General features: G+C 69.3%; 43 protein-coding genes (2 of these 43 only partly in view). 26 read left to right on the top strand and 17 right to left on the bottom strand.

Going from position 1 to position 57671, the window contains the following annotated elements; all coding sequences use genetic code 11:
* Positions 1-3071 carry the 5' portion of a PE-PGRS family protein gene (locus tag P3102_RS37485; protein WP_276365397.1) on the bottom strand. The gene continues 910 nt to the left of window position 1, outside the view, so the window shows 3071 of its 3981 coding nt (coding positions 1-3071); it begins with the start codon at positions 3069-3071; its stop codon lies off the left edge, out of view.
* Positions 3072-3263: 192 nt separating this feature from the next.
* A complete protein-coding gene (locus P3102_RS37490) occupies positions 3264-4292 on the bottom strand; it encodes a hypothetical protein (protein WP_276365399.1) in 1029 nt (342 codons plus the stop codon).
* 269 nt (positions 4293-4561) lie between these two features.
* Here P3102_RS37490 and P3102_RS37495 point away from each other — a divergent pair, with 269 nt between their 5' ends.
* Genes P3102_RS37495 through P3102_RS37505 form a run of 3 tightly spaced genes read left to right on the top strand, consistent with a single transcriptional unit; the run spans position 4562 to position 7577 of the window.
* Positions 4562-5758, top strand: coding sequence for an AI-2E family transporter (locus tag P3102_RS37495; RefSeq protein ID WP_276365400.1), 1197 nt, complete (start codon positions 4562-4564; stop codon positions 5756-5758).
* Complete coding sequence (locus tag P3102_RS37500; RefSeq protein ID WP_276365402.1) at positions 5755-6921, top strand: DUF5931 domain-containing protein; 1167 nt, start codon at positions 5755-5757, stop codon at positions 6919-6921. The genes P3102_RS37495 and P3102_RS37500 overlap by 4 nt, the downstream gene beginning before the upstream one ends.
* Entirely contained in the window at positions 6918-7577 is a 660-nt protein-coding gene (locus P3102_RS37505; RefSeq protein ID WP_276365403.1) for a response regulator transcription factor, read from the top strand. The genes P3102_RS37500 and P3102_RS37505 overlap by 4 nt, the downstream gene beginning before the upstream one ends.
* A gap of 11 nt (positions 7578-7588) precedes the next feature.
* Here the strand turns inward: P3102_RS37505 and P3102_RS37510 are convergent, their stop codons facing one another.
* Positions 7589-8620: a hypothetical protein gene (locus P3102_RS37510; RefSeq protein ID WP_276365406.1), complete on the bottom strand. Its 1032-nt coding sequence runs from the start codon at positions 8618-8620 to the stop codon at positions 7589-7591.
* An 84-nt stretch (positions 8621-8704) separates the two neighbouring features.
* Here P3102_RS37510 and P3102_RS37515 point away from each other — a divergent pair, with 84 nt between their 5' ends.
* Positions 8705-9367, top strand: coding sequence for a DUF1707 domain-containing protein (locus tag P3102_RS37515; protein WP_276365409.1), 663 nt, complete (start codon positions 8705-8707; stop codon positions 9365-9367).
* 416 nt (positions 9368-9783) lie between these two features.
* Here the strand turns inward: P3102_RS37515 and ptsP are convergent, their stop codons facing one another.
* The 6 genes from ptsP to P3102_RS37545 form a co-directional block, all read right to left on the bottom strand.
* A complete protein-coding gene (gene ptsP, locus P3102_RS37520) occupies positions 9784-11430 on the bottom strand; it encodes a phosphoenolpyruvate--protein phosphotransferase (protein ID WP_276365410.1) in 1647 nt (548 codons plus the stop codon).
* Positions 11431-11498: 68 nt separating this feature from the next.
* Positions 11499-12359 carry a ribokinase gene (locus tag P3102_RS37525; protein ID WP_276365411.1) on the bottom strand — a complete coding sequence of 287 codons (861 nt, stop codon included), beginning with the start codon at positions 12357-12359 and terminating at the stop codon, positions 11499-11501.
* A 319-nt stretch (positions 12360-12678) separates the two neighbouring features.
* Positions 12679-13833, bottom strand: coding sequence for a hypothetical protein (locus tag P3102_RS37530; protein WP_276365412.1), 1155 nt, complete (start codon positions 13831-13833; stop codon positions 12679-12681).
* Between the two features lie 27 nt (positions 13834-13860).
* The gene (locus P3102_RS37535; RefSeq protein ID WP_276365413.1) at positions 13861-15132 is read right to left on the bottom strand and encodes a hypothetical protein; all 1272 of its coding nucleotides are present in this window, start codon (positions 15130-15132) and stop codon (positions 13861-13863) included.
* Between the two features lie 3 nt (positions 15133-15135).
* Positions 15136-15453, bottom strand: coding sequence for a hypothetical protein (locus tag P3102_RS37540; RefSeq protein ID WP_276365414.1), 318 nt, complete (start codon positions 15451-15453; stop codon positions 15136-15138).
* A gap of 25 nt (positions 15454-15478) precedes the next feature.
* The gene (locus P3102_RS37545; RefSeq protein ID WP_276365415.1) at positions 15479-16027 is read right to left on the bottom strand and encodes a YbaB/EbfC family nucleoid-associated protein; all 549 of its coding nucleotides are present in this window, start codon (positions 16025-16027) and stop codon (positions 15479-15481) included.
* Positions 16028-16214: 187 nt separating this feature from the next.
* Here P3102_RS37545 and P3102_RS37550 point away from each other — a divergent pair, with 187 nt between their 5' ends.
* The 5 genes from P3102_RS37550 (at position 16215) to P3102_RS37570 (ending at position 19865) form a co-directional block, all read left to right on the top strand.
* Entirely contained in the window at positions 16215-16586 is a 372-nt protein-coding gene (locus P3102_RS37550) for a hypothetical protein (protein WP_276365416.1), read from the top strand.
* Positions 16587-16664: 78 nt separating this feature from the next.
* Positions 16665-18059: a hypothetical protein gene (locus P3102_RS37555; protein ID WP_276365417.1), complete on the top strand. Its 1395-nt coding sequence runs from the start codon at positions 16665-16667 to the stop codon at positions 18057-18059.
* 2 nt (positions 18060-18061) lie between these two features.
* A complete protein-coding gene (locus tag P3102_RS37560; protein ID WP_276365418.1) occupies positions 18062-18817 on the top strand; it encodes an ESX secretion-associated protein EspG in 756 nt (251 codons plus the stop codon).
* A gap of 14 nt (positions 18818-18831) precedes the next feature.
* Positions 18832-19230 (top strand): hypothetical protein, encoded by a 399-nt coding sequence (locus tag P3102_RS37565; RefSeq protein ID WP_276365419.1) that lies wholly within the window; start codon positions 18832-18834, stop codon positions 19228-19230.
* A gap of 32 nt (positions 19231-19262) precedes the next feature.
* Positions 19263-19865, top strand: a complete 603-nt coding sequence (locus P3102_RS37570; protein WP_276365420.1) for a DUF3558 domain-containing protein — start codon at positions 19263-19265, stop codon at positions 19863-19865.
* On the opposite strand, the gene P3102_RS37575 is transcribed toward P3102_RS37570, so the two are convergent.
* On the bottom strand, positions 19849-20934 hold the full coding sequence (locus P3102_RS37575) for a hypothetical protein (RefSeq protein ID WP_276365421.1): 1086 nt from the start codon (positions 20932-20934) through the stop codon (positions 19849-19851). The two genes, P3102_RS37570 and P3102_RS37575, sit on opposite strands and share 17 nt — an antisense overlap.
* Positions 20935-21031: 97 nt before the next feature.
* Here P3102_RS37575 and P3102_RS37580 point away from each other — a divergent pair, with 97 nt between their 5' ends.
* Complete coding sequence (locus tag P3102_RS37580; protein ID WP_276365422.1) at positions 21032-21751, top strand: TetR/AcrR family transcriptional regulator; 720 nt, start codon at positions 21032-21034, stop codon at positions 21749-21751.
* A 1-nt stretch (position 21752) separates the two neighbouring features.
* Here P3102_RS37580 and P3102_RS37585 read toward each other — a convergent pair whose 3' ends face one another.
* The 3 genes from P3102_RS37585 to P3102_RS37595 all read right to left on the bottom strand — a co-directional run bounded on the left by P3102_RS37585 (position 21753) and on the right by P3102_RS37595 (position 26774).
* Positions 21753-22490: a 3-oxoacyl-ACP reductase family protein gene (locus P3102_RS37585; RefSeq protein ID WP_276365423.1), complete on the bottom strand. Its 738-nt coding sequence runs from the start codon at positions 22488-22490 to the stop codon at positions 21753-21755.
* Between the two features lie 106 nt (positions 22491-22596).
* Positions 22597-25452, bottom strand: coding sequence for a leucine--tRNA ligase (gene leuS / locus P3102_RS37590; protein ID WP_276365424.1), 2856 nt, complete (start codon positions 25450-25452; stop codon positions 22597-22599).
* Positions 25453-25622: 170 nt separating this feature from the next.
* Positions 25623-26774 carry an esterase-like activity of phytase family protein gene (locus tag P3102_RS37595; RefSeq protein WP_276365425.1) on the bottom strand — a complete coding sequence of 384 codons (1152 nt, stop codon included), beginning with the start codon at positions 26772-26774 and terminating at the stop codon, positions 25623-25625.
* Between the two features lie 65 nt (positions 26775-26839).
* On the opposite strand from P3102_RS37595, the gene P3102_RS37600 reads away from it, so the two are divergent.
* Positions 26840-27262, top strand: a complete 423-nt coding sequence (locus P3102_RS37600; protein WP_276365427.1) for an SdpI family protein — start codon at positions 26840-26842, stop codon at positions 27260-27262.
* Here P3102_RS37600 and P3102_RS37605 read toward each other — a convergent pair.
* Positions 27259-27840 carry a YqgE/AlgH family protein gene (locus tag P3102_RS37605; RefSeq protein WP_276365429.1) on the bottom strand — a complete coding sequence of 194 codons (582 nt, stop codon included), beginning with the start codon at positions 27838-27840 and terminating at the stop codon, positions 27259-27261. The genes P3102_RS37600 and P3102_RS37605 overlap by 4 nt on opposite strands.
* Before the next feature lie 310 nt (positions 27841-28150).
* Between P3102_RS37605 and P3102_RS37610 the strand changes: the two genes are divergently transcribed.
* The 9 genes from P3102_RS37610 to P3102_RS37650 are packed head-to-tail and all read left to right on the top strand — an operon-like array spanning position 28151 to position 45971.
* On the top strand, positions 28151-28762 hold the full coding sequence (locus P3102_RS37610) for a YbaB/EbfC family nucleoid-associated protein (RefSeq protein WP_276365430.1): 612 nt from the start codon (positions 28151-28153) through the stop codon (positions 28760-28762).
* Positions 28762-29079: a WXG100 family type VII secretion target gene (locus tag P3102_RS37615; protein ID WP_276365432.1), complete on the top strand. Its 318-nt coding sequence runs from the start codon at positions 28762-28764 to the stop codon at positions 29077-29079. Before P3102_RS37610 ends, P3102_RS37615 begins: the two co-directional genes overlap by 1 nt.
* A 10-nt stretch (positions 29080-29089) precedes the next feature.
* Positions 29090-36598: a toxin glutamine deamidase domain-containing protein gene (locus P3102_RS37620; protein WP_276371546.1), complete on the top strand. Its 7509-nt coding sequence runs from the start codon at positions 29090-29092 to the stop codon at positions 36596-36598.
* Positions 36595-37062: a hypothetical protein gene (locus P3102_RS37625; RefSeq protein ID WP_276365434.1), complete on the top strand. Its 468-nt coding sequence runs from the start codon at positions 36595-36597 to the stop codon at positions 37060-37062. Before P3102_RS37620 ends, P3102_RS37625 begins: the two co-directional genes overlap by 4 nt.
* Positions 37063-37099: 37 nt before the next feature.
* The gene (locus tag P3102_RS37630; protein ID WP_276365436.1) at positions 37100-38569 is read left to right on the top strand and encodes a TNT domain-containing protein; all 1470 of its coding nucleotides are present in this window, start codon (positions 37100-37102) and stop codon (positions 38567-38569) included.
* On the top strand, positions 38570-40816 hold the full coding sequence (locus P3102_RS37635; protein ID WP_276365437.1) for an ADP-ribosylglycohydrolase family protein: 2247 nt from the start codon (positions 38570-38572) through the stop codon (positions 40814-40816).
* 14 nt (positions 40817-40830) lie between these two features.
* Positions 40831-42846, top strand: coding sequence for a YrhB domain-containing protein (locus P3102_RS37640; RefSeq protein WP_276365439.1), 2016 nt, complete (start codon positions 40831-40833; stop codon positions 42844-42846).
* A gap of 4 nt (positions 42847-42850) precedes the next feature.
* Positions 42851-44002 carry an ADP-ribosylglycohydrolase family protein gene (locus P3102_RS37645; RefSeq protein ID WP_276365441.1) on the top strand — a complete coding sequence of 384 codons (1152 nt, stop codon included), beginning with the start codon at positions 42851-42853 and terminating at the stop codon, positions 44000-44002.
* 40 nt (positions 44003-44042) lie between these two features.
* Positions 44043-45971: a TNT domain-containing protein gene (locus P3102_RS37650; protein ID WP_276365442.1), complete on the top strand. Its 1929-nt coding sequence runs from the start codon at positions 44043-44045 to the stop codon at positions 45969-45971.
* A gap of 46 nt (positions 45972-46017) precedes the next feature.
* Here the strand turns inward: P3102_RS37650 and P3102_RS37655 are convergent, their stop codons facing one another.
* Entirely contained in the window at positions 46018-46869 is an 852-nt protein-coding gene (locus tag P3102_RS37655; protein ID WP_276365444.1) for a class I SAM-dependent methyltransferase, read from the bottom strand.
* A 16-nt stretch (positions 46870-46885) separates the two neighbouring features.
* On the bottom strand, positions 46886-48193 hold the full coding sequence (locus P3102_RS37660; RefSeq protein ID WP_276365445.1) for an ATP-binding protein: 1308 nt from the start codon (positions 48191-48193) through the stop codon (positions 46886-46888).
* Between the two features lie 149 nt (positions 48194-48342).
* Between P3102_RS37660 and P3102_RS37665 the strand changes: the two genes are divergently transcribed.
* Entirely contained in the window at positions 48343-49770 is a 1428-nt protein-coding gene (locus P3102_RS37665; protein WP_276365447.1) for an AAA family ATPase, read from the top strand.
* A gap of 11 nt (positions 49771-49781) precedes the next feature.
* Positions 49782-50393 carry a hypothetical protein gene (locus tag P3102_RS37670; RefSeq protein ID WP_276365448.1) on the top strand — a complete coding sequence of 204 codons (612 nt, stop codon included), beginning with the start codon at positions 49782-49784 and terminating at the stop codon, positions 50391-50393.
* Between the two features lies 1 nt (position 50394).
* Here the strand turns inward: P3102_RS37670 and P3102_RS37675 are convergent, their stop codons facing one another.
* Positions 50395-51813, bottom strand: a complete 1419-nt coding sequence (locus P3102_RS37675; protein ID WP_276371548.1) for a CCA tRNA nucleotidyltransferase — start codon at positions 51811-51813, stop codon at positions 50395-50397.
* Between the two features lie 148 nt (positions 51814-51961).
* On the opposite strand from P3102_RS37675, the gene P3102_RS37680 reads away from it, so the two are divergent.
* The 4 genes from P3102_RS37680 to P3102_RS37695 all read left to right on the top strand — a co-directional run.
* Positions 51962-52489: an NUDIX hydrolase gene (locus tag P3102_RS37680; protein ID WP_276365450.1), complete on the top strand. Its 528-nt coding sequence runs from the start codon at positions 51962-51964 to the stop codon at positions 52487-52489.
* The gene (locus P3102_RS37685) at positions 52486-54651 is read left to right on the top strand and encodes a DUF6049 family protein (protein WP_276365451.1); all 2166 of its coding nucleotides are present in this window, start codon (positions 52486-52488) and stop codon (positions 54649-54651) included. Before P3102_RS37680 ends, P3102_RS37685 begins: the two co-directional genes overlap by 4 nt.
* A gap of 647 nt (positions 54652-55298) precedes the next feature.
* On the top strand, positions 55299-57035 hold the full coding sequence (murJ, locus tag P3102_RS37690; protein ID WP_276371549.1) for a murein biosynthesis integral membrane protein MurJ: 1737 nt from the start codon (positions 55299-55301) through the stop codon (positions 57033-57035).
* Between the two features lie 120 nt (positions 57036-57155).
* Positions 57156-57671: the 5' portion of a protein kinase family protein gene (locus P3102_RS37695; protein WP_276371551.1), read on the top strand. The gene runs 1044 nt beyond the window's last position; 516 of the gene's 1560 nt are visible here — the first part of the coding sequence; the start codon lies at positions 57156-57158; its stop codon lies off the right edge, out of view.

The following is a 57671-nucleotide window of genomic DNA, read 5'->3' on the forward strand; positions in this document are numbered from 1 at the left end:
GGAAGCTTGCCGACGAGAGGCAGGTCACCAGCGGCCGGGAGCTGCACCGGAAGCTTGCCGACGAGGGGCAGGTCGCCGGCGACCGGCAGCTTGCCCGCGGTGGGCAGCCCGTTCAGCACCGGGAGGACCGGCAGCTGCGCGACCTTGGGGGCGTCCGCGCGAGTGGCACCACCGGGGAGCCCTGGGGTCTTCGGCAGGCCCGGGGTCTTCGGCAGGGCCGGGACACCGGGCAGCTTGGGCAGTTCCGGCTTGGGCAGCGCCTTCGGAGCGGCGATCAGCTGCTTCAGCGCGGTCTGCCCGGCCATCTGCACCGGCAGGTTGGCCCGCTGGGGACCGTTGGCGCCGACCACCCTGCCGATCGCCGGGGTGGTCGGCAGGGTGCCGACACCGTTCAGCGAGGGAACCGCAGGAGCACCGAAGGGCAGCGCGGGCAGCGCGTCGATCGGCAGCTCCGAACCGAGCGGGTCGGTGAAGATGCGGGTGTAGTCCTCGTCGTTGATCTCGGTGTCGTCCGTCGAGTTCTCGTCCGCGAGCGCGAGCACCGGGATTTCGAGCTCGTTCGCCGGGATCACGAAGATCAGCGGGCGGTGAGCGTTGAAGCCCGAGAGGGCATCTTCGCTGCCGTCGGTGCTGCTGCCGCCACCGGTCTGGCCGGTGATGACGCTGTCCGCGTCGGTCTTGGACACGCCGCCGACCCCCGCGATGGCGTCGCCGAACACCTCGGGGTCGACCGCGGCCGGGATGTCGAGGATGTCGCCCGAAAGCGATCCGTCGAGACCCGAGGTCTCCACGTCACCGCCCGAGATGGCGTCGACGGTGTTGGAGCCTTCGGCGTCGGCGAGGCCGGCGGCCGAGACCGCGTCGTGCGTGATCGGCACGATCGGCAGGGCCTGCGCGCCGATGACGTTGCCCGAGACGGCGCCCTCGTGACCGGTGGTGGTGGCGTCGCCGCCGGCCGCCGACAGGACGTCGCTGACGCTGTCGCCCTTGGCGATGCCCGCACCGGCCACGCCGTGCCCGGTGAAGGGAACCGCTCCGCCGATCGGCGTCTGGACGATGTTGCCCGCCAGCGCGCCTTCTTCACCGTTGGCGGTGGCGTCGCCGCCCGCGTTCGAGTCGGTGAGGTTCGTGCCCTCACCCGACGCGACCCCGCCGAGCACCGCGGCGAAGTTGTGCGCCTGGACCGGCAGGGAGACCGGGCCGTAGACCAGGTTGCCCGAGCCCGCGCCGCCGTCACCGGTCGCGTGGACGTCGTGCCCGGCGTTGGACGTGGTGTCGCCGTCGGCGGCACCGTGGCCCTGGCCGACGAGCGCGCCACCGACCCCGAACGCCTGCACCGGCAGCGAAACCGGCGTGGTGGCCAGGTTGGAGCTGAGGAAGCCGTTGTCGTCGGCGGTGTTCCCGCCGCCACCGGCGGAGACGACCTTGGTCTCGTCGGCGGTGCCGGAGCCCTGGCCGACGAGCGAGCCACCGACCCCGAAGACCTCGGCCGGAACAGCGGCCGGGAGCTGGACGATGTTGCCCGAGCCGGACGAGTCGTTGCCCGTGGTGCCGTCGTAGCCGCCGGCGGTCACGGTCTTGGTCTCGGTCGCCCGTGCGACGGCCTGTCCGATGTGCGAGCCACCGACGCCGTAGACCTCGGGGGCCAGGGCGGCCTGGGTGTTGACGATGTTGCCCGCGAGGGTGGAGTCGTCACCCGTGGTGTGGCTGCCGTTGCCGGCGTTCGCGTCGACGGTGTTCTCGCACGACGCGGCGTTGGCGTTGCCGATGTAGCTGCCCGCGATGCAGGTCGCCTCGCCAGGGGCCGCCACGGCCGGGTCGACGATGTTGCCGCTGCCCGTGGAGCCTTCACCCTCGGAGCTGACGAAGCCACCGGCGTCGACGACGCTGGAGTGGTCGGTGCCGCCCTTGGTGCCGGTGTTGGCGAGGCCGACCCAGCCGGCGGCCACGCTGCCGACGTTCGCGACGTCCGCGGTCTGCGGAACGACCGCGTTGCCCGCGAGGAACGAGTCCTCGCCCTCGGTCTGCACGTAGCTGGGGACGTTGCTCCAGCCGCGCTTGGTGTCACCGGCCTGCGCGTCCGCCGAGGAGCCGCTGTTCGAGTTCGCGAGCGAACCGTGCGCGGCACCGGCGTTGTCGTTGGCCTTCACCGGGAGGGCGATCGGCACCGCGCCCACGTTGCCGCCGAGGGAGGAGTCGTCACCGTCGGTCTCGACCCAGCCGCCGGAGGTGGCGTCGGTCTCGGCCTCGTAGCCGGAGCTGTTGGCGTTGCCGATGATCCAGGAGGCGGCGTTGCCGGAGACCTGGACCGGGGTGGCGAACTGGCCTGCCAGCACGTTGCCGGACAGGGCGGAACCCTCGCCGTCGGTGGTGATGTTGCCGGTCTCGGTGGTGCTCTGGCTGGCGGAACCGCCGACCACGCGGCCGGTGCCACCGGCGAGCCCACCGGCGTTGCCGGCGATCTGCACGGGCAGCGCCCAGTCGAGGGACACGACGTTCCCGGCGAGGCTGGAGTCCTTGCCGGTGGTCTCCACGTCCTGGTTGTGTGCCCAGGTCTGGTCGTGCGAGCCGCCCTTGACCTCGGCGTCGCCGATCACGCCGACGGCGTTGTCGACGACCTGGATCGGGACGACGACGTCACCGGCGGCCTTGTTGCCCTTGAGGATGTCGTCCGTGGTGGTGAAGCCGCCCCCGGTCAGCCCGCCGCTGATCTGCCGGGGCGACTCCTTGGCGGCCAGCGGCGCGGGAACGGCGCCGGTGGTCGGAAGCTCTCCGCCGATGCCGTCGATGCTGCTGCCCGGCGAGGAAACCGAGTGCAGCGCGTCCGAACCGGGCTTGGTGACGGCCTTGGTGCCGACCTCGCCGCGGTAGCCGGGGAGGTCGGCCTGGCCGAGGGGGGTGCCGATCGCGTTGTTGTCGATCTCGATGGGAACGGTGAGGTTCGCGTCGAGCGGGGAGGCCGGGAGGTCGGGGTTGACCTGTTCGTCAGCCGAGGCGATGCCAGTGCCCAGCATCAACAACCCACCCGTGACCAACGCGGTCTGGAGTCCGCGCTTTGCCCAGGATTGCATGGGGTTTTTCTCCTTCATTTCGGGTTCCCTTTCGGGTTCGAAGAGGTGCCGTCGACGCGGCACCAGAGGGGGTGGAGCGAATGCGGGCGCACGAAAGCGCACCGCCGTTTCGCGGGAATCAGGAGCGGACGCGAAGCCGAGCCCGGAATCGGGAGGCGTGAGGCGCGTCGGCTACCCCGCGGAGGGAGGTGTTCAGTCGGGAGTGACGCCGGGCTGCGAGCCCGGGGTGAGCGGCATGTACCGCGTGCCCGCCGGCGAATAGCCGGTCAGGGACCGTTCGACGGCGGCGGTGACCCAGGCGGGAACGCCGTGGTTCAGGCCGTCGAGGTGACCACCGGGGGCGTTGCCGCCGCCGGGGACAGTCGGGAGGGAAGGCGCGGCGGGAAGCGGCGCCGGGGTGAGCGGACGCGGGAAGTCGCCGTGGTGGCCGTCACGCGAAGGAACGTCCTCGATCTGGTCGAAGGCACCGTGCTGCGGCACGAAGGCCGGCATCGGGAGGACGGTCTCGGCGGAAGCGGGGAACTGGGTCGTCGCGAGCTGCGCGAAGTCGGTGACCTGCGCACCGGCGCCGAGGGTGTCGAGCGGGGACTGTGGGTCGAGCTGGCTGCCGCGAACCGGGAGCTCCGGAACGAGCTCGCCGTGCCCGCGCGGGTCGAGGAACTCCCAGACCTTGCGGCCGAAGTCCTGCGCCCCGGGCGAGGGGGTGAAGGTCTCGTCGAGCACCTGGCGGGTGTCCTGCGGTTCGCGCACGATGTGCTCGACGGCGCCGAGGGTGCGCTTGACCGGGGTGATCACCGAGTCGTCCGCGAAATCGGTGACCGCGTCGCTGACGCGGGCGGAAACCTCGTGCTCGTCGGCGCGGATGTCACCGCAGTGGTGCTTCACGGGAGCGGGTCCGGTCTCGGCCGGCATCGACCACGTGGTGGCTTCCTGGTGCCGGTCACCGCACATCGCACCGGCGACGCCACCCGCGAACTTCGAGGCGCCTTGGGAAACGTCGGTCAACCCTGCCGCGGTGGCGTCGGTGACCGGGGTGACGCTCGTCCCGGGAGTGGAGATCACCGGGGCGGACGGGACGACGTCGGCCGAAGCGGAGGCACCGGAAACGACCCACGCGGCGGCCGAACCGGCGACGGCACCACCGACGACGAACAACGCACGCGAAGCGAGACGGCCGAAGCGCGCCGCGCCCCGCCCCTCGTTCTTCGCCGCGTTCGCCACTCGGTCTCCTCGCCTCGGTTCGTCGTTGCGAGACCGACATAAGCAAAGTGCGGAAGCCCGGCGCGACTCCGAAGCACCTTGATGGCACGATAGTGTGAAGAACACACGGTGTAGCCCAAAATCACAACGAGTGATCGACGCTGGCGGCACCGGGTTACTTCGGAGTTGATCTTCCCGAGGTGTGTCAAGCGTCGCATCGGGCGAATTCGCCGTGTGCGCGTCCCCTCGAATGTCCAGGAAACGTCGCCTCGGACCGATACGGTGAGCCCGTGAGCGAGCCCCAGCGCAAACAGCCGGAATTCGATCCGGCGAACCCGTTCCTCTCCGAGTCCACCGAAGACGTGACCATTCTCGTGCCCCGCGGCCTGCGGATCGGCGCGGCGTTGTCGTGGCGTTTCATCGTGGTGATCGCCGCGCTCTACGTCATCGTGTTCCTGATCGGCTATCTGTCGGTCGTCGTGATCCCGCTGTCCATCGCGTTGCTGCTCGCCGCGCTGCTCGCGCCGGCGGTCTCCAAGCTGACGACGCTGAAGTTCCCTCGCGGGCTCGCGGCCGGGATAGTGCTGATCGCCGGGCTGGCGGTGCTCGGCGGGTTGCTGACGTTCGTCGTCGCGCAGTTCTCCTCCGGCCTGCCGGAGCTGCAGAAGCAGCTGACGGAGAGCCTCAACCAGATCAAGGTCTGGCTCATCGACGGGCCGCTGCACCTGCGCCAGGAACAGATCCAGGAGTTCATCAACCAGGCGATCAGCTTCCTGCAGAACAACCAGGCGTCGATCACCACCACCGCGCTCACCACCGCGGGCACGGTCGGCGAGATCGTCACCGGCTTCATCCTGACGCTGTTCATCCTCATCTTCTTCCTTTCCGGCGGCGACCAGATCTGGTCGTTCCTCGTGCGCAGCGTGCCGAGGCGCGTGCGCAACCGGGTCGACGTCGCCGGGCGGCGCGGGTTCGCGTCGCTGGTCAGCTACGTGCGCGCGACGGCGGCGGTGGCCGTGGTCGACGCGGTCGGCATCGGCGTCGGACTCGCGATCGTCGGTGTGCCGCTGGTGATCCCGCTGGCGACGCTGGTGTTCCTCGGCGCCTTCATCCCGATCATCGGCGCCGTGATCGCGGGCGCGGTCGCGGTGCTGATCGCGCTGGTGACGAAGGGCATCGTGGGCGCGTTGATCGTGCTGGCCATCGTCATCGGCGTCATGCAGCTGGAAAGCCACGTGCTGCAGCCGATCCTGCTCGGCCGCGCGGTGAAACTGCACCCGCTCGCCGTGGTGCTCGCGATCACCGCCGGTCTGGTCACCGCCGGGATCGCCGGCGCGCTGCTCTCGGTGCCGCTGCTCGCGGTGCTCAACGCGGGAATCCGGTCGCTGCTGCACGAACACGATCCCGATCCGGCCGAAATCGACGTCCTGCGGGATCAGGCGGCGCAGCCGAACGATTCCGGGGAAGAGCCCGAAGCCGAGTCATGACCGAGATCCCGCTCTGGCGCGCCGTCTCGGCGCTCGGCACGCGGGACCCGGTCACGCCGCTGTGGCGCGGGGTGATCGTGCTTCGGGTGACGACGCTGCTCTTCGCGCTCGGCTCGTTCGTCGTCCACTACGACGGTTACGCGAACAAGTGGCTCGCGTGGACCGCGTTCGGCGCGATGACAGTGTGGACCGTGCTGAGCAGCGTGTTCTACGCGCGGCCGTCGAGCCGCTGGCCGTGGCTGGTCGGCGTCGACCTCGTGGTCACCGCCGCCCTCATGGTCACGTCGGCGTGGATCCTGACCACGGCGCAGTTCGAGACCAGCACCCCCCTCATCACGACGGTGTGGGCGGCCGTCCCGCCCGCGGCCGCCGGCACGCGGTTCGGCGCGGTCGGCGGCGTGCTGGCCGGACTGGTGGTCTCGGTGGTCACCGGGCTGGTGCGCTGGCGGTTCGACGTCGACGTCGCCAGGGACGGCTTCCTGCTGACCGCGAGCGGGTTCGTGATCGGGCTCGCCGCGACCATGGCCCGCCGGTCCGCCGACGCGTTGACCAGGGCGTTGCGCATGGAGGCCGCGACGGCCGAACGGGAGCGGCTCGCCCGCTCCATCCACGACAGCGTCCTGCAGGTGCTCGCGCGGGTGCGCAAGCGCGGCGCCGAATTCGGTGGTGAGGCCGCCGAGCTGGCGAAACTGGCAGGCGAGCAGGAGATCGCGCTGCGGGCACTGGTCACCACCGAGCCGACGCATCCGAGTGAAAACGGGACCACCGACCTCCGGGCCGCGCTGCAACTGCTCGCGACGCCGTCCGTGCAGGTGTCGACCCCCGCGGGCGAGGTCCAACTGCCCGAGCACGTGACCGCGGAACTGGTGGCCGTGGCCCGCGAGGCGCTTTCGAACGTCGAGAAACACGCCGGCGAAGACGCGCACGCCTGGGTGCTGCTGGAAGACCTCGGCACCGAGGTCGTGGTCAGCGTCCGCGACGACGGCCCCGGAATCGCACCCGGCGTGCTGGAACGAGCGGCGGCCGCGGGACATCTAGGTATCGCGGAGTCCATCAAGGGACGGGTGCGGGACCTGGGCGGGAGCGCCGCCCTGGACACCGCGCCCGGCCAGGGCACGGAATGGGAAGTCAAGGTTCCAGTCGCGGCGAGGGGAAAGCGATGACCGGTGAGGCTCAGGTCTCGGTGATGGTGGTCGACGATCATCCGATGTGGCGGGACGGGGTCGCGCGTGACCTGGCCGAACACGGCTTCGACGTGCGGGCCACCGCGCCGGACGCGCCCGCCGCGGTGCGGATCGCGCGGACGGTCCGGCCGGACGTCGTCCTGATGGACCTCAACCTCGGCGAGACGTCGGGAGTCGACGCCACGCGCGAGATCACCGCGGAACTGCCGTCGACGAAGGTGCTGGTGCTGTCCGCGAGCGGCGAGCAAAGCGACGTCCTCGAGGCGGTGAAGGCCGGCGCCTCCGGGTATCTGGTCAAATCGGCTTCGGCGAGCGAACTCGTGGACGCGGTCAAGCGGACCGCGGCGGGCGACCCGGTGTTCACCGCCGGACTCGCCGGGCTCGTCCTCGGCGAGTACCGCCGCATGGCCGACGCCCCGGACGACGGGCCCGCGCCGCCGCGGCTCACCGAACGCGAGACCGACGTCCTGCGCCTGGTCGCGAAGGGGATGACGGCGCGGCAGATCGCCGAGAAGCTCGTGCTCTCGCATCGGACGGTGGAGAACCACGTCCAATCCACGCTGCGGAAACTCCAGTTGCACAACCGGGTCGAACTGGCTCGCTACGCCATCGAACACGGGTTGGACATCGAGTAGCACCGCGCGGGTCAGCCCTGCGCGATGGCCACGACCCGCTGGTTCCGCTCGACGGGCAAGGGTGTCTTGACGACCGTCCACCCCGGCCGATCGAGACGCCAGTTGGCGACGACGTCGGTGGCGATCACCAGATCGTCGCTCTCGGTCCATTCGATCGCGGCCCGCTTGAGCTCGGTCGCGATCGGCGTCGAGGGCGCGTGCGTCCAGGTCAGCGTGTCGAGGGCCAGCACCCAGACGTCCGCGGTCTGCGTCGCGGTCCCGGCCCAGGCGGGGTCACCGAACAGCACGGCGATCCTGTAGCCGTCGCGACTCGGCATCGCCGGGCCCGGTGAACCGTTGGGCACCGGCCGGCCGACCCGCGTGCGCTGGTTGTCGCGCAGGTCGAGCACGGAGAACTCGGTGAGCTCGGCCAGCAGCATCCGCTCTTCGGTGATCGCCAGCACCCGGGGGAACTGGTGCAGGGCGCGGCCGGTGGCGGGGTCGATCAGCACGTCCTCGGCGCCGGCCGTCCCGCTGTTCACCGTGATCAGCAGGCCCTTGGGCACCTCTTGGCGAACGGCTGTCGTGCAGCTCGCCGGACGGCCGCGATCGCGCTCCGCGCCGAGCAGGGAGACGTACTGGAGGCGGCAGAGGTCGTTGCCGTCGTCGCGGATCAGCCAGACGCCGCTCTCGTCGGCGGCCGGGGCGACGCTGCGGGCCTTGCCCAGTTTCCACGGCTGGTTCCGGGGATCGCCGTAGACGAGGACTTCGGACGGCTCCACGCAGGACGGCCCGCAGCGCGCGGCCGACAGCACGACCGGGAACTCGCCGACGCGGAGGACGTCGTTGACCCGGTCCCCGGCCGGGGCACCCGGAAGCGGGGTGGTGGCGCCAGTGGCGGGATCGAGCACCGAAGGCGGCGAAGTGGCCATGACGAGCCGGAAACCGCTGTAGTCCACCGGTGCGCCTTCGAGCTTCGACGGCGGTGGTGGCGACGGCAAGGGAGCAGGAGCGGGTTGCGGTGTGGCGTCGGTGCAACCGGCCGGCAGGAGGACAGCCACCATCAGGGCGGCACAGGGGAGAAATGCGGGTCTGTTCAGGGTATTTCCCCGATCTCGCGCGGGATATCCGGTTCTACCATTCAGGACATGGGTGAGGAAGAGCAGCCGGCGACCGAGACCAAGCCGTTGACCGGACGGGACATCCGGGTCTCCGACGCGGAGCGCGAACACGTCGTCGAGGTCCTGCAGAAGGCGATCGGCCTCGGCATGCTGAACCTCGACGAGTTCACCGAGCGGACCGACCGCGCCCTCGCTTCGAAGACCCGCGGGGAGCTGAACGCGGTGCTCACGGATCTGCCCGGGCTGGTGCATCCCGAGGCGGGAATGGTGCCACGGCAGCAGCAGAACCCGTGGTCACCACCGAGGCAGCACGCCTACGCGCAGTCGTCCGGGCAGGTGATGGAGCTCAACGGCAAGTACTCGGCGTTGCAGCGCGACGGGAACTGGCTGGTCCCCGAGTCGATGGTGATCCGGAACAAGTACGGCGCCACGAAGCTGGACTTCTCCCAGGCCGAGATCCGGCATCCGGTCGTGCACATCGAACTGCAGGCCAAATGGGGGCCGGTGGAGATCACCATCCCCGAGAACGGCGCCGTCGACACCAACTCGATCACCGACATCAAGTTCGGGAACCTCGACGATCGGACACGTTCGAACGGCCGCCCCGGCACGCCCCGGTTCGTCATCACGGGGCGCGTGCACGGGGGGTCGCTGATCATCAAGTACCCGCGGCGGGGCTTCTTCGGTTAGCCACCGACCGGGCGCACGTGCCGGAGGTGCCGGAGCACGAAGTACGCGACGGCGGCCGGCACCGGCGCGGCCGGCCCGGACACCGCGTGCATTCCGCTGGCGAACGCGCCGTGCGCGGGGAACCGCGTCGGCGAGCCGGGCCTGGGTGACGGCGTTGCCCAGCGTCCCCACGGTCGCGATACCCAGCGCGTAGCCGAATTCGTTGCCGGGCTGCGAAAGCGAAGCCGCCGAACCGGACCCGCGCCTGCCTCGCCCTGCGTCAGCAGCACGAACCCGCCGACGTCGCCCGCCGGTCCCGTGACGATCAGCAGGGCGGGATCTTTCCCGCTCAGGGGAGCAAGGGACCTTTGCTGTCGCCGCGGTCTCCAAGGGCGTCCTGCGCCCGACGGAGACCGCGGCCCTTTGGCGGGTTTCCGTCAGCGCGCGGCAGGGGGCACCGCGGCGGCCTGCCTCGCGGACACCGGGTCCGACGTGGCCAAGACCGCCTCGGCGAGCGCCTCGCACTCGGCCAGTGTCGTCGCCGCCAGGCTCGCGCCGACCGCGCGCACGGCGGGCGCGTTCATCGAGAGACTGGTGAGGCCGAACCCGGCCAGCACCAGTGCGAGCCGCGGGTCGGCGGCGGCCTCACCGCAGACACCGGCGGGTTTGCCGGTGTCCTTCGCGGCCTGGCCGACGACCTCGAGCAGGCGCAGCAGCCCCGGCTGCCACGGGTCGTTGAGCTTGGCGACCGCGCCGAGCTGGCGATCCGCGGCGAAGGTGTACTGCGCGAGGTCGTTGGTGCCGACGGAGACGAAGTCGACCGCGTCGAGGATCTCGCGGGCGGTCAGCGCGGCGGCGGGAATCTCGATCATCACGCCCGTGCGGGCGATTCCGGCGGCGCGGGCACGTTCGGCGAACCAGGCGGCCTCGGCGGCGGTGGCGACCATCGGCGCCATCACCGAAACCTCGGCGCCGGAGTCCTGCGCGGCACCGGCGATGGCCTCGAGCTGGCGATCGAGGATCTCGGGCCGGTCGAAGGCGACCCGAAGCCCGCGTACGCCGAGCGCCGGGTTGGGCTCGGCCTCGGGCTCCAGGAAGGCGAGGGGTTTGTCGGCGCCCGCGTCGAGTGTGCGGACGACGACCGGTTTGCCGCGGAACGGCGTGAGCACGGCGGTGTAGGCCTTGCGCTGCTCTTCGACGCTCGGCTCGGAGGACGCGTCGAGATAGCAGAATTCGGTGCGGAAGAGGCCGACACCCTCGGCGCCCGCCTCGGCGGCGGCCTGGGCGTCGGCGGCCGAACCGACGTTGCCGAGCACCTTCACGCGGTGGCCGTCGGCGGTCGCGCCCGTGCCGTTCCATTCGATCGTGCCGGTTTTGGCGGCCGTGACGACGGCGGCGTTCGGGTCCGCGACCTCGACGACGCCGGTGTCACCGTCCACCGCAAGCGCTTGCGCATCGAGCGCGAGAACTCCGCGGACCGCGACGACGGCGGGGATGCCGAGCGCGCGGGCGAGGATCGCGGTGTGGCTGGTGGGTCCGCCCTCTTCGGTGACGAGCGCCAGCACCTTCTCCGGGTCGAGGCCGGCGGTGTCGGCGGGCGCGAGGTCGCGCGCGACGAGCACACTCGGCGACTCGAGGTCGGGGACGCCAGGAGGCGCGATACCGAGAAGCTCGGCGACGAGCCTGTCGCGCACGTCGAGAACGTCGCGCGCGCGCTCGGCCATGTAACCGCCGGCGGCCGCGAGCGCGTCGGCGAACTTTCCCGCCGCCTGGTGCACCGCGCGCGGTGCGGGCAGATCCTGGTCCTTGACCAGCTGTTCGGCCGACGAGACGAGCGCCGGGTCGGCCGCCATCGCCGCCGTGGTGACGAGAATCGTCGAGGCCTCACCGGTCGCGATCTCGGCCAGCTTCTCGAGCCGTCCCGCCACGATCTGCGCGGCCGGGGCGATTCGAGCGGCCTCGGCGGCGGGATCGGCCGGTGCCGGCGTGCTCGCGGGTTCGCCGAGCGGTTCGGCGACCCGGACGACAGGACCGCTCGCGCGGCCGGGACTGACGGCGACCCCGGTCAAAGACTCAGACGGCATGGTCTAGACCATATCTCATCGGCGGCATGACCTGACTCATAGCCGACAGCACAACACAGAAGTACACATCATTCCAGTTCGGACGCTGTCGGATACGACGGCTGCGCGCCCTGGCGGGTCACCGTGATCGCCGCCACCTTCACCGCCTTACGCGCGGCCTCGGCCAGCTTCTCGCCCTTCGCGAGCGACGTCGCGAGCGCGCCCGCGAAAGCATCACCGGCGCCCGTGGTGTCCACGGCCTCGACCTTCGGCGACGGCACCTCCGTCACGCCGTCCGCGGTCACCACCGCCGCCCCCTTCGCGCCGAGCGTCACGACAGCGGCCTTCGGACCGAGATCGAGCAGCTTGGGAAAGTCTGCCGCGCCACCGAGCAGGAACGCTGCCTCGTGCTCGTTGACCAGCAGGATTTCGAGCCCCTGAAGCGTTTTCGCGGAAAGCTCGGCGGCCGGAGACAGGTTCAACAGCGTCCTCACGCCCTTTTCGGCGGCCTTCGCCACGGCGTGTTCGACGGTCTCGAGCGGAATCTCCAGCGACAACACCACGATCTCGGCGCCGTCGAGATCGACGTCCTCGGGCCGCAGGCCGGAATTGGCGCCGGGCGAGACGAGGATCGAGTTCTCGCCGTCGGGGGTGACCGTGATGTAGGCGATCCCAGTCGGACGCTCACTCGTCCGCAGCAAGTCCGTGTCCACCCCGGACTCCGCCAGCGACCGCTTGAGCAACTCGCCGTACGGATCGTCACCGACCGCCCCGAGCAGCGCGACGTCGGCGCCGAGCCGGGCCGCGGCGACCGCCGTGTTGGCGCCCTTGCCACCCGGTGACAAGATCGTGTCGCCACCGAGTACTGTTTCGCCACCCCCTGGTCGCCGGTCGACCGGAACGACGAGATCGGCATTGGCGGACCCGATGACCAGCACCTGAGAAGTCATGGAGGAAACGATGCCATGACCAGCAGTTGTCCGGGCATGACCCTTCTTCCGGCGAAGATGTGAAGAACTTTGTAACTTTCTCGGCGCGTAGTGCGACAATCAGGCGAGCAGCGGAACGCCGACACTCTTTCGGGGGATAACCTTCCCCCGGGCGTCATTTCGGCGATCACGCCCGCTCTTGAGATGCGTTGCCGCTTCACGCGGTGACGTTGCCCCGAACCCGGCTTGCCGGGGATGGGGCATCGGGTCGCCGGCGTCGATCACGTAGCCCCCCGAGTGATCGGCGCCGGCGGCGCCCCGGCTCTGCATGACGGGACGGTCAGCCGACTACGGCTGTCTCCCGGAACTCGACGTTTCGCGCCGCACTCATGGCGCTCTCGAACTCACGACGCGCGTTCGCCGTGAACGGCTCCGCCAACCGGTACCAGCCACCATCGAGAACCTCGGACTTCTCGTCGTAGCGGTCCCGGCGGGTCAGAGTCGCCAAGCGTGGATGACGGATCGAAAAGTCCTTCGAGGCGGGAAGAAACTCCAGATACCTGGTCTTGTTGTCGACGCCCCACCGCACGGCATCGATCTCGTGCCACCAAACACCCGCGACTGAACCGTAGGTGCGCAGGAAAAAGCCACGGGGCCCGAGTTCGAGGACGGCCATCCGCTCCTTCTTGTGCGTCTCGCTCTCGAATCCATCGACCACCATCGTCACCACGAAGAGGCCGAAGAGGACCACGAACGCGCCGACTCGCACGGCGGTGACATCGGTGGCGGCGGCAACGACGAGACAGCACACCTCGATCATCAACGAGCAGAGGTGGAACGCCTTGAGCTTCCGCTTGTCCCAGCCGTTGACATGAATCTTCACCGCGTCGTCCTCAATGACGAGGTCTTCTCCACGTTCACGCGCGGCATCGACGATCGGCTCATCGGGCTTCGGTGCCACGGCACAGTTGTCGTCCTCGATCTCGACCTCGACATAGCGGACGAGGACGGGCAGCAGCTGCTCGGCCTCCCGGGAGCTGAGGTCGACATCCGAAATCTGCAGGTCCCCATCCGGTTCTCGGGTGAGACCTGTCGAACGGGCATCGAAATCCGGCCCGGGCCGAAGAACCAGCATGAACCGGTCAGTTCCCGGTTTGCGATGTGTGTACTCGCGAAACTTGAGGCTCAGGACAACCTTTTCGATGTCACCCCATGGAGCGGTCCAACTGACCAGGCCGTTCTCGATTCTGGTGATACCTGCCGATTGGACGACCAGCTCGTCAGCAGGAGGCGGCGTCCGGTAGTTACGCAACTCGATAGTGCCGCAATAGACGAAAACAGCACAGAGCACACCGCAGACTATGCGTACCGCCAACTGCTGGTCACTGAACACGGCGAAAACCATGACAGCAGTCAGTGTGCTGAACAGAACGACCAACACCAGATGACCGAAGACGGCCGGCGTTCGCGAGATCACCAACCGATCATCGGTCACTTGTGGGTCCTTTCGGGATTCTGACGCTCACAACGAGCCCGAAATCCGGTTTTCACCAGGTTGGTCGAAGATCGGCGACTCCGCGTCTTCCGCAGCTGTTTTGTCACCAGCGACCACTCCAGAAGCCTGTGACCCACCGACGGGCTCTGGAGTGTTCTGCGGCGCTCCGCCCGCGCTATAGGGACCAACGTAACCTGCTGGAGGCTGGACTTTCCGACTCGGAGGCTCGTCCTCGGAGCCGTCGAGGACGCCATCGGCCATCTTCCCGTAGAACTTCCGCTTCTCCTTCGTCAAAGCTTCCTGGAAGTCCTTGCCGTGATCTTCCTTGATCCTTCGGACCACATTGTCCTGCACCTGGGAAAGATTGTCAGCGAAGGACTTGCTCTTCGCCGTGTCCTCAAGCGCGAAAATGTGCTTACGAGACTCGGGCAGATCATCTCTCGCCTTCGCGACCTTGGAAGCGAAGGTCCCGCTCTCCTCGACGGCATCGACCGCGTTCTTCCCGCTGCCTGTGAACCGCTTCAGCGCTTTCGGCGTCAAAGCGTCTTTGATCTTGTCGAAACCGTCAGTAAGACGTTTGAAGAGCCCCTTGGCCTTGTCGAACGCCTTGGTCAGCTTTTTGATCCAGCCGAGGCACCGTTGTGCGTAGCCGATGGCCTTCGGCGTTCCCTCCGCGGCGATGCCGGCGGGCATTGCCGGCCCCGGGTAGCGCATCGCGATGCTCACGAGTTTCCCGAGACACTCCGAGATCAAGTCTCGGACTATGGTCCGCACCACCGCAAGGATCATCTTGCACACGCTGACCAGAGTCCCGATGGAATTCGCGCCCGAGGCGATACCCGCGTACAAGTCGGCGCGATTCTTGGCGAAGGCCCGGTAAGCGTCCGCGGCTTGACCGGTCCAATTCGCGCTGTCGCGGTCCGTCGCCTTGCTCAGGTCTTCACTTACGGATTCGAGCTCCTTGCCGATGTTCTCCCAGGTCCCGATCATGTTGTCCAAAGCGACCTGATCGCCGACCAGCCAGTCCAGCGGCTCACGGAGAAACGGGACGTGTTCGATGATCCAGCCGAACGCCGAGGCCGCCAGAGTGCCGATCGGATCGGCGACGAGATCGGCAAGGCCGCTCGCGCCGTTGGCGAAGTTCGCCAGCCCTTCCGCCCAGTCACCACTCGATATCTTGGCGCCCGTGTCCCAGAAATCCTGGAGGATTCCCGCGCCTTCGAGCGAGCTCTCATCCTGTGCGGCGTCCGTCTTGATCAGCGGATTGGGACCTGGTGCCACGACGGGCGTTTCTGCCATCGGTCAGTCCTCCACCTTGAAGAGGCTCTTGAACTCGTCTTCCTGCATTTGTTTCCTCTGTTGCCACGTGTGCACACGATCGGCATGGTCGGCTGAGGCCACGACAGCCGACTCGATCGCGCTCCGCGCCAGACTCTGCACCGTGGCGCAAATCGCGGCGAGAGGAATTCCGACCAGGCCGAACGCTTCATCGCCCATTGCCGCGTCTGCGGCAGATCCGGTCATCGCGACTCGCTGCCCCAGGTAGTCGATCGTGTCGCGATGTGCGGCGAGCTCTGCGGGATCGACCCTGAAGTCTTCGCTGCCTTGTGGCTGTCCCATTGCTTCCTTCCCTCGAAAATCCCGCTCAGCGCAGGAAGTCGCCGCCGGTGAAGTAGTCGTCCTCGTGGTCCGTCTGCTGCCTGCGCGCGGCGCGCGGTGGCGCGGGTGTGGCCGGAGGAGCGGGCGACTTCGGGGCGGGAGGGGGCGGAGGCGTGTCGAGTTCGTCTTCGGCGACGAAACGGGCGTCCTCGTCCACCGCTTGGTGTCCGCCCTCGACGTAACCCGTCGGCTCGGGTTCCGGGTACTCGCTCTGCAGCTGGTCGACCAGCTCGTTCATCGTCTCGGTGCCCGCGATGGACGGGACACCGGTCCGCATCGCGCTCGCGAGTTTGCTCTGGGCGCTCTGGACGACGCGGAGGATCTCCTGCGCGAGCGCCGGGTCGTCCCGCACGGACGGGCCGATCTCCAGGCCCACGAGGTTGCCCGCGTGATTGACCTTGACCGAGATCTGGCCGTCTTTGCTGCGTTCGGACACCGAGACGCCTTCGATCTCGGTGCGCATCCGATTCGCCTTTCGCTGGGCATCGGCCAGCTTGGCCTCGAAATCAGCGAAGAGCTGCTCAGGGTTCGACACGCGAACCTCCCCCGTTCACGTCGTAGCCATTCGGCGACCGAGTGTTGCATACCCGTTTGACGGCGGGGAACATTTCGCACGCATCCACGCCCCGGTCGCGGGGATCACCACAGATCCCCGGTTTTCCCTACTCGGGTCGGCGGCCAGCCCCGTATCTGTGCAGTTCAGGAGTCCCTAGCGTGCCGGTATGACGATTTCGGACTGGAAACGCGCGATCTACGCGCTGCTCGTTCTTCCGGGTTACCTCGGTGGCGCGAAGGTCCAGCGTCGACTCGCGCGGCGCTGGCTCGGGCAGGGGAGCAGGACACGGCCACGGTTCGCTGCGGCTTTCGGTCTGAGCGTGGTCGCGTTTCTACTCGCTTTGCTGCTTTTCTACCTTGTCGGGCGCATCGCGACCTATGGGTTCTTCTGGACCGGGAGCGACCCCGGGGGCACGTGGGGCGGGCCGACGTTGGCAGGGGCGTGGTTCGTGCATTTCCTCGTCGCGCTCGGAATGGCCATCCCGATCTTCCTGGTGCTCCGGCCGATCACCCGGCTGCAGGCTCGCCTTCTGGGTTGAATCCACCCACCTGGTGTAATCGGCACGGTATTGTGCGTGAGCGCAACATCTCAACCGATTGGGCCGGGGAGGGCTTCGATGGGTTTGTTCGGGGACGTGTGGGAGGCGGCCGCAGGCCTGCTCGGCAAGACCGGCGCCGGTGCAGCGGCCGGTTTCGTCGTGGGCGGGCCGGTCGGTGCGATCGTCGGCGGAATCGTCGGGTCGAACGTGAGCGACGGCTCCGGAGCGGTCAATCAGGGCGGAATGACGCCCAAGCAGCTGCTCGAAGCCGTGCTGAACGGCCCTGGCACCGGCTCGCTGGAAGAGGCGCGCAGGGTCGGAGGTGAGCAAGCGCGGAACCAGACCCAGCTCCATGACGGGACCCGCGGCGTGATGACGGCGTTGGAGTCCGCCTGGACCGGGGGCGCGGCGGACGCGGCACGGGCGAGACTTCAGCCACTCGCCGACTCGTCCACGTCCGCCTCATCGAGTCTCGAGCGCAATTCGGGGCTGACCCAGACGCAGCTGGATCAGTTCGTGTCGCTGAAGAACTCGCTGGACCGCGAAGTCGCCGCCGACCCGCCGACCACGGGCACCTATGACGACGTGACGCCGTGGGACACCGACACCGAAGACAAGGTCAACCAGTACAACCAGAAAGCGCAAGCGAACCTCGACCGCTACAACGCCTACAACGACCAGTCGAGCTCGAACACCGCAGGCCGGACCATCGACTACGGGCAACTCGGCGCGTTCGACGGCGGGGATTTCAAGGTCGACGACAGCCGCCCCGGCCCCGGTGACAGGGACAAGGTGCGCGGGTTCGACGGGCGCTCGGATCCCGGCGACGGCGGATACCGGCCCCCTCCGGGCGGGGTGCAGCCACCGCCTCCGGGCGGAGTGCAGCCACCGCCACCAACGGGACCGCCACCCGGCCACGAAACCCCGAGTCCGCGGCCGTATGACCCCCCTCACTCTCCTCAGCCTTCCGATCCGGGCTTCCACCCAGGTCAGTACGATGACGGCACACGGGCGGCGGGCTACACGCCTTCGCAGCCTTCGTCGTATCCGGGTTACCAGCCGCCGCCCTTCGGCCCCGGAACCGGTGGCGGCACCAATTTCGGCCCCGGTGGTGGTGGCGGTGGTTTCGGACCGGGATTCGGTCCCGGCGGCGGTGGCGGTTTCGGGCCCGGCTCGGGGTCGACCGGTGGCCCGGGAAGTGGCGCCACGCCCGGCGCCGGCCGCGGCAGCGGGGCGATGGCTCCCGGTCAGCCTGGCCAACCGGTCCGCCCCGGAATGCCCGGTGGTGGTCCCGCCGGGGGCACGGGCAGGCCTGGCGCACCCGGAATGGGTCCGATGGGCACCGGTGCGGGCAAGGGCAAGGGCGGCGAGGACGAGGAGCACCAGCGCGCCTCGTATCTGCAGGAACCCGACCCCGAGAGCGTCTTCGGCGGCACCGACACGAAGCCGGTCCCGCCGGTGATCGGGCTTTGACCGTGTTCGAAGCACCCCTGTACCTGCCGAAGACCGTCCTGCTCACCGCGTGGGAATGGGAGCGCCACGGCCCCGCGCCCGCGGCACTCGGCCCGGACCACCTGTGGCTCGCCGAAGACACCAAGAAGAAACTCGACGACGCGGTGCTCGACACCCTCACCGAGCTGAAGCTGGCCTCCGCCGGCACTTTGACCAGAGAGTTCCGGAACCTCCTCCGGGTGCTGGCCACCGGCCCGCTGCGGTTCACCGCCTGGCTCGGCGACATCGAGTCGGACGAGACCGGCAACATCCTCGTGTCGGCGTCCGGCCCGGACGCGGTCCGGGTGATCCGCCAGGACGAAAAGATCCGCATCGACGTCGTCGACCCCGGCTACGGCGCCGAATCCTTGGTCGACATGTTGCCCCCGGTCGAACCGGCCCGGATCACCCCGTTCAGGATCCCGAAAGCGCGCTTCTCCGGCCAGCCGGTCTACGAGGATTCCTACGACCTCGATGACCCGACCGAGGAGCCCGCCTACGACCCACTGCCCTTCGCGCGGGAACTGATGGCGGCGAAACGCACCGGGGTGCACCAGCTCTACGCGGTCAACAGCGGCATCAGGAGCACTCCGATCACCGCGGTCGATACAGCTCACGCCGGACGCGTCCTCACCTACGTGCTGCCAGGCGAGGACGGCGAACCGCTGGTCGGCTTCGAACCGGGGAGCAGGGACATCCTGGTCGACGTCCTCTACGCGACCCTGCACGGACTGAAGTAAAGGGGGAGATCTCGATGACTTCGTTCTTCGGAGATGTCTGGTTCCAGAACAGTGACGACGTCGTCGGCGGTGGAGCGGCGCCGGCGAGTGGTCAAGGCTTCACCATGAGCGGCGATGAGATGCGTGCCTTGCTCAAGAAGTGCCAAGACCAACGAGACTTCATCCGCGAAATGCAAGACAATGCATGGAAACTGCATCAAGTCGTAGCACCAGGAAATGAACCTGCAAGCAAACATGCGGTCTACGGCCCGAACGGAATAAAAGAAACCGGGGTATATTATGAGGGCCACTTGCGATTCCAGGATAACTACTTCACGGAACTGATCCTCCGACTGGAAAAAGCGCTGGGATTGACCGAGGAAACCGACCGGCAAGCAGCCGAAGCAACCAAGAAACGCGGGTCACTCGAATGACTTCACTGCACCAGGTGGCCACTCTCGCACTCGTGGCCGCCGGCACCCTGCTCCTGGCAGCGTGCGACGGTAACCGTGCCACTCCTGGCACTCCGACCGCAGGCACGAACTCACCCACCGCATCGCCGAGCACGGCGGGTCTCCCGCACAGCGGAGCGCCCGCTGTACAGAACCCGCTGCCCGCCAAAGTCCTCGACGGAAGTCCCTGTGACAGTGCCCTTACCGTTCAGCAACTCGAATCTTTCCTCGGCGAACCGGATCCCGCCAAGCCCAGCACCGACGCTCTCGGCACCGCTTGCAGGTGGAATGCCGCGTCCGGTAGTGGCGCAGGATTCACCGTCAGCTACCAAACCAAGTCGGACCAAGGCATCAGCCTCGCCTACCAAAGTGTGAAATCGGAAGTCGCTCGCTGGGTGGAGCTCACTCCTATCGACGGCTATCCCGCGATCGGGTACGGCGGAAATGCTCCGGGCGACGAACGACATTGCGTCGTGGTGGTCGGCGTCTCTGATCAGCTCGCCTACTCGGTTTCCCTCTCCCGAGGAGACAAAGCGGGCCGCGAGGGCAAGGACTCCTGCATCCTCGGCCGTGACGTGGCGGCTGAAGTCCTGAAGAATCTCAAGGGGAGGGCGTAAGCCGGGCATAAACGGCCTCGGCGCCTTTGAGCAGGTTTTCGCGAGTCGTCGCCGGGTCGGTTTTGGCGGCGACGACGCTGACCTGCACCATCGAGCGCCCGCCGCGGAACAGGATCTGCCCGCCGTCGGCGCCGAAATCACCGCAACTCGCCTCGCCGATCGGCCGGGGCAACGGCTCGCCCCGGCTGAAGTCGCACTGTTCGCGGACGGCGGCGACGGCGGAGTCCGGTACGGACAGCACGGTCTGGCCGACGGTGACGCTCGGTGCGATTCCCTCCGAGAGGTCCACCTGCCCGGCGCGATCACAGCGCATTTCGACACTGTTGTACTTCGAGCCGGGGGTTTCGCTCAGACTGAACAGATCCCGTTGCAGGCCATCGGTCGGCCGTTCGGTGATAGTGGTGAAGACGTCCGCGGGGAAAGCCGCGCACGGGTCGGCGACGAGGTCGTACGGCGCGGGGTAGCTGTGTATGGGCATGGACCGCGGCCCTTGGGCGATCTTCCGGCGGATGCCGTCGAGCAGCGTCGTCAAAGCCGCTTCGGGATCGGAAAGCTTGGTGAAGCCGGTGATGCCGAGTTCCAGAATGTTGTAGTCGGTCTGGAGGCTCACCTTGATGTCTTCCGGTGACCTTTCGGACACCTGTCGAGCACCGACCTCCAGGACGGCGTCTCGCCAATCCGTCCGGCGCGAAAATCGCGAGTGCAGGACGTGCAGGCTCACGCTGGTACCGGCCACGGTGACGCTGCCGCCGCAGGTACTCACCCACAGGCCCTTTCCGGCGAGTTCGGGGCGGTCTCCGTCGGTGGTGCTCAGGCGATCGCCGCCTTGGAGGAAGCCGTCCTTCAACGCCATCCCCGCGGCAGCCAGCACATCGGAGGTGAGGATCGCGCAAGCGTTGTGGACGAAACCGCCCTGGAAGACCGCGGGCGGTTCGGTGCTGGGTGTCTCCTTCAGCAAGAAGCGCCGCGGTGGCGGCGGGGAGGCCGCGGCCTCGTCCTCAGAGCCGGATCGGGGAACACAGGCCGCGCAGAGCAGTACGGGCACGAGCAACAGCAGTAGACGTCTCATCGAACAGGAACGCTATGAGTTGCGGAGGCGGAAACCAGCCCGCGAGAGCGTGAGGCCATGCGGCTCCGATCCCGCACTGACCACCTAGAATGCGCGGATGACCAACACCGGCCGCAGGAATCGTGAGCGGGCCGCGACCGATCAGGACATCCGCCGGACGGCGCGGGCGCTCTTGGTCGAGCAGGGACCGGAGGCCGTGACCTTGCGAGCGATCGCACGCGAACTCGGCATCACGGCGCCGGCGTTGTACCGCTACTACGGCTCCCGTGACGATCTGGTCGAGCACCTGCGTGCGGACGTCGTCGCGGATCTCGCGGCCGGACTCGCCGAGGACATCGCGCAGCTGCCGGACGAGGGCGCCCGGCAACTTTTCGCCATCTGCCGGGGATTCCGGCACTGGGCGCTCACGCACACCAAGGAGTTCACGCTGGTCTTCGCGTCGCCTTCGGGCGATGACACGTTGAGCAGGCTGGACGAGCCGTTCGGGCGGATCTTCCTCGCGGCGGCGGGCCGGGTGCTGGCGATGCACGACCTGGTGACACCGTCGAACGACGTGGTGCCCGCCGAGCTGCGCGACGATCTCACGTCCTTCCAGGAGGAATTGCTCGTCGTGCTGAAGGAGTCCGGCGCGACGTTCCCGGTGGAGAAGCTCGACCTCGGCGTGACGTACCTGATGATCCAGTTCTGGACCCGGCTCTACGGGCACGTCACGCTCGAGGTCTTCGGCAACCATCCGATCCCGTTCTCGAAACCGGACGTCCTCTTCGAGGCGATGCTGGCCGATCTCGCCCGCGAGATCGGCCTCACCGCGGAGTGAGTTATGCCGCGTGCCCGCCGTCGACCGAGACGGTCGCCGCGGTCACGTACTTGCTGTCCGGCCGGGCGAGGAACGACACGGTGGCGGCGACCTCCGACGGCGAACCGTAGCGGTCGAACACCGTCAGGCTCCGCTGGTCGGCGGCGTACGGGCCGTCGGCCGGGTTCATGTCGGTGTCGGTCGGGCCGGGGTGGACGATGTTCACGGTGATTCCACGCGGCCCGAGTTCCCTGGCGAGCCCCTTGGTCAGGCCCAGCAGCGCGGTCTTGCTCACCGCGTACAGCGACATCCCGGGGCCGGGAACGCGGTCGGCGATGCAGCTGCCGATGGTGACCACGCGCCCGCCGTCGCCGAGGTGCCGGGCCGCGGCCTGCGTGGCCACGTAGACACCGCGGACGTTGACCGTGAGCACGCGGTCGATGTCCTCCAGGCTCGTCTGGTCGAGGGGGCCGACGAAACCGACGCCCGCGTTGTTGACCAGCACGTCGAGCCCGCCGAACTCGGCGACCGTCGTGTCGACCGCGGAAACCAGAGCCGCGGCGTCGGAGCTGTCGGCCTGGATCGCCAGCGCGCGACGGCCGAGCGCCTTGATCTCGTCCACGACACCGGCAGCGAGCGCCGCGTTGTGCTGATAGGTGAGTGCGACGTCGGCGCCGTCCTCGGCGAGCCGGATCGCCGTGGCGGCACCGATCCCGCGGCTGCCGCCGGTCACCAAAGCCACCTTGCCGTCGAGGGTCATGGGGTGTTCTCCGTTCGATTTCGTTGTCCTTGAACAACTCCATCGAATCGCCTCATGCCCCTCGACGCTGGCGCAAATCGGTCTTGGTGTCACAGCCGCCACGGCACTACAGCACGATGTTGACCAGCCGCCCCGGGACGACGATCACCTTGCGCGGTGTGCCGTCGCCGACCAGTGCGGCGACCTTTTCGTCGGCCAGCGCGGCCGCCTGCACGGCGTCCTTGCCCGCGTCGGCGGGCACGGTGACGCGCGAGCGCACCTTGCCGTCGACCTGGATCGGGTACTCCACGGAGTCCTCGACCAGGTACTTCTCGTCGACGACCGGGAACGGCCCGTGCACCAGGGAATCCGCGTGGCCCAGGCGCTTCCACAGCTCCTCGGCCAGGTGCGGGGCCAGCGGCGCCAGCATCAGCACCAGCGGCTCCACCAGTTCGCGCGGCGTCGCCTCGGTGCCGCCGTAGGTCTTGGTGACGTAGTTGTTCAGCTCGATCAGCTTCGCGCCGGCCGTGTTGAACCGCATCTCCGCGTAGTCCTCGCGGACCCCGGCCACCGTCTTGTGCAGTTGCTTGCGATCCTCGTCGGTAGCGTCCGCAGTGGACACCCGCAGTTCGCCGGTCCCCTCGTCGACGACCAGCCGCCACAGCCGCTGCAGGAACCGCTGCGCGCCGACGACATCCTTGGTCGCCCAAGGCCGCGAGACGTCCAGCGGGCCCATCGACATTTCGTAGAAGCGGAAGGTGTCGGCGCCGTAGTCGGTGGACATCTGGTCGGGCGTCACGACATTCTTCAGGCTCTTGCCCATCTTGCCGTATTCCTGCTTGACCTCTTCGTCACCGAAGAAGAACTTGCCGTCCCGCTCCTCGACCTGGTCGGCCTGGACGTAGACGCCGCGTGCGTCCGTGTAGGCGTAGGCCTGGACGTACCCCTGGTTGAACAGTTTCCGGTACGGCTCCTTGGACGACACGTGGCCCAGGTCGAACAGCACCTTGTGCCAGAACCGCGAGTACAGCAGGTGCAGCACCGCGTGCTCGACACCGCCGACGTACAGATCCGTGCCGCCGGGGTCGTCGACGCCGTGTTCGGCGGGACGCGGGCCGACCCAGTAAGACTCGTTCTCCGGCGCGACGAACACGTCCGGGTTGGTCGGGTCCAGGTACCGCAGCTGGTACCAGCAGGAACCAGCCCAGTTGGGCATGGTGTTGATGTCGCGGCGGTAGATCTTCTTGCCCTGCCCCAGATCCAGCTCGACCTCGACCCAGTCGGTCGCGCGCGCCAGCGGCGAGGACGGCGTGCTGTCCCTGTCCTCCGGGTCGAAGGTCACCGGCGAGTAGTCGGCGACCTCGGGCAGTTCGACCGGCAGCATGCTGTCCGGCAGCGGGTGGACCTGGCCGTCCTCGTCGTAGACGACGGGGAACGGCTCGCCCCAGTAGCGCTGGCGCGAGAACAGCCAATCACGCAGCTTGTACTGGACGGTGCCGCGGCCGTGGCCGTGCTCCTCCAGCCAGCCGATCATCGTCTTCTTGGCCTCGCCGACGCCCATGCCGTCCAGGAACCCGGAGTTGATCGCGGGCCCGTCGCCGGTGAACGCCTTGCCGTCGAAACCGTCCGTCGGCTGGACGGTACGGATGATCTCCAGGCCGAACTTCTCGGCGAACTCCCAGTCACGGGTGTCCTGGCCGGGGACGGCCATGATCGCGCCGGTGCCGTAGCCCATCAGGACGTAGTCGGCGACGAAGACCGGGATCTCCTTGCCGTCGGCCGGATTCACCGCGTAGGAGCCGGTGAAGACGCCGGTCTTCTCCTTGCTCTCCTGACGATCCAATTCGGACTTCCGCGCCGCCGCCGCACGATAGGCGGCGATCGCTTCGGCGGGCGTCGCCGCGTCGCCGGTCCAGCGGGCGTCGACGCCTTCCGGCCAGGTGGCGGCGGTCAGTTCGTCGACCAGCGGGTGCTCGGGGGCGACCACCAGATACGTGGCGCCGAACAGGGTGTCGGGACGGGTGGTGAAGACCTCGATCCGCTGCTCGCCCGCCTCGAACGACACGCGCGCACCGTGCGAGCGGCCGATCCAGTTGCGCTGCATGGACTTGACCTTCTCGGGCCAGTCCAGCAGGTCCAGGTCGTCGACCAGCCGGTCGGCGTAGGCGGTGATCCGCATCATCCACTGCCGCAGGTTGCGGCGGAAGACCGGGAAGTTGCCGCGCTCACTGCGGCCGTCGGAGGTGACCTCTTCGTTCGACAGCACCGTGCCCAGGCCGGGGCACCAGTTCACCGGCGCCTCGGACAGGTAGACCAGGCGATGCGAGTCGATGATCTTCAACTGCTCGGCGCGGGTCAGCTCGCACCAGTTGCGGCCGTCGGGGATACGACGCTTGTCCTGCGCGTACTCGGTCTCCAGCTCGACGATTGGCCGGGCCCTGCCCGCCTTCTCGTCGTACCAGGAGTTGTAGATCTGCAGGAAGATCCACTGGGTCCACTTGTAGTAGTCCGGGTCGATCGTCGAGATCCGGCGACGCTCGTCGTGACCCAGGCCCAGGCGCCGGATCTGGCGCAGGTAGGTCTCCATGTTCTCTTCGGTCGTCTTGCGCGGGTGCTGTCCCGTCTGCACCGCGTACTGCTCGGCGGGCAGGCCGAACGCGTCGAAGCCCATCGTGTGCAGCACGTTCCGGCCGATCATGCGGTGGTACCGCGCGAAGACGTCGGTCGCGATGAAGCCCAGCGGGTGGCCGACGTGCAGACCGGCGCCCGACGGGTACGGGAACATGTCCTGGACGAACAGCTTGTCCGACGGGACGGACGAACCACCGTCGCTCTCGTCCGCGAGGGGGCCGACCGGGTTCGGCGCGTGGTAGGTGCCGTGGTCGGACCAGTAGTCCTGCCAACGCTGCTCGATCTGGCCCGCCAGCTCCGCGGTGTAGCGGTGCTGAGGGGCCGAGTCGGCGCCTTCGCTCGCCTGGTTCATCGCCGAAATCCTCCGTGCTCATCCACGTCAAGCCACTCCAGAAACAACTCGACCCCTCAGCCCGGAGGGCATGAGGGGTCGCCGCGCTGGTCCCGGCCGATCCGCCGAGTTCAGCGCGGCAAGCCGAGGAGCAGCCGAGCCGTGTTCATGAGTCCAGTTTAACCCGCTGGTCAAAGCCGTTCCGCGGGGACCGCCAGAGCGATGAACTGGGTCACCTGGGTCGCCGAGAAGTTGTTGTCGCTGACGAGCACCAGACCGCGCTCGCCGTTCGGGAGCCGCGGGCCCCAGGTCATCCCCTCGACGTTGTCCACAGTGGACAACTTGAAGTCCGCCAGGTCCGCCAGCAGGCGCTTCTTGACCGGTTCGACCTTTTTCGCGTCGGCCAGCGAGGACATCCTCAGGATGTTCGTGGCGCCCTTGGTGTCGATCTCGTAGATGCGGATCTTGTTGCCGACGCCGGTGACGAACGAGCGCTCCATCACCAGGTAGCGCGTCGGATCGGCCTGGTCGACGGCCAGCAGCGACGAGATACCGGTGGTCGCGAAGGCGCCGGGCGGGTTCGGCGACGCGAAGACCTTCTCCTGCGGGTACGCGTACTGCGCCAGGACCGGCCCGAACCGCGACTGCACGGTGATCCGCGAAAGGGCGCCGGAGGTGGTGTTCGCCTCCGGCCCGTCCTGCAGCAGCGGCCCCTCGACCGAGCTGGCGACCAGCGAGCCGAAGCCCGCGAAAGTGAGGCCTTCGAGAGCGAGGTTCTGCCTCGGCCCAGCCGTCTCGGTCATCTTCTCGTTGGCGGGGATCGGCAGGTCACGGACGTAGGCGCCGTCGCGTTTCGCCTCGCGGATCGACGGGTCGATCCGTGCCGCCGCCGACCGCTCGCCCTCCTGCGACCAGACGTACCGGCCGGTCCAGGGGTCGACGCGCAGCTCTTCGGGGTCGATGGTCTGCATGTTCGGCGGCTGCGCGGGGTCGTTCTTCGCGAGCGGCGGGTACGGCGTGCCGTCGGGACGCAGGAGCGGCTTGGTGCCGGTGAAGGTGACCGGGCCGAGTCCCTTGGCGTCCAGGGAGAACTCGGCCGTGTAGAACCGGGCCGGGTTGATCCCGGACCGGTCGTCGCAGATCAGCGCGTACTCGCCGGTGCGGGGGTCGAAGTCGATGCTGGAGAGACCCCCGACGACCGTGCCCTCGTAGGGCAGGGCGTTCGGGACGATCTGTTCCCCGATCAGGCGAAGGGGACGGTGACCCGCTTCGGCGGCGGGTGCCGCCGTCAGGGTGAGGGGGACGGCCCCGATCAGGGCGAGGGCGACAGCTCGGCGTGACATGGCCTATAGCACAGTCGATCAGGGTATCCGGGAGGTTGCCGGAACGTCACGCTTATCCTCGTGGAGTGTTCGTCATAGCGCTGGTCCCGATCGTGCTGGGTGTCCTCGTCGGCTGGGGTGGGTTCCTCGGCCTGCGTGAGAAGCTGCCGCGTGACCGCGGCGCCGGTGTGCGCACCGCCGCCACGATGCGCGGTGAAGAGGCCTTCCGCCTGGGCAACAAGGTCGCCGGGCCACCGACGCTGGCGGGCGGCGTGATCGCCGTCCTGGCGGGGATCGCCGCACTGGTCATGCCGACGACGTTCGGGCTGCTGCTCGCCTCGTTCGTGGGTGTGCTCGGGATGATCGCGCTGGTCGCGGCCGGGGGAGTGCTCGGCAACCGCGCCGCCGCGACGGTCCCCGAACCCGAACCGGAGCGGCCCGCCGGATGCAGTGGCTGCGCCTGCGGGACCTGCGGCGTCTTCAAGAAGGCCGACACCGCCACCGCTTAATTGCGCTGGAGATCTCCCGGGTGGGTGGCCAGCAGCGCCAGCGGGATGCCCTGCCGCCGCAGCACCTGACCCCAGAGGTCGTGGTCCGGTGAGGCGAGGACGTCGCTGGGCAACGCCGGGGCGATCACCCAGTCGTCCCGTTCGATCTCGTTCGCCAGCTGGCCGGAGTCCCAGCCCGCGTACCCGGCGAACACCCGCACACCGCGGACCTTCGGGACCAGCATCTCGGGATCGGTGTCGAGATCGACCAGCGCGACCGGACCGCGGACGGCGATCACCCCCGGCACGCTGGACGCCGTCTCACCGGTCCGCAACGCGGCCAGGCACAACGCCGTCTTCTTCTCCACCGGACCGCCGACGAACACCGACTGCGGTTCGGCGACGTGCCCGCCCCAGTTGGGGAGCACGTCGTACACCGGGACGTCACTCGGCCGGTTGAGCACGACCCCGAGCGTTCCCTCGTCCCGGTGGTCGATGACGAACACGACGGTCCGCCGGAAATTCGGATCGAACATCGTGGGGGCGGCGACCAGGAGCGTTCCCGGTTCGACCTCGGCGTCCGCTGGCACGTCCGCCATGATCCCACTTCGAGTGGGGACAAATCGTCCGGCACTGGGAACAACAGCATCACGAGCACCGTTGGACACAACGGTCGGTGCGCTTTCCGTGTCCCCCGGGCTCACTGAAGAACCGCCTTTGTGGAATACCGTCCGGCTGGAGCCACACTGCGCATAGCCGCCGAGAGGCGACCCTGAAGCGCACCGGCCGCCTCCCTGCTCGCGGTGCGAAAAGGGAGAACCGCTGATACGGCTCCGCCCTTGGCATTAGGGTGACGCTTACCGACACCGGGTGGCGTAGGCCCGGGATCAAGTACTTCCGGGGGCTCAAGTGACGACGGCCGGCGACGACAGCGCACGCCTCGAAGCGCGCAATGCCGCCATGAAGGACCAGGTCGACACGCTGCTCGAGCAGTTCGAGCGCCAGACGGCCCAGCTCAGGGACGCGCAGGAAGCCGCTTCGCAGACTTCGGCGACGGTGGTTTCGCAGGACGGCCTCGTCCGCGCCACCATCGACGCGACCGGCACGCTCGCGAAGCTGGAGATCCAGCCGAACGCCTTCGAGCGCACCACTCCCGCCCAGCTGGCCAACACGGTGCTGAACCTGGTGCGTCAGGGATCACTGCAGGTCAAGCAGCAGGTCGCCGATCTGATGGCGCCGATCACCGAAGGGCTGCCGGATCTCTCGGACCTCATCGAAGGCGCTCCTTCGCTGCAAGGGCTGCTGCCGTCGATTCCCGACTTCCTCGCGGAAGAAGAAGAGACGGCGCCGTCGAAGTCCGACGAGGACTTCGACGCGCCGCTGATGATCAAGGACGACACACCGTCGCCTCCGCCGGCCCCGCCCGCGCCGCCGGCACCGAAACCGGTGCCGAAACGGGTGCGCCGGCAGGACGACGATGAGGAAGAACCGCCTTCGAGCTGGATGACCAGGGGGGTCTGATGCCGAACGGTGGGTTCACCGCGGATCCGGACGCGGTGAAGACGGCCGCGGCCAAGCTGGGGCTGGCCGCGGATCAGCTGGACGACGCGGGCAAGGAACTGCTGGCCGCGATGAACTCGCTCGGCCGATGCTGGGGCGACGACGACGCCGGCAAGGAGTTCGCCAAGGACTACGAGCCGGGCGCTCAGGGCTCGTCCGAAGGGTTCGCGAACGTCGTCGAGGCGCTGCGGGGCATGCAGCACAACGTCGAACGGTCGATGACCGCGTTCACGAACGCAGAGGAAGAGATCAAGACGACGCTGGACAAGAAGGTCTAGCGCCGTGGGTATGGAGATGCCCGACGCGGTCAAGTGGCTCTTGCCGATCGTCGTCGGGGAAAGCTGGCCCGAAGGCGACGAGGACAAACTCCGCGATCTGCGCGACGCCTGGCACAACGCCTCGAAGGCCATCCAGCCGATCGCCGACACCGCGACCAAGGGCGCCACCGAGGTCCTCGGCGGCTGGAGCGGCCAGGGCGCGGAGAAGTTCGCCGAGGCCTGGAAGAAGTTCGTCGAGGGCGACGAAGCGTATTTCAAGTCGCTCGCCGACTCCTCGAAGGCGCTCGGCGACTCGTGCAACGCGACCGCGCTGGACGTCGAGTACACGAAGTACATGATCATCATCTCGCTGGTGATCCTCGCCGCGCAGATCGTCGCGATGATCGCGGCCGCCGCGGTGACCTTCGGCGGTTCGACGGCCGGGATCGCGCCGGCGCAGATCGCCACCCGCATGACCGTCCAGATGATCTTCCGGCAGCTGATGCAGAAGCTCGCGCAGGAAGGCTTCAAGAAGGTCGCGAAGGAACTCCTCGAGAAACTCCTCAAGGAGGGCCTGAAGAAGATCGGCAAGGAGGTCCTGCAGAACACGGCGATGAACCTCGCCATGGACGCGGGCATCCAGGGCCTCCAGATGGCCAAGGGCGACCGCGACAGCTGGGACTCGAGCAAGACCAAGGATTCCGCGATCAGCGGCGCCGTCGACGGCGTGGTCGGCGCGGGCAGCAGCAGTATCGGCAAGGGCGCCACCAAGGGCCTCTCCGACAGCGTGGGCGGCCAGATCGTCGACAGCGCGGCGCGGGGTGCCGTGCGCGGTGCGGCCGAAGGCGTCGCCAGCACGGTCGGGCAGGCCGCCGTCACCGGTGACCTGGACAAGCTTTCGGCCAAGGACGTCCTGATGGGCGCTTCCGGCGGGGCCGTGGGCGGCGGTGTCGACGGGGCGAAGAGCCAGATCGGCGACATCCGCGCCGCGAACACGCCCACCGCCGCGGGGGACGGCCCTCCGGCGCCGGATGTCGATTCCCCGGATTCGGGGACGCCTTCGCATACTCCGGGCTCGTCGGATTCCGGTTCGTCTTCGGATTCGCGTTCCTCCTCGCGGTCGGACTCTGCGGCGGACTCGTCGCCGCGGTCCACCGCGGACAGTGACGCGGCTTCGAGCCGCGGTTCGGCTGATCCGCAGCCGCGTTCCGAGGGCGGCCCGCAGCGGGCGGCGGACAGCGACCGGGTCGACCAGTCGTCGACGCGGGCCCCGGAACGTCCGGCCGACGCCCCGGCGAACACCGGTGACGGTCAGCGGGCGGCGCAGACCCACCAGAACGCGCCGGCGGCGACCGCGGACAACGGTCCCGGTCAGCAGCAGGCCGCGCCGGGTAGTCAGCAGCAGGCACCCGCCGCCCAGACGCAGGCCCCCGCGGCGGGCGCCGCCCAGACACCGGCGGGAAGCCCGGCACCGGCGTCGAGTCCCGCGTCCGGACCGGCCTCCGGTCCGACACAGAGCCCGGCCTCCACTCCGGCGTCCACTCCGGCGTCCGGAGCGGCCTCCGGTTCAACGCAAAGCCCGACGTCCAATCCCGCGTCCGGACCGGCCTCCGGTCCGACACAGAGCCCGGCCTCCACTCCGGCGTCCACTCCGGCGTCCGGAGCGGCCTCCGGTTCAACGCAAAGCCCGACGTCCAATCCCGCGTCCGGAGCGGCCTCCGGTCCGACACAGAGCCCGGCCTCCACTCCGGCGTCCGGAGCGGCCTCCGGTCCAACGCAAAGCCCGACATCGAGCCCCGCGTCCGGAGCGGACTCCAGCTCGTCGCAGAGTCCTGCACACAGTTCTTCGCAGTCCAGCGCGATGCCACCTGCCGCTTCCTCCGGCGCCCCCACCTCGACGGGTGCGCCGTCGAGTTCGGGCGGTTCGTCCTCCGGCGGATACGGCATGGCGCCGAATCCCGGTTCGAGCTCGCCCGCTCCGTCGGGTGGATACGGCATGGCTCCCGGCGGCAACCCGCCCGGCAACGGTCCGGCACCCGGTGGTTTCCCCTCTCCCGGGCACGATCCGTCCCGGCCCGGCCGGCCGAACGACGGCGTCCAGGCCGCGGGCTTCACCGGCAACGGTGGACCGCAGCAGCCGCGTTTCGACCAGCCGCCCGCCCCGATGCCCTTCCAGGGCCAGCAGCCGATGCAGCCGCCGCCTCCGGGTGGTTTCGCACCTCCGCCGCCGCCTCCCGGTGGTGGTGGCCCCATGCCGCCGCGAGGACCGCACGGGCAGCCCGGCCCGATGGGCCCGCGTCCGACCGGACCGCAGCCACCGCCCCAGCAGCCCGGTCAGGGCGGCTATCCGCAGGACCGCGGGCCGCGGCAGCGTCCTCAGCAGCCGCCACAACCGCCACAGCCGCCGGGTCCGCAGGGTCCGCCGCGCCCGCCTCAGGGATACCAGGGCAGGCCGGGACCGGGTCCCGGCCCGAACGGCGGGATCCCGCCGCGTCCGCAGACGCCTCCGCCCGGCCCGCCGCCGGGCAGCCGCGGTCCGGCCGGTCATCCGCCGCGGCCCCAGCATCCGGGCAACGGTCCGTTCCCCGGCAACCGCGGCCCCGTGCCGCCGCCTCCGCCCGGCCATCACCCTGGTCAGCCCGGTCGTCCCGGACCGCAGTCCGGGCGGCCGATGCCGCCCGGTGCCGAGCCGCCGCGGTTCGGTGGTCCGCAACGCCCGCCGCAGGTCCCGGCACCTCGCCCCGGCCACGACGGGAACGCGGCTCCCCAGGACCGCACGCGGCAGCCGCAGCGTCCCCCGCAGCAGCAGCCCCCGATGCGACCGGCGGAGCAGGCGCCGCGGCAGGAATCCCCCGACGTGCCCAGGGACGCCGAGCTGCCCAAGGACGTCGACGCACTCAGGGACACGGACGCGCCCAAGGACACCGACGTCCCCAAGGACACGGACGCGCCCAGGAACACCGAGACGCCGAAGGACGTCGAGACCCCCAAGGACGTCGAGACGCCGAAGGACACCGAGACGCCCCAGGACGTCACGCCCGACGACAGGACCACCGACGAACCCGGTACCACCGTCGACGAGCCGTACCTGACGGATCCGGACTTCCACACGGACGACCCCGCCGCCTATCGCGCGCTCGCCGAGACGCAGATCGACAAGCGGGGTTTCGACGCCGAGACCGGAGAAGCGCGGAGCGAACAGGTCCGCCGCGAAGCCCTCGCCAAACGCGACACCCACGAAGATCCGCGCGTCAGGGAGATGTCGGATCAGGGCGCGTACGCGGTGCACAGCTACACGCGTACCGACATGGCCGAGAGGATCACGCACGCCCAGCGCCACGGCGGTGCGGAACTGGACGCGCTCCGGCCGCACATCGAGGCGATCACCTCCGGCCTCAACGAGATGCCCGCCTACGAGGGCCTCGTCTCGCGGCGGGTGAACTTCAACGGCAACGAGAGCGCGATCCGGAGTTTCCTCGAGGCGCACGCCAGGGGTCAGGTCATCGTCGACCCGCAGATGCTGAGCACGTCGCGGGTCACGCCCGACCATCCGCGCAGCACCTTCCCCGGTGAAGTCGAGATGCGCATCCAGTCGAAGACCGGACGCCACATCGAGGATCTCGCGTCCCTCAAGGACGAACGCGAAGTGCTGATGAAGTCGGCGACGCAACTGCGTGTCACCGACGTCAAGATGGGCCCGGGGCATCCCGACCATCCCGATTACCGGAAGCGGCTGGACGACGGCTCGCCCAACGACCTGCCGAAGTGGATCGTCGAATGCGAAGAGGTCGTCGCCGGTGAAGACGGCCACCTGAGCCCGGACGAGGTCCATCAGAAGGTCGCCGAGCGGCGCGAGTTCAACAACGCCGTGCAGGAGCGGCTGGCGCGGGAAGCGGCCGATCAGGAAGCCCAGTTGCGCCGCGACCACCCGGAGCTGTTCCAGAACAAGGGCCTCGCGGGACTCGAGACCAAGTTGGCCGACGGCAAGGGCGGCTGGGTCGACGCCGCCGACACCCCCGCCCAGGACATCCCCAAGCCGAGGGAGCACGTTCCCGAGGGTGGCTGGTCCGAGCTGGCGAAGCCGCTCGACGAGGGCGGGACGCCGGTCATCCACGCCGGTTCGGCCGAGACACCGCATCAGCAGGTGCGGCTGCTCATGGACGCGATCCCGGCCATCGGCGAGGCCAACAGCCGCAACTACTACGCGCCCGAATCGTGGCAGGACGGCTACCGGACGAACTCGGCCGAGTCGCTGGTCGCGTTCGAGGACCGGATGAACGGTGGCGACTCGGTCGCCGGGCCGTCGACCGGTGGTTCGCCGTTGCAGCACGTCAGCGACCGGGTCGGCGGGCAGTGGTCGGATCGGAACGGCTTCGCCGACGTCGCCCGCGAGCTGGGTGGACGTCCGGTCGGCGCGCGGACCGCGGTGGCGTTCGAGCAGCACGCCGCCGCCGAGCCGAACGCGCCGGAGGGTTCCCCGCGCTCCAAGGACCGGATCGAGACGCGGATCGTCGCCGCGGTACACACGCCGCACGGCGTGGTCTTCGCCGACCCGATGACCGGACGGCTCGCGACACTGCCCGACGACCCGACGTCGATCAAGGCGATGCCGATGGGCGGCGGCGATGCCCCGCACCCGCCGGAAGCGCCGGAACAGACGCACACCGACAAGTCCCCCGAGGCCGAAACACCGGTTCGAGAGCAGTCGCCGAAGACCGGACTCGACATCGCCGACCGGCTCAAGGGCCCGGAAGAAACACCCAAGCGGCTCGACGAAAGCTATCTCGGCGACGAGAACTTCCGTGGCATGCCGGAGGATCACAAGAGCCTCCGTGACCGCTACGACAACGCCGACCTCGCCGAGCAGGCCCGCGAGAAGGCGCTCAAGCGACTCGAGGCCAGCCCGCTGAAGGACCGCGTCTCGCCCGAAGCCGCGGAAGCGATCTACTCGTACTCGCGCGAACACGCGTACGCGATCAACGAGGCGAACCGCCGGGGTGAAGCGCACCCTGACTTCGAGAACGCCCAGCGCAGCACCCGGGCCATCGTCGGCGCGCTCAACGAGCTGCCGGACTTCCACGGTGAGGCCATCCGCGGCATCGACACCAAGGGCGACCTGCGCGCCGCCGCGATCATGGCGGCGCACTACGAGCCGGGGCAGACCGTCCCCGAGCCGACGATGACCAGCTCCACCATCAAGACGTCGCCGGACACGAAGTCGAAGTTCGGCGAAGACGTCGAGATCCACATCGTCTCGAAGACCGGCAAGGACGTTTCGTCGCTCGCCGAGAACCCGGGCGAGAACGAGGCGATCAACAAGCCGGCGACGCAGCTTTACGTGCACAGCAAGGAGTTCAAGACTCCGCCGCTGGTCGACCGGCCGAAGTGGGTCATCCACGCCGAGGAGGTCACTCCCGGCGACCCGCGCTACCTGGACCCCGAGACCGCCAAGCAGAAGATGGACGAGCGGCGCGCCCGGCACGCCGCCGAGGCACCCGAACTCGCGCGCCTGGCCCAGGCGCGGTCGATGGCGCGCCTCGGTGGCTTCGACGAGCCGCAGACCCCGCACCTCACCACGGAGAACCCGGCGCGGCACGGGGTCGCGGACGCCGACAAGGGCCCGGAGTACGGCGAGCAGACCGCTCAGGACCACTCCGTCACCGACGACACGGCGGAGTTGCCGGTCCCCGAACGGGACTACTCGTCGATGGCGGTCGCGACGAACCCGCCGAGCGAACCGGCGATCCACGCCGGCTCGGCGAGCCCCGCGCGGCAGGCCGCGTACCTCGCGGACCGGCATCCGCGGCTGGCCGAGGTCAACCCGCACTTCCACGACCCCGACGCGCTGGCCAACGGCTACCGGTCCAACTGCACCCGCACGCCGGGCGCGTACATGGACCGGCTGAACGGCATCGATTCGACCGCCGATCCGCTGCTGGTGCACGAAATGGACAGCCAGGGTTCGCTGGACCACGTCGAGGAGCGCTTCGGCGGCCAGTTCTCCGACCGCGCCGACTACGACACCGTCATCCGCGAGATGCGGGGCATGCCGACCGAGCACCACGCGGTCGTGGCGGTGAAGTACCTCGACGAGAACGGCGTCGAGCGCGGGCACATCGCCATGGTGGCCAACACCCGCGACGGCGTCGCGTTCATCGACCCGCAGTCCGGTGCGCTGATGAGCCTGCCGCATCCGCCGCTGGGCATGAAGCTGATGCACGTCGGCGTCCCGGAGGGCCCGGCCGCTCAGCACACCGACGGCCACACCACGCGGACGGACACCGCTTCGGCGCGGCCCGCCGACCCGCGGATCGCGTTCGCGCGGCCGGATCAGCCGGTGGATCCGCGCCTCGCCTACGCCAGGGAAGACACCCCCGACGTGCCGCCGTCGCGGATCGGGCCGGACGGCCGTCCGATCGTGACCCCGCCGCGCGACACGGGCTACGGAATGGCGCCCGACGAGCAGCCCGACGGAAACCGGGCCGAGGGCGAGCGGTTCCTGAACGATCCCGAGGTCGCCGCCGCGGTGGACGGGCTGGCCCCGGACAAGAAGCGGGCCGTCCACGAGGACGAGAACGGGGTCAAGCACGACGTCGGGCCGATGCGGGACTTCATCCGTGAGCAGTTGCCCGCGCATCCGGAACTCGTCCGGCTGATGGAGCACCCGGACAACGCGTACCTGCGGGCCTCACTGCTGCACAACCCGATGACCATCGGCAGCCTGCTGCTGCACCCGGAAGCCATCCCGCTCCTCGAAGACGCTCTGCGCGACGTCGAGGAACGCGGCCACCAGCTGATCGACGACGTCCGCCAGGACGGTCCTGGCGACACTCCGCTCACCCCGGAGCAGCGGGACCTCGCGAACGCGGCGGCGGACATCGCCGCCGACGTGGACCCCCGCGACCAGTACCACGCCGGATTCGATCGCGCGGACAAGGGCGATCCAGGGAAGATCCAGGAGTTCCTGGCCGCCGAGCGGGAGGCGTGGCCGCGGAACCAGGGCGACCTGAACCGGATCGCCGAACGGATCGCGGCGGACAACAACGGTGACGCGTCGGGCAGGCCCGGTCCGAAGGACGACGACCGCGCGAAGGCGAAGATCGCGGGTTACGACGGAGACGCGTCGAAACTCACCGACCTGGTGGGCGTGAAGATCCAGTTCGACACGCTGGCCGACGTCTACAACGCGTTGAACGCGGTGATGGCCGATCCGGATCTCCGGATCGTCAGTTTCGACGACCGGTTCGCGAATCCGCAGGACAGCGGCTACCGCGATCTGCAGATGAACGTCCGGCTGCCGAACGGGCACGTCGCCGAACTGCGGCTGCATCTGAAGCACATCGACACGGTCTCGGCCTACGAGCACGCCTTGTACGAGGTCCGTCGCGACTTCCCGACGTACAACCGGACACTGGACGAGAACAACAAGAAGCGGCTGACTCCGGAACAGGCGCTACTGGAAGCCGCGTTGATGGACCGGGTCCGGGAAAAGTTCATGACCGGGCTACGGAAGGGCTTGCCGCCGGAGGAGAACACGTGATCCAGACCCCGTCCTTCTACACGTACTTCGGGAAGACCTACCGCATCGAGTCGACTCCCGACGGAGGCCTGACCGGCTTTCTCCTCAATCCGCGCACCGGCGAATTCGACGAGAAGCCGGAACACGTGCGTGAGGTCATGTGGGCGATGGCGAGTTCGGACATCAGCAAGGTGCCCGAGGAGAAGTTCGTCCAGGAGACCGAGCGGGCTCGCGCGTACGAGCTCAAGGGCGCGGGCCCGATCTTCGCGCTCTACGAGACCATCGACGGCCTGTACGACCAGGCCAGGCGCGAAAACCGCCGCTTGGAACCGCAGGAATCGGCCTTGATCCAGGCGCTGCGCAAGCGCACCTTCAAGATGTGGGAGGACGAGCTGGCCCGCCGCGCCGCGGGGGAGCCGCCGTCGTTCCGGGCGGAACCCCGTTTCCCCGAATACGCACCACCGGAGGAAGGGGACAGCCAGTGATCTCCTACCACCGGGCGGACCGGGCGCGATGATTCACGTGGAACAACTGACTTCGGAACAACGACACGGCCTGCTGATCGAGATCGGCAAGCTCGTCCGGGCGGGCGTCACCGACGCGGCGCGTCCGGCGGCGGCCGATTTCCGGCAGGCCGGGGAACACACCGAACTCGAGGGCCACAACGTCGTGCCCGCAGCCGAGCTGAACGAGCTGTTCGGCAGGCTTCGCACCGGCATGTACATCACCGGCCGCGGGACCTGGCTCCAGTCGCGGTTCACGCTCAAGCCCGACGGCACCTTCGACTTCGACTTCACCCTCGACGACGAACCGGCGTGGTCCAGGACCCCGCCCGCTTCGGCGTATCCGGACGAGCTGGCCGCGTTCCCCCGCGAGGACGAGCACGTCCCCGATTGGTGGCGGCTGCGCGCACAGCTGCCGTTGCGCGTCGAGTTCCGGCACGCCCGCATCGTCGACGCGTACACCGAGGGCGAGCCACCGGTGGTGGACAGACCGGAGCTCGACGAATCCGAGGCGCCGCTGGTCGCGCAGTACCTCGAGCGTGAACCGGCGATCCTCTCCGGCAGCGGTCTCGGCAAGGACATCTTCGCTCCGGAAGCCGACGGCGACGTCCCGGAGAGCTACCACACCGACGGCACCTGGATCTGGCACGCGTCCGTGCCGCACTACCTGCGGAAGTACGGGATCCCGCCGGAGCCCGAGCTGGTCGGGCACATTCGCGGCCAGCGGTTCCAGCCGCCGTACGTCGAGCACCTCGTGCGGCGGACCGCGGAAGCGGATCTGCTCGGCAAGCCGAGGCCGAAACCGGGCCGCTCCGACGTCAAGAAGACCGAAGGCGACATCGCCGCGGAGCTGGAGACGTCGCCGAATCCGGCCCTGACCGACGAAGAACTGCTGGTCGTGCTGGTCAGCAGGCTCGGTGAGCACGGCGTCTGGCCGGAGGCGTACCGCATCGGCGACCGCGCGGACGGCGCCTGGTGCCTCAATTTCACCGAGAAGGGCTGGGAGGTCGCGGCCTACTCGGGCGGCGTCCCGGTCTCGCCGAAGTACTTCGACAAGCTCGACGACGCGGCCCACCAGCTTCTCGGTGCCCTGCTGCTGCATCCGGCGAGGATGACCGCCGGACACGAGACACCTCTCGAGACGGCGAAGGAACTCGCCGATTGGCCGGTGCAGGCGGCCACGGGTGAGCCTCCGCTCACCTTGCTCCGCAACAAGCGCGTCAGCCGGATGGTCGCCGGTACGGTCGTACTGCGGTTCGGCGAGGAAACCGGCAATCTGGTTCACCACGGAGGGGTACGGTTCGCCACGACGTCCCTGCCGCTGGAACGGGAGCGCGTCGGTGGGACCTACCGGTTGCGACGCCCGCTCCACGTGATCATCGGTGTCACCGTCCCTTGGGCGAACATGCCCGGCGGGGCGGTGGCCTACGTGCTCCCGAGGACCATCGCCGAGCACGTGTCCGACGGCAGCCTGGAGAGGATCGAGTAGGTGGAATCGGCGGAAGCGGTAGCCAAGGTCGAAGAGTGGCTGCGCGCGGTCCACGGCCCGGACGTGTCCGAACCGGGCGGCGCCGGCCTGCGCGTGAACCACGAGAAGGTCCTGCGCGTCCCCGAGGGCTGGTCGGTCCCCTACAACACGATCGCCTTCCTCGACGAGGGTCATGCCGAGAAGGAGATCTTCCCGCCGCCGTCGGTGATCGTCCGCGAACCGGACGGCGAACTGCGCCAGGCGCATCCGCAGCCCGGCGGGCTCAGCGTCCCGGTGGCGTTCCCCGGCCAGGAGGCGTGGCGCGAGGTCGTCGACCCCGAGTACGCCAAGGCCGGACTCGGTGACCTCGGGGTTCCGCCCGCGGTCGTCGCCGGCTGGGTGCAGGTCACCGCGGACGGCGTCCAGACCGGACGGGAGCGGGAGAACCCCGAGTACAAGGCCGGGCCGATCCGCCGCGGCTACCCGAAGCCGGAGAACCGGCTCGAAACGCTGCTGTCGTTCGCCAGCGTCGGCTGGCTGACCAGGGAGCAGCTGCTCATCGGGCTGCTGCGCTGTGAGGTCTACGTCCCGCTCGACCTGGCGTCGGGGAAGACGGAGCGGTTCTACTTCAACGAGGAACGCGCCGAACTCCGGGTGTTCAGCTCGACCAGGAACCTCCCCTCCCGAGAACACGGGTACTGGAAGGTCGACATCGCCACCCTCGCCGGGTACGAAAGCCCGCCGAACCTCGTGATCAACGGTGGCCCGGCGACGTTCGAGGACGTCAGCGGCGCCGAACTCGCCGAGACCGCGTCGCGATTCCCGCGCCGGGGCCCTGGCGTCGACGTCAACGAGCGCTGCCCGGAAGCGGATCCGAAACTGGAGACGCTCGCCGCCGAGACCGCCGCGAAGATGGGTCTGCCCGAACCGGTGAAGCCGCCGCTGGCCGCCGCCGAACGGGCCCGCCGCCGCGGGTTCGAACTGACCGTCGAGGAATGCCAGAAGACCGTCCTCGGCCAGTCGTGGCTGGCACGGCTCAAGCAGCCGGAGCCGCCGCACGGCCGCCCGAACGACCTGCGGGCGAACGGGCTGGCGCCGGGTTACGACAACGACGGGCAGCTCCAGCCGCGTCTGGACACCTTCGGCAAGTACTTCGAACGAGACCGCTCCAGCTCCCGCTACGGCTGGCAGCGCGTCACGGGCGCGTACGTGGGCTTCGCGCTCGGCGAGGCACTCGGAGCGGCAGTCGACCGGATGCGGCTCGACGAGATCCACAGCACCTACGGCCCGGACGGCGTCACCGATCTGCCGGTCGCGTTCGACCTGCCCGGCCGGATCGGGCCGCTCACCCAGCGGCTGCTGTTCTACACCGAAGCCGTCATCCGCAGCCCGCATCGGGAGCAGCCGGAGAACCTTTCCGCCGAACAGGCGCTCGGGACGGTCGCCCGCAACTCGCTGATGCGCTGGCTGCACACCCAGGGCGCGCCGTTGGACAACGCCGACGGCTGGTTGGTGAAGGTGCCGGAACTGCGTGTCCGCCGCACCCCCGACGACGCCGAACTGAACGCCTATCACGCGCTGGCGACCGTGTCCCCGACGGCGATGCCGATGAGCGGGCCGGACGCGCTGGTCACGGCCCTGCCCGCGGCGATGACCGCGGCGGGACCGGGGACCGCCCTGAGCGGCGGTGTCCGGCAGGCGGTCCGCGACCTCGTTTCGGTCACTCATCCGGGGGAGGTCGACGTCGAAGCGGCGACCTACCTGACCTGGCTGTTCGAACCCGCGCTGACCTCGGAGGCGTTCAGCTATCCGGTCTGGAACATCTCCCGTGAGATCTTCAGCGACCGGAATCCGCACCAGCGGGGGCCGGTCTGGGCGGATCTGAAGGCGATGGTCGCGGAATCGGTGCCGTTCTTCGGCAAGCACGGCCTGCCCGATCTGCGGGTCCCCGAGCTGATCGGCGACGGCAAGGGCACGCTTTCGGTGCTGGGACGCGCGTTCGCGGCACTGTCCGGCTTCGAGAACTACCCGGAGCAGGCGTTGCTGCGTGCGGTCAACCACTCGGGCCGCAGCGCGATCACCGGCGCCGTCGCCGGTGCGCTGCTCGGCGCCCGCACCGGCATCCCCGGGCTGCCGCAGAAGTGGGTCGATCAGCTGGAACTGCGCCACCTGGTGGAGAACATCGCCACCGACGCGTTCTGGCACTTCGACCGCCATTCGGCGCTGCACGAGGTCGACGGCTGGGCCCAGCGGTATCCACGCTGGTGAACGGAATGGGGACGATGAACGAAGAGGAAGCCGTCAGCCGGGCCGAAGCATGGCTGGCGGGCCGAGGCGGGGAGGGCACCGGCGCGTTGCGGATCCGCCGCGACTACGTCGTGCGCGCGACCGACGGCTGGAACGTCACCTACAACACCGTCGGCTGGCTCGATGGGACCGAGCCCGGTGTGGGCCTCTTTCCCAGCCCGGTCGCCTTCGTGCCGGACGACGGCGGTGAGATCCGGCTCGACCTGGAGCTGATGGCGGTTTCGGCGGCGGGCGGCGACAGTGACGCCTTCACCCGGTGGGCCGAGGTCGTCGATCCGGAGTTCGACCCGGCCGCGGTTCCCGGTCTGCCCGTTCCGAAGGCGGCGATCCTGCGCTGGGAGCAGCACACGCTGTACGGCGAGCCGACCGGTGCGGTCCGCGCGAACCCGGATCACCGGCCGGGACCGCGGTTCTCCGGCCGACCGGCACCGGAAAGCCCCGTCGAGACGCTTCTCGGCTATCTGCGCGTCGAGTGGATCACGCCGGAGGAGTTCGTCCACTGGATGCTCGACCTCGACGTCCTGGCCCCGGCGAAGGACGGCCACCTGCAGGTCCGCGACTTCGGCGACGCCGGCGTGCGGTTCGTCGTCTACACCTCCGAGGCGCAGGTGCCCTCGGAGTACACGATGTGGCAGCGAATCCAGCCCCGCGTGCTGCTGCGGCGAGCCAAGGACAACCCCGGAGCCGGCCTGCTGGTCAACCCGGGACGGCCGGAGACCTTCAACGTCTACCCGGAGACACTGCGGCAGGTCGCCGACCTCGGACTCCCGGCGGGGACCGAGCGCCCCGAGTCCGTCGGGCGCCCCGCCTACTTCAGCGGGGAGTACGACGGCGCCGCCGTCACGAACCTGCGGAGTCTCGTCGACCAGGCTCGCGACAACGGCTACCCCCTGAGCAGTGAAGAACTCGCCCGCTACACGCGGGCCGCGACGCTGTCGTTCGAGCGCTCCCGGGCGAAGCACGACGGCCGCCCGCTGCCGGAGCTGCCCGAGGACCTGTTCGCCAACGGCCTGGTGACGCACTTCTACGACAACGGCGAACCGCGTCCGGCCGCCTGGACGTTCGGGAAGTTCTACCACCTGACGCTCCCCATAGGCAGCTTCGCGTACCCACGGCTTCTCGGCGCGTACGTCGGCTTCGCGCTCGGCGACGCGCTCGGCTCGGGCGCGGACCCCGCCGACGGCCTGCCACTCGGCGGACTGACCCGGCAGCTGCTGTTCCACACCGAATCGGTGCTCCGCGGCCTGGACCCGGCTCCGGACAAGGCCGAGATCCCGGCGTCGCTGCCCGCGGGCGGACGGCCGGACGGCTGGATCGCCAAAGCCACCGAAGGCGCGGGCCCGCCCCCCGCCGAGTTCTCCGCGATGCTGGCGACCGCGCTCGCCGCGACGGTGACCGGTGGCGTGCAGGGTCCCGCGGACAGTGCTTTCTACGCGATGAAGGTGGTCCGTGAGCTGGTCGGTTCGGCCGCCGGACACGAGGTCGTCCACGGTGCGGAATTGCTGGTGAATGTCTTCCGCGCCCAGCTCGCGGCCCGCGACGGCCAACCGGCGGTCGCGAACTTCCTCGAGGGCTTCGACGAGTACAGCGGCGAGGTCGGCGACCTGGTCGAAACCGTGCTCGACCTCAGGAACGACGTCGACGCTGATGACGTCGAACAGTTCGACGGCATCGGAGACGGCCGGACGCCGCTTTCGGTGCTCGGCCGGGCGTTGTTCGCCGCCGCCAAACGGGGCCACGACCCCGAGGCGGCGCTCGCGCTGGCCGCTCGCGGCGGCGCGGTGACCGGCGCGCTGACCGGGGCGATGGTGGGCGCCAGGCTCACCGTGCCCGGCCTGCCGGAGGCCTGGCTCGCCGCGTATCCCGACCTCGGTGTCGTCGACGCCATGGCGGGCGACGCTTATTACTACTTCAACCGCTTCGGCCTGCCCCGCGAACCCGAAGAGCGGCGGCGCTGGGACGCGAACCGGTATCCACGAGGAGATCAGTAGAGAAATGCGCGAGTGGCTTCAAGATCCGGCGACCAGGTCGCGGTTGCGCGGCAGCCTGTACGCCGGGGCGCTCGGCGACGCGCTCGGCGCGAAGACCGAGTTCGACTCGATCGACCGCATCCGGGAGATCGCCGGGCCGGCCGGGATCACCGGCCTCATCCCCGCGTACGGCGGCCTCGGGCGGATCACCGACGACACCCAGATGACGCTGTTCACCCTGGAAGGCCTGATCAGGGCCGGTGTCGGCGCCCGGCGGGAGCAAGGGACCTTTGCTAACGGCCGGAGGCAGCAGGGGACCTTTGCTACCGCTGCTATCGCCGTCGAGCAGTCGCTCCAGCTGGCCTACCAGCGCTGGCTGCACACCCAGGGCGTCTCGTGGGAGCGGGCGCGCGGCCCGGAGGACACGAGCCCGGAACCGGACGGCTGGCTGATCACGAATCGCGAGCTGTTCAGCCGACGCGCGCCCGGTCTCACCTGCTTCAGCGAGCTGGAGGCGTACGGGAAGACCGGGGTGCGCGCCGGCATGGCCAAGCCGGTGAACAACTCGAAGGGCTGCGGCGGGATCATGCGCGCGGCGCCGGTCGCGCTGTGGTCGGACGACCTCGCCGAGGTGTTCCGGCTCGGCGCCGAGAGCGCGGCGCTGACCCACGGTCACCCGAGCGGATATCTCTCGTCGGGTGCGTTCGCGGTGATCGTGCACGAGCTGCTGCGTGGGGAACCGCTGCTCGACGCCATCGCGACCGCCCGTGCCGAACTGGAGAAGTACCCGGGGCACGAAGAGCAGAGCGTCGCGCTGGACCAGGCGCTCGCCCTGTCCGAAGAGGGAGCTCCGACGCCGGAGAAGCTCGAAACGCTCGGGCAGGGGAACGTCGGCGAAACCGCGCTCTCCATGTCGGTCTACGTCGCACTGACCACCACGGACCCGAACGTCGCGCTGCTCGCGTCGGTGAACCACAGCGGCGACAGCGACTCGACGGGGTCGGTCTGCGGGAACCTCGTCGGCGCGATGTACGGCGAGGAAGAGCTGGAGACGAGCTGGCTCGTGGAGCTGGAGTTGAGCGAAGTGATCGGGCGGCTCGCGGACGACGCGCTCGCGGAGTTCGGCGGGACCGCGCCGGATGACGACCGGTGGTACGCCCGCTATCCGGCCCACTAGATTTACCCCCGGTTTGGGGAACTCGGGGAGGGGACACATCGTGCGTTACCGGGTACAAGCGGCGGAACGGCCGGATGGCCTGTACGCCGTCTGGGGGGACACCGTCTTCGCGGCCCAGCGATCGACCGAAGACGGCACGCTACTGCTCATCGCGCCGCCGGGGGAAGCGGCGCCGGAGGGGTTCGACCGCGACTGGAACGGGCGGCCCGCCCGCGTGGTGCTGAACGGCGAGGCCGGCGCGACCTTCAGCCTCCAGTCCTACGGCCGGTTCGACGACGAGCACTTCCAGATCGCGCCGAACACCGGCGGCGGCGACCTGACCTTGCGCTGGGCGGGCGAGGACGCGGCCCGCGCGGCGGAACTGGGACTGACGGACTTCTCGACCACGGCCGCGCCGTCACGGTTGACGGCGTTGTGGCAGACCAGGCACGACTTCGTCGAGACGCCGGAAGCACGCCCGGAGCCCGGCACGGGTGACCAGGCGGCGCTGCTGCGCGCCATCGGCCGGACCCTGCTGCGGGTGCTGCCGCCGGGCTGGCAGCGGGTCGGCGCCCAGTTCCGGCAGGTCGGCGACTACTCCGAACTCGAGGTCCGCTCGGTCGGCGACGAGGGCACCGGCCCGGTGTCGGTGTCGATCGCGGCCCCGCCGGAGCTCGGCTCGCTGTTCGCGCGGTTGCGCGCGGCGATGCACCAGCCGGAGACCGGCACCTGGTTCCAGGGCACCTTCACGCTGGACTCGGAATCGCGTTTCGACTTCGACTTCGACGCCGAGCAGGAACCCACGTGGCGGCTGGCGCCGAACGAGGGCGGCAAGCCGTCGCCGCGCGCGTACGCGACCGAACTCGCGATCTTCCCGCGCGACAAGAAGCACGTCCCGGCCTGGCTCTCGGCCAAGGCGGGCCTGCCGCTGGACGTGGTGTTCCGGCACGCGAAGGTCGTCGACGCGCACAACGAGGGCGAACGGCCGGTCGTCAACCGGCCGCCGGTGCCGCCGGAAATGATGCGCGGCGTCCTGGACTACCTCTTCCGTTCGCCGGTGGCGCTGACCCGGCCGGGTCCGCAGCCGGACGTCTTCACCCCGAACGGCCCGCCGGACGTGCCGAACGCCTTCCACACCGACGGCGTCTGGATCTGGCCCGCGGCCGTGCCGCATTACCTGCGCAAGTACGGCGTACCGCCGGAGCCGGAGCTGGTCGAGCACATCCGGGCGGCCGGCTTCCGGCCGCCGCTGGTCGGCGAGCTGGTGCGGGCGACCGCCGAGGCGGAGATCGTCGGGAAGCCGCGGCCACCGAGGACCGCCGCGGACCTGCCGGACGAAAGCGTCCGCACCCGCGTCGAACGCGACGGGGAACCCGCCCGCGACATCCGGGCCGTCGAGGTGCTGGACGTCCTGCACCAGCGCCTGGCCGAACACGGCGTCGCGCCGACGTCGTATCGGATCGGCGCGAACGCGGTGCCGGAGCCGGGGCTCTGGACCCTGCGCCGTACCGAGAACGGCTGGGAGGTCTCGCGTCCGCCGACGGACGAGCCCGTCGCGTTCGCCACCCTCGAAGAGGCGGCGCGGTTCCTCCTCGGCACCTTGCTGCTGTACCCGGCACGGGCCGCGGTGGGCGCGAACGAGGAGGCCGACAACCCGGCCGACTGGCCGATCCTGCCGCTCCGGGGCGAACCGCCACTGAACTTCTTCCGCCGCAAGCGGATCGTCGTGCTGCCACCGGGCACCACGGTGCAGCGGTTCGGGAACGAGACCGGCAACCTCGTGCACGCCGAAGCGGCTCGGTTCATCGAGACGTCGCTGGCCGCGGACCGCGAACGCGAACGCCGCCTGTACCGCGTCCTGCGGCCGCTGCGCGTGGTCACCGGCATCACCGCACCGTGGAACGGGACGCCGGGCGGTGCCGTGGCCTACGTTCTGCCGCGGCCGCTCGCCCAGCATCTCGAAACCGGCGCGCTCTCCCGCGTCCAGTAGCGCGTCTGGACCGCACTCACGTGATCGGAGGCGTGACTCGCGTGGCTCAGGAAGCGGTGATGAGCACCGCGGGCGACCACCAGTAGTCCGCCAGCGGCTCGATCCGGATACCGGTGAAGCCCGCCTCCTTCAGCTGGGAGGCCCAATCGGTGGCGGGCTGCTCCCAGTTCGTGCGGTCCGCCCCCGGTTCGACCAGGCCGAGCAGGATCGGCAGCAGGAAACCCTGCGCCACCAGCGACGCGTCCTTGCCGTACTCCGAGACCCCGCGTTCGTAGCGGGTGACCAGGGAAACCAGGTACTCGGCGGAGTCTTCGTCGTACTCGGGCACGTCGAACTCGGCGAGCACCAGGGAGGCGGTGCGCGGCCGGAGCGCACGGAGGACTTCGGTGCGCTCGGCGGTCGGGATCGACTGGAGCGCGAACGTCGACTGCGTCAGCTGCCACTGCCGGTCGTCGTCGCGGGCGAGGAATTCCTGCGCGGTGGTGTCCCAGGTGTGCAGGCCGTGGGTGCCGTCGAGGTGTTTGCGCGTTTCCGCGAGCAGCGCGCGCGACGGCTCGACCAGGTCGATGCGGCCCGGTTGCCGGTCCGCCTGCTCGAGAGCGGGAACGACGGCGAGCCCGTCGCCGCAGCCGAGGTCGAGCAGGGAGCCGACGCTGCCGTAGCGCCGGGCGAGCATGGCGCTGAGCGCGCGGTAGAGCTTGACGTTCCCGCCGCCGCGGATGAACGCCGTGAACGCGGCGGGCTGGTCGTACACACGCCCGCCGCCGCCTTCGGTCAGGTACCGGTGCAGTTCGCGGCCGAGCGTGGATCCGGCGCGCTCGGCGAGGTCCGCTGCCTTGGCCCGGTCACCGTCGCGGTACGCGGTGAGCGCTTCGGCCAGGACGTCCGTTCTCTTCATGGTCTCCTGTTTACCGTCAGAACGGCACCCACAGGGTGACTCTGGTGCCATTTCCCGGCGCCGACTCCACCCGCGCGGTCCCGCCCACCTCGTTCAGCCGGGCGGTGATGGACTCGCTGATGCCGAATCCCGCGGGCCGGGAGTCGATGCTGAACCCGGCACCGTGATCGCGGGTGATCACCGCGACGCCGCCTTCCTGCTCCTCGACGCGCACGACGACCTTGTCCGTCCCGGCGTGTTTGAGGGTGTTGCGCAGGGACTCGCGGACGGCGTCGCGGATGGCGATCTGCCGGACCTCCGAAAGCGTGTCGTCGTCGAGTTCGGCGATCACGAGCTGGGCGCGCAGGCCGTCGCGCGCCATCTCCGCCGCCAGCGACGCGAGCTTCTCGCCCAGCGGCCGTGACCCGGCCTCGGATCGGTCCGAAGCCTCGTTCTCGATCGTCCGCCGCAGTTCCATCGACTGCGCCCGCGCCAGGCGCTGCACCTCGGCGAGCCGTGTGGTCGCGTCGCCCTTGTTGGCCAGCGCGATCGCTTCGAGGGTCTGGAGCACCGAGTCGTGCAGCATGCGGTGCTGGCGGGCGCGTTCGGCGATCCGGCCGTTGCGGATGCCGTAGGCGAGAGCGAGCCGGGTGCCGAGCCCGATCAGGACGAGGGCGCCGCTCGCGGTGAAGAGCACGCCGAGAATCGACGGGAGCGTGGCCATCGCGTCGCCGGGGGCGGCTCGGCCGGTGCCGATCAGGGACGCGAGCATCCGCACCGGGAAGCTGACGACGGCGAGCGCCGCGGCGGCGGGCATGCCCAGCGCCAGCGCCAGCAACGCGACCCCGCCGAGCAGGTGTTTGCCGGGTATCGCCATCGCCTCGGTGAAGACCGAAGCCGACACCAGCGCCGCCACCGCGAGCGGCGCGAGCAGGGTGAACACGAGGTCGAGGGCCAGCAGGCGGACGGCGTGCTGCGGGCGGAACGGCGCCGAGCGCAGCATCCACCGGATCCCGTACAGCGAGAGCGCGACCGAGCCGAGCGCCACCAGCCCGACCGGGCCGATCCCGACCGTGCCGTGCGTGGAGACGTAGGCGCCGAACGCGCCGGGCACCGCGAAGAGCCGGTAGACCAACGGGACGAGGGCGACATAGCGGGCGGCTCTGAGCAGGAGGTTGTCGCGATGGGCCGTGTCGATCGGACCGGACATCTGCTGGATCCGCCGGAGCGCGCGCATCGGCGTGGGGTCGCCCACCTCGTCGGACAGCTCGCTCGTCGCCGTGGCCAGCGCGGGCGCGCCGCGACGCAGCAACGTCACCAGAAAATTGGGCGGCCGCTTCGCCATGGATTCTCCCCCTGCCCGGAGCACCGGCAGGAGTATCGCCGTTTACGCCGGATGGATCCAGAGACCAACGGGGTTCATCTCAGCCGATGCCGTTCTCGGCGGCCCGCTGCTCCGCCGATTCGTCTCACCCGCACGCTAGCCTGACTTCCATGCTCACCAGGCTGGAGGTGCAGGGGTTCAAGAACCTGCTGGATGTGCGGGTCGACTTCGGTCCGTTCACCTGTATCGCGGGCGCGAACGGGATCGGCAAGTCCAACGTGTTCGACGTCATCGACTTTCTCTCGCACCTGGCGTCCGGCACCTTGATGGAGGCAGCCCAGCAGGTACGCGGACCTGCCGATGGACGGAGCGGTGATCCACGAGATCTGTTCTGGGATGGCTATGGCGACCACGAGCGTGAGCTCCACATCGCCGTCGAGATGATCGTTCCGGCGACGGTCGAAGACGATCTCGGCTCCCTCGCGGCAGCGACCACGACGTTCCTTCGCTACGAGCTCGGAATCGGCTACACACGTCCGGACGGTGAAGCAAGCGTCGGCAGGCTCGCCTTGCTGTCCGAAAGACTGGTCCACATCAACCGAGGTGAAGCGGCTGAGCACCTGAGGTTCGCGCACAGTGTCAAGAAGTTCCGAAATGCCGTGGTGCTGGGGCGCCGGAGCGGTGGACCGTATCTCTCGACGGGTACTCATGAGAGTGGCCTGGTGATCAATGTGCACGGTGACGGCGGGAGCTCCGGCAGGCCACAGCCACGCGCCGCCGCACGGGCAGGCAGAACGGTCCTGAGCAGCATCACGACGAACGACCACCCGACGATTCTCGCCGCGCGCCGTGAGATGCAGAGCTGGCGAAGGCTCGCGCTCGAACCTTCCGCGCTTCGAACTCCGGACGGATTCACCGACCCTCGTTCGCTCGGTTCCGACGGCCGCCACCTCGCGGCCTCGCTCTTCCGGATCGCACAGGACAACGTGAACAGCGGAGTCGCGCCGGACGCGGAGGCCGTCTACGCGCGGGTCGCCGGGCGGCTCGCCGACCTTGGTGACCTCGGTGTCGAAAGTCTCTCCGTGGAACCGGACCAGGTCCGCGAGGTGCTCACGCTTTTCCTGGAGGAACGTGGGGGGCTCAGACTTCCGGCACGCGCTCTTTCGGAAGGCACGCTGCGTTTTCTGGCGTTGTGCGTCCTGCTCGAGGATCCCACGGTGACCGGCCTCATCTGCATGGAAGAGCCGGAGAACGGGATACACCCGGCCAATCTGGAAGCCATGATCGATCTGGTGCGTGACCTCGCGGTCGACCCGGACGAACCACCGGACGCCAACAATCCGTTCCGGCAGGTCATCATCAACACTCACTCTCCAGGTGTGGTCCAGCTGTGCAGCCGCGACGACATCTTGGTCGCTGACAACCGGCTGCAGACCGCGCCTGACGGGAACACGACGAGAGCGCTCTCGTTGCTCCCGCTGGCCGGCACGTGGCGAGCCAGAGAAGCGACGGTAACGGCCACAGATGCCGATCTCGTCGTCTACACGACCGCTCCACCCGGAGTCCAGATCAAGCTCCCGATCGACCTGGTCGGCTGATGGGGAACGCTGTGCGCGGCCTGTTCGTGGCCGAAGGTAGCTCCGATCATCCTCTGGCGGGACTGGCCGAGCTCCTGTTTCGAGATCGAGGCGTCGACCTCCGGTTGACGATGCCGCCATTCGAGCAGCTTCGAGGTGTCCCCAAAGACGTGGAAGCACGGGTGAAGGCGGGTCTGAGGCTCATGGAGAACAGGGTGGATCTCGTCATGGTCCACCGCGATGCCGACAACTCGGGAAGCCTGGCACGACGCGAAGAAATCGCAGGTGCGTTGAGGAAGACCGCCGCCCCGGCGTGGTGCCCGATCATCCCTGTTCGGATGACCGAAGCCTGGCTGCTCCTGGATGAGTCTCTCATTCGCCAAGTCGCGGGAAACCCTCGTGGCAAAGCGGCGCTCGGGCTGCCGAAGATCCATGAAGTCGAGAAGGTCGCCGATCCCAAGGAAGTTCTACGGTCCGCGTTGCTCGCCGCCGCCGAATCGACAGGCAGACGACGCGAACGGGACGGCAAACGGTTCAACCAGCAGCGGAGACAACTTCTGGAACGACTCGACAGGCACGGTCCGGTCAGCAAGCTCTCCAGTTGGCGGCAACTGCTGACCGATGTGGACGCCTTCGCGACATAACTCAGCCGATGCCGTTCTCGGCGGCCCACTTCTTGAGTTCGGCGACCGCTTCGTCGTGCTCCAGCGGACCACGGTCGAGCCGCAGTTCCTTCAGGTGCTTCCAGGCCTTGCCGACGTCCGGGCCCGGCTTGAGGCCGAGGATCCGCATGATCTCCTCGCCGTTGAGGTCCGGGCGGACGCGGTCGAGGTCCTCCTGCGCCTGGATCGCTTCGATCCGCCGCTCGAGGTCGTCGTAGGTCGCCTGTAGCGCGGCCGCCTTCTTGCGGTTGCGCGTGGTGCAGTCGGCGCGCACCAGCTTGTGCAGCCGGGGCAGCAGGTCACCGGCGTCGGTGACGTAGCGCCGCACCGCCGAATCGGTCCATTCGCCCTTGCCGTAGCCGTGGAACCGCAGGTGCAGGAACACGAGCTGGCTGACGTCCTGGACGATCTCCTTCGAGAACTTCAGGGCACGCAAACGCTTGCGGGCCATCTTCGCGCCGACGACCTCGTGGTGGTGGAAGCTCACGCCGCCGCCGGGCTGGAACTCCCGCGTCGCGGGCTTGCCGACGTCGTGCAGGAGCGCCGCGAGCCGCAGGATCAGATCCGGCTCCGACGTCGGCTCGTGGGTCTTCTCCAGGTCGATCGCCTGCGCCAGCACGGTCAGCGAGTGCTGGTAGACGTCCTTGTGCTGGTGGTGCTCGTCGATCGCCAGCCGCATGCCGGGCACTTCGGGCAGCACACGGTCGGCGAGGTGGGTGTCCACCAGCAGCTCGATCCCGGGCCGGGGGTCGTCCGCCAGCAGCAGCTTCGACAGTTCGGCCTGGACGCGCTCGGCGGTGATCCGGTCGATCTCGTCGGCCATCGACGTCATCGCGTCGATCACGCGCGGCGCCGCGGTGAAGCCGAGCTGCGCGGAGAAACGCGCGGCCCGCAGCATGCGCAGCGGATCGTCGGCGAAGGACTCCTGCGGGGTCGCGGGTGTGTCGAGCAGCTTGTCTTGGAGCGCCTGGAGCCCGTCATACGGGTCGACGAAGGTCTTGTTCGCCAGGTCGATCGCCATCGCGTTGACCGTGAAGTCACGGCGCAGCAAATCTCCCTCGATGCTGTCACCGAAGGTGACCTCGGGGTTGCGGCCCACGCGGTCGTAGCTGTCGGCGCGGAACGTGGTGATCTCCAGCGTCATGCCCTGTTTGGTGACACCGACCGTGCCGAACGCGATACCGACGTCCCAGACCGCGTCGCCCCAGGCGCCGACGATCTTGAGCACCTGGTCCGGCCGGGCGTCGGTGGTGAAGTCGAGGTCGTTCGACAGCCTGCGGAGCATCATGTCGCGGACGCTGCCGCCGACGAGGTACAGGCTGTACCCCGCCTTCGCGAAGAGCTTCGCCAGCTCGTCCGCCAGCGGGGAAATGCGCATCAGCTCGGTCACGGCGTTCTGCATCGCAGTGCTCTTCCCCGCAATCGCCTGCCCGGCGACCACCTTGTTCACGACAATCCCACCACGATTTGGATGTACTTACCCTTGCCCGGCCCAACACGGGCACGGTGAGCCAGCGTACCCGTACCGCCGTTTGCTCTAGCATCGCAGCATGTCTGGATCAGCCGGCCGCTCCGGCGCTTCGAAGCCGGGCCGCCGGCGGAGGCGCAGGCGGGGAAGGCGGCTGACCACGGTCGACGAAACCTCGGCCGGTGGTCTCGTCGTCGACGCCGAACGGTTGAACGCCGCGCTGATCGGGCGGCTCGACCGGCACGGCAGACTGCTGTGGTCGCTGCCGAAGGGCCACATCGAGGACGGTGAGACTCATGCGCAGACAGCGGTGCGCGAGGTGCGCGAGGAGACCGGTATCTCCGCGCGGGTCCTCGAGCCGCTCGGCACCATCGACTACTGGTTCGTGGCCGAACGTCGGCGGGTGCACAAGACAGTGCACCATTTCATCCTGGAATCCACCGGCGGCGAACTTTCGGACGAGGATGTCGAAGTGACCGAGGTCGCCTGGGTACCGCTCGCCGACCTGGAGACCAGGCTCGCCTACTCCGACGAGCGCAAGCTGGTCCGGAAGGCCAAAGAACTCTTCGCGCAGCAACAACAGCACACCGCCGAGGGAGCACCTGAGTGAAGCGGCTTGCCGCCACTGTCCTGTCGATCCTGTTCCTGGTTCTGCCCGCGTTGACCGGTGCGGTCGCGCAGGCGCAGGAGCAGCCCCGGCTGCGTGTGGACCTCGACGAGGTGAACCCCCGCGTGGTCGCCACGACCTCGACCTCGCTCGCCGTCACCGGCCGCGTCACCAACGTCGGCGACCGGAAGATCAGCAAGCTGGGCGTCCGGCTGCAACTGGGCACCCGGTTGCAGACCGAACAGCAGATCGGCGACGTCCTCGCGGGCGACAAGTTCAAGGACCTCGCGGCGACGGAGTTCGTGGACCTCGTACCGGAGGCCCTGGAGCCCGGCCAGAGCGCCGCGCTGAACCTCGCCGTCCCGCTCGGCCAGTCCTCGAAGCTCCAGTTCCCGAAAACCGGCGTGTACCCGCTGCTGGTCAACGTCAACGGCACCCCGGATTTCGGCGGCCCGGAACGGCTGGCGGCGGTCACCCTGCTGATGCCGGTGCTCGGCCTTCCCGGCAAGGCACCCGCGTCGCGGACGCCGTCTGTGCCGTCTGCGCCCTCTGTACCGTCGGCGAGCCTGCTGTGGCCGATCGCGAACAGCACCGTGCACGTCGTCTCCGCCCCGCTCGGCGGCCCGCTGACCCTGGCGGACGAGCGGCTCGCCGACGAACTGGCCCCCGGCGGACGGCTGGGCTCACTCGTGGCGGCGGCTCGCGCGGCCGAGGCGGACACGAAGGTCTCGTCGTCGTTGTGCCTGGCCATCGACCCCGACCTGGTCGCGACCGTGGACGGGATGACCCGCGGTTACCAGGTCGCCACCGGCGGCGGCCCCGTCCCCGGCAAGGGCGCCGACACCGCGAAGAACTGGCTCGGCCAGATCAAGGCGCTGGTCGCGGGCCGGTGCGTGGTCACCCTTCCGTTCGCCGACGCCGACCTCACCGCGCTGGCGAAGGTTCGCGCCGGTGACGCCACCGACACCGCGCTGCTGGCCGACGCGATCGGCGGGGCGGCGACGATCAAAAACCTGCTCGGCATCCAGCCGCAGGACGGCGTGCTCTGGCCCGGCGGCGCCCTCGACGCGCAGACCGTCGAAGCGATCGGCAAGGCGGGCGTCAAGACCGTGCTGACCGATTCGGCCAAGCTCCAGTCCGAGTCCCCGCTCTCCGGCATGGTCGCCCTCGAAGGCACCGACCTGCGCGCGCAGCCGATCGACGCGCTGGTCACGTCCGCGCTGAACGGGTCGGAGTCCACCCAGAACGGGCTCGGCGCCATCGCCTTCCGCGCCGGGCTCGGCGGGCAGAGCGGGCAGGGGCGCGCGCAACTGCTGATCGCACCGCCGCGGCACTGGGACGCGACCCGTACCGAACTGACCACGTTCCTGGAGCGGCTGGGCGAGTTCTACGCCGCGGGTCTCATCAAGTCGTCGCCACTGCCCGACCTGCTCGGTCAGAGCCCGTCCGGGACGGCTTCGGTCAATTACGACCCGCAGGATCTGACGGCCGCCACCAGCGGTGAAGTCACCGCGAAGATGTCCCAGATCGACAACGAGACGCTGAGCCTGTCGTCGGCGATGACGATGGATGCCACCAAACGGGTGAATCCGGCCGACGTGATCGCTCCGGTCCGGCTCGCTCTCATCCGGGCCGCCTCGACGTCGTGGCGCGGTGCCGACGCCGCGACCGTCACCGGCAACGCCCGCGGCGATCTCGACGCGATCCGCGGCCAGGTCACCGTGGAGCGGCCGAAGCAGACGATCGCGCTGGCTTCCGGCGCGTCACCCCTGCCCGCGTACATCACCAACGGCCTGCCGGTCGGCATCAACGTCCGCACGGTGCTGAAGAACAACGTGGGCCTGCGCCCCACCGAAGCCGTTCCCGAGCGGACCGTCCCGGCCAATGGCGCCGTCAACCAGCTACTCCCGGTCGAGGCGCTCCGTGCGGGCCGATTCAGCGTCGACGTGGCGCTGACCACGCCCGACGGGACCCGGCTCGGCACCGACGCGCGGTTCGAGCTGACCTCCACCGAGTACGGCGCGATCACCATCATCGTCACGATCACCGCGGCGGGCGCGTTGCTGCTGCTCGCGTCCCGCCGGATCTACCGGAGGATCAAGGACTCGCGAGCCGATCCGGCGGACGAACCCACCCCACGTGTGACCGAGGACGCACAGGTTTAAGTGTTTCCGGCCATTGCCGATTACCCTGGGTCGAACGATGCCACCGGGCATCAGGTAGCCGAGCACCGAGGATTGGGCACGCGTTGGAAAGAGAGCCGGGTGTACCGCCCGAGCGTGCAGGCCGTCCCCGGCGCGAAGGCACCCCGCCCCCGCCCCGCCGCACCGATGGCCCGGCACGACGTCCCGAACGTCGTCCGCCGCCCCCGCAGCAGCCCTCGCCCGAACGCGGTGAGCGCCCGCGGCGGGCGGTGCCGCCACCTCCCCAGCAGCCACCGCCCGACCGCAGGCGTAAGCGGGTCTCGGGCCGGCCCGACGACGAGACGTGGCGGCTGAGGCCGCCCCAGAACCCCCCGCCGGCGCAGGTGTCGCCGCGGAAGGCGCCCCCGGTGCAGGGGACGCCTCCGCCACCGACCCGGCGTCAGCCGGTTCCGCCGCCGCAGGGGCCACCGCCGTCCACCCCACCGCCGCCCCAGAAGCCGCCGAAGCCGCCGCCGCGCCGTCCGGCGACGGCACCGCAGGCGCTCAACCAGACACCGCCCCCGCCGCATCGTGGGCGCCGCCAGCCACCACCGGTCCGCCCGTGGCAGGTCGACCGGCATGACGAGCCCGACGCGACGCGGTTCATCCCGCGCACGCCCGGCGTCCCGATGGGATCGCGCTGGCCGGTCGCCGACCCCGACGTCCTGCGTCCCTACGACCAGCTCGCCACGCAGGTCATGCCGGCGATCAAGGACGCGCCGCTGGTCAAACCCAGGCCGGGGGAGACGGGCGAGCAAGACGTCGCCGCCCCGGCGAAGGCGCCGTCGATCGCGAAGTCCAGCGGCCGGATGGCGATCGCCTCGCTGATCAGCCGCATCACCGGCTTCGCGTGGAAGCTGCTGCTGGTCGCGGCCATCGGCGCCCAGGTGGAGAACGACTCGTTCAACGTCGCCAACACGATGCCGAACATCATCTTCGAACTGCTGATGGGCGGCGTGCTCTCCAGTCTCGTGGTCCCGCTGCTCGTGCGGTCGCAGGACGACAAGGACGGCGGCGAGGCGTACACGCAGCGGCTGGTCACGGTGGCGGGCACGCTGCTCGTCGCCGGGACGGCGATCGCGGTCGTCGCCGCGCCGCTGATCACCAAGCTCTACGTCGACGACAACGGTGACGCCAATCCAGCCCTGGTCACCGCGTTCGCGTACCTGCTGCTGCCGCAGATCTTCTTCTACGGCGTGTTCGCGCTGCTCTCGGCGATATTGAACGCGAAGAACATCTTCGGCCCCACAGCGTGGGCTCCGGTGATCAACAACCTGGTCGTCATCTTCACCATTCTGGTGGTGTGGATCATGCCGGGGAACATCTCGACCGATCCGGTGTCGATCACCGACCCGAAACTGCTGACACTGGGTCTCGGCGTGACGGCGGGCATCGTGGCGCAGTCGGTCCTGCTGATTCCGCCGCTGCTGCGGTCCGGGTTCAAGTTCAAGTGGCGCTGGGGCATCGACAAGCGCATGAAGGAGTTCGGCGGGCTCGCGCTCTGGACCGTCGGCTACGTCGCGGTCAGCCAGGTCGGCTACACGATCACGACCCGGGTGCTGACCAGCGGTTCGCAGGGTGGCGTGACCGCGTACAGCAACGCGTGGCTGCTCTTCCAGCTGCCGTACGGCGTCATCGGGGTGTCGCTGCTGACCGCGATCATGCCGAGGATGAGCCGCGCGGCCGCGGACGGCGACCACAAGAAACTGATCGGGGACCTCTCCTACGCGTCGCGCATCTCGACGGTGACCCTCCTGCCGATCTCCGCGGTGATGACCATCGTCGGCGGTTCGGTCGGCATCGCGCTGTTCACCTTGGGCAAGGGCACGGTCGAGAACGCGTCGCGGATGGGCGAGGCACTGGCCATCTCCGCGTTCGCGCTGCTGCCGTACGCGCTGGTCATGCTGCAGATGCGGGTGTTCTACGCGATGAAGGACGCGCGGACGCCGGTGCTGATCATGATCGTGATGACCGTGGTGAAGGTGCCGCTGCTGTACCTGTGCCCGGCACTGCTGTCCCCGGACAACATCGTGCTCGGCGTGATGATGGTCAACGGCCTCACCTTCGTCGTCGGCGCGATCCTCGGTCAGGTCTGGCTGTGGGTGACCCTCGGAAATCTCCGGAGCAAGCGAGTTCTCGGGGTGATCCTCTTCACGGTCGTCGCGAGTGTGCTCGGAGTCGGCGCGGCCTGGCTCGCCGGGCAGATCGTTCCTGACTCGTTCGGGCCTACTTTCCATGCCTGGGTGAAACTTCTCCTGCAGACGGTGGTCGGGATCGTGGTGTCGTTCGGCGTGCTCATGGCCCTGAAGGTGGAGGAATTGAGGCCCGCCACGGCGAGGATCACCCGGTTGATCAAGCGCCGATAACGATTCACGCACGGATGGCGCGCGTCCAGGGGTCGTATTCTGGGTACCCTCGGGGCGGGAGCTACGCGGGAGAGTGCGGTGGATACGAGACGGAGCGAACAGGCAGGGGAGGCGAGCCAGGTGGGCATCCGGGCCCAAGGCGGGTCGCTGGCCCCTGGCCGGGTCGTCGGTGACGGCCGGTATCGCCTGCTCGCACAGTTCGGGGTGGACGAACGAGCCGCCGCGCATCTTTGGCGAGCGCGCGACGGACAGCTGAAGCGGGATGTGGCGCTGACGCTGCTGGTCGGCGATCCGGCGGACGCGGAGGCCGCGAGGCTCGCGCGCCGGACGCTGGAGCGTGCCGCGCATGCCTCGAAGTTCGGCCACGGCGGGGTCGCGCGCGTCCTCGACGTGCTGAGCCTCGGCAGCGGCGTCACTTCGAGCGAAGGTCTGCTCGGGGTCGTAGTGGCGGAATGGACCAAGGGCAGCGACCTGGTCGACCTGGTGGCGCAGCGCCCGGTGGCGCCCGCCGCGGCGGCCCGGATGGTGCAGGCGCTGGCGGAAGCCGTCGACCACGCCCATCAGAACGGTCTCGTCCTCGGCCTCGACCATCCGCAGCGCCTGCGGCTCACCCCGGACGGCGCGCTGAAGCTCGCC

Source organism: Amycolatopsis sp. QT-25, assembly GCF_029369745.1.
Lineage (GTDB): Bacteria > Actinomycetota > Actinomycetes > Mycobacteriales > Pseudonocardiaceae > Amycolatopsis.

Bases quoted from the DNA above. Each gene is read 5' to 3' on its own strand.
- P3102_RS37500 (WP_276365402.1), top strand. From the start codon at position 5,755: ATGACCGAGATCCCGCTCTGGCGCGCCGTCTCGGCGCTCGGCACGCGG.
- P3102_RS37505 (WP_276365403.1), top strand. From the start codon at position 6,918: ATGACCGGTGAGGCTCAGGTCTCGGTGATGGTGGTCGACGATCATCCG.
- P3102_RS37510 (WP_276365406.1), bottom strand. From the start codon at position 8,620: ATGGTGGCTGTCCTCCTGCCGGCCGGTTGCACCGACGCCACACCGCAA.
- P3102_RS37515 (WP_276365409.1), top strand. From the start codon at position 8,705: ATGGGTGAGGAAGAGCAGCCGGCGACCGAGACCAAGCCGTTGACCGGA.
- ptsP (WP_276365410.1), bottom strand. From the start codon at position 11,430: ATGCCGTCTGAGTCTTTGACCGGGGTCGCCGTCAGTCCCGGCCGCGCG.
- P3102_RS37525 (WP_276365411.1), bottom strand. From the start codon at position 12,359: ATGACTTCTCAGGTGCTGGTCATCGGGTCCGCCAATGCCGATCTCGTC.
- P3102_RS37535 (WP_276365413.1), bottom strand. From the start codon at position 15,132: ATGGCAGAAACGCCCGTCGTGGCACCAGGTCCCAATCCGCTGATCAAG.
- P3102_RS37540 (WP_276365414.1), bottom strand. From the start codon at position 15,453: ATGGGACAGCCACAAGGCAGCGAAGACTTCAGGGTCGATCCCGCAGAG.
- P3102_RS37550 (WP_276365416.1), top strand. From the start codon at position 16,215: ATGACGATTTCGGACTGGAAACGCGCGATCTACGCGCTGCTCGTTCTT.
- P3102_RS37555 (WP_276365417.1), top strand. From the start codon at position 16,665: ATGGGTTTGTTCGGGGACGTGTGGGAGGCGGCCGCAGGCCTGCTCGGC.
- P3102_RS37565 (WP_276365419.1), top strand. From the start codon at position 18,832: ATGACTTCGTTCTTCGGAGATGTCTGGTTCCAGAACAGTGACGACGTC.
- P3102_RS37575 (WP_276365421.1), bottom strand. From the start codon at position 20,934: ATGAGACGTCTACTGCTGTTGCTCGTGCCCGTACTGCTCTGCGCGGCC.
- P3102_RS37580 (WP_276365422.1), top strand. From the start codon at position 21,032: ATGACCAACACCGGCCGCAGGAATCGTGAGCGGGCCGCGACCGATCAG.
- P3102_RS37585 (WP_276365423.1), bottom strand. From the start codon at position 22,490: ATGACCCTCGACGGCAAGGTGGCTTTGGTGACCGGCGGCAGCCGCGGG.
- leuS (WP_276365424.1), bottom strand. From the start codon at position 25,452: ATGAACCAGGCGAGCGAAGGCGCCGACTCGGCCCCTCAGCACCGCTAC.
- P3102_RS37595 (WP_276365425.1), bottom strand. From the start codon at position 26,774: ATGTCACGCCGAGCTGTCGCCCTCGCCCTGATCGGGGCCGTCCCCCTC.
- P3102_RS37605 (WP_276365429.1), bottom strand. From the start codon at position 27,840: ATGGCGGACGTGCCAGCGGACGCCGAGGTCGAACCGGGAACGCTCCTG.
- P3102_RS37615 (WP_276365432.1), top strand. From the start codon at position 28,762: ATGCCGAACGGTGGGTTCACCGCGGATCCGGACGCGGTGAAGACGGCC.
- P3102_RS37620 (WP_276371546.1), top strand. From the start codon at position 29,090: ATGGAGATGCCCGACGCGGTCAAGTGGCTCTTGCCGATCGTCGTCGGG.
- P3102_RS37640 (WP_276365439.1), top strand. From the start codon at position 40,831: ATGAACGAAGAGGAAGCCGTCAGCCGGGCCGAAGCATGGCTGGCGGGC.
- P3102_RS37645 (WP_276365441.1), top strand. From the start codon at position 42,851: ATGCGCGAGTGGCTTCAAGATCCGGCGACCAGGTCGCGGTTGCGCGGC.
- P3102_RS37655 (WP_276365444.1), bottom strand. From the start codon at position 46,869: ATGAAGAGAACGGACGTCCTGGCCGAAGCGCTCACCGCGTACCGCGAC.
- P3102_RS37660 (WP_276365445.1), bottom strand. From the start codon at position 48,193: ATGGCGAAGCGGCCGCCCAATTTTCTGGTGACGTTGCTGCGTCGCGGC.
- P3102_RS37665 (WP_276365447.1), top strand. From the start codon at position 48,343: ATGCTCACCAGGCTGGAGGTGCAGGGGTTCAAGAACCTGCTGGATGTG.
- P3102_RS37675 (WP_276371548.1), bottom strand. From the start codon at position 51,813: ATGCAGAACGCCGTGACCGAGCTGATGCGCATTTCCCCGCTGGCGGAC.
- P3102_RS37680 (WP_276365450.1), top strand. From the start codon at position 51,962: ATGTCTGGATCAGCCGGCCGCTCCGGCGCTTCGAAGCCGGGCCGCCGG.
- murJ (WP_276371549.1), top strand. From the start codon at position 55,299: ATGGGATCGCGCTGGCCGGTCGCCGACCCCGACGTCCTGCGTCCCTAC.